The organism is Chryseobacterium endalhagicum (genome assembly GCF_016745235.1).
Lineage (GTDB): Bacteria > Bacteroidota > Bacteroidia > Flavobacteriales > Weeksellaceae > Chryseobacterium > Chryseobacterium endalhagicum.
Window position 1 is genome coordinate 57672 of record NZ_JAELVM010000002.1, and the last position, 57671, is coordinate 115342.

Annotated in this window: 47 protein-coding genes and 1 riboswitch (1 of these 48 only partly in view); of the genes, 18 read left to right on the forward strand and 29 right to left on the reverse strand. The window is 39.3% G+C overall.

Annotated features, from left to right (window positions below):
- From JET18_RS10555 to JET18_RS10585, 7 genes are all read right to left on the reverse strand, one after another.
- On the reverse strand, positions 1-627 hold the 5' end (the start) of the coding sequence (locus JET18_RS10555; protein WP_202090866.1) for a C45 family autoproteolytic acyltransferase/hydolase. Its footprint begins 1056 nt before the window's first position; the window shows 627 of its 1683 coding nt (coding positions 1-627); its start codon is at positions 625-627; its stop codon lies beyond the left edge, outside the window.
- Positions 614-2149 carry a phytoene desaturase family protein gene (locus tag JET18_RS10560; RefSeq protein ID WP_202090868.1) on the reverse strand — a complete coding sequence of 512 codons (1536 nt, stop codon included), beginning with the start codon at positions 2147-2149 and terminating at the stop codon, positions 614-616. The genes JET18_RS10555 and JET18_RS10560 overlap by 14 nt, the downstream gene beginning before the upstream one ends.
- Positions 2150-2300: 151 nt before the next feature.
- The gene (locus JET18_RS10565) at positions 2301-3185 is read right to left on the reverse strand and encodes an LpxL/LpxP family acyltransferase (RefSeq protein WP_202090870.1); all 885 of its coding nucleotides are present in this window, start codon (positions 3183-3185) and stop codon (positions 2301-2303) included.
- 112 nt (positions 3186-3297) lie between these two features.
- Positions 3298-3552, reverse strand: a complete 255-nt coding sequence (locus JET18_RS10570; RefSeq protein WP_202090872.1) for an acyl carrier protein — start codon at positions 3550-3552, stop codon at positions 3298-3300.
- 9 nt (positions 3553-3561) lie between these two features.
- The gene (locus tag JET18_RS10575; RefSeq protein ID WP_202090874.1) at positions 3562-4782 is read right to left on the reverse strand and encodes a beta-ketoacyl-[acyl-carrier-protein] synthase family protein; all 1221 of its coding nucleotides are present in this window, start codon (positions 4780-4782) and stop codon (positions 3562-3564) included.
- Positions 4783-4884: 102 nt separating this feature from the next.
- Positions 4885-5616: a 3-oxoacyl-ACP reductase FabG gene (gene fabG / locus JET18_RS10580; RefSeq protein WP_202090876.1), complete on the reverse strand. Its 732-nt coding sequence runs from the start codon at positions 5614-5616 to the stop codon at positions 4885-4887.
- A gap of 68 nt (positions 5617-5684) precedes the next feature.
- Positions 5685-7205: an HAL/PAL/TAL family ammonia-lyase gene (locus JET18_RS10585; RefSeq protein ID WP_202090878.1), complete on the reverse strand. Its 1521-nt coding sequence runs from the start codon at positions 7203-7205 to the stop codon at positions 5685-5687.
- Between the two features lie 97 nt (positions 7206-7302).
- Here JET18_RS10585 and JET18_RS10590 point away from each other — a divergent pair, with 97 nt between their 5' ends.
- Positions 7303-8559 carry an NAD(P)/FAD-dependent oxidoreductase gene (locus JET18_RS10590; protein ID WP_202090880.1) on the forward strand — a complete coding sequence of 419 codons (1257 nt, stop codon included), beginning with the start codon at positions 7303-7305 and terminating at the stop codon, positions 8557-8559.
- Positions 8560-8591: 32 nt separating this feature from the next.
- Here JET18_RS10590 and JET18_RS10595 read toward each other — a convergent pair whose 3' ends face one another.
- From JET18_RS10595 to JET18_RS10605, 3 genes are all read right to left on the reverse strand, one after another.
- Positions 8592-9197 carry a hypothetical protein gene (locus tag JET18_RS10595; RefSeq protein WP_202090882.1) on the reverse strand — a complete coding sequence of 202 codons (606 nt, stop codon included), beginning with the start codon at positions 9195-9197 and terminating at the stop codon, positions 8592-8594.
- Between the two features lie 70 nt (positions 9198-9267).
- Positions 9268-10560, reverse strand: coding sequence for a phenylacetate--CoA ligase family protein (locus tag JET18_RS10600; protein ID WP_202090884.1), 1293 nt, complete (start codon positions 10558-10560; stop codon positions 9268-9270).
- Between the two features lie 86 nt (positions 10561-10646).
- Positions 10647-12335: a M23 family metallopeptidase gene (locus tag JET18_RS10605; protein WP_202090886.1), complete on the reverse strand. Its 1689-nt coding sequence runs from the start codon at positions 12333-12335 to the stop codon at positions 10647-10649.
- Positions 12336-12877: 542 nt separating this feature from the next.
- On the opposite strand from JET18_RS10605, the gene ileS reads away from it, so the two are divergent.
- The 8 genes from ileS to JET18_RS10645 all read left to right on the forward strand — a co-directional run bounded on the left by ileS (position 12878) and on the right by JET18_RS10645 (position 20118).
- The gene (gene ileS, locus JET18_RS10610; RefSeq protein WP_202090888.1) at positions 12878-16267 is read left to right on the forward strand and encodes an isoleucine--tRNA ligase; all 3390 of its coding nucleotides are present in this window, start codon (positions 12878-12880) and stop codon (positions 16265-16267) included.
- A 59-nt stretch (positions 16268-16326) separates the two neighbouring features.
- Entirely contained in the window at positions 16327-16707 is a 381-nt protein-coding gene (locus tag JET18_RS10615; protein WP_034726982.1) for a TraR/DksA family transcriptional regulator, read from the forward strand.
- An 80-nt stretch (positions 16708-16787) separates the two neighbouring features.
- On the forward strand, positions 16788-17033 hold the full coding sequence (locus tag JET18_RS10620) for a DUF6576 domain-containing protein (protein WP_202090890.1): 246 nt from the start codon (positions 16788-16790) through the stop codon (positions 17031-17033).
- A 19-nt stretch (positions 17034-17052) separates the two neighbouring features.
- A complete protein-coding gene (locus JET18_RS10625; RefSeq protein WP_202090892.1) occupies positions 17053-17238 on the forward strand; it encodes a DUF2683 family protein in 186 nt (61 codons plus the stop codon).
- Positions 17238-17876 carry a lipoprotein signal peptidase gene (locus JET18_RS10630; protein ID WP_202090895.1) on the forward strand — a complete coding sequence of 213 codons (639 nt, stop codon included), beginning with the start codon at positions 17238-17240 and terminating at the stop codon, positions 17874-17876. The genes JET18_RS10625 and JET18_RS10630 overlap by 1 nt, the downstream gene beginning before the upstream one ends.
- A 14-nt stretch (positions 17877-17890) precedes the next feature.
- Positions 17891-18535 carry a SanA/YdcF family protein gene (locus JET18_RS10635; protein ID WP_202090897.1) on the forward strand — a complete coding sequence of 215 codons (645 nt, stop codon included), beginning with the start codon at positions 17891-17893 and terminating at the stop codon, positions 18533-18535.
- A gap of 182 nt (positions 18536-18717) precedes the next feature.
- Complete coding sequence (gene trpS, locus JET18_RS10640; RefSeq protein WP_202090899.1) at positions 18718-19686, forward strand: tryptophan--tRNA ligase; 969 nt, start codon at positions 18718-18720, stop codon at positions 19684-19686.
- Between the two features lie 69 nt (positions 19687-19755).
- On the forward strand, positions 19756-20118 hold the full coding sequence (locus JET18_RS10645) for a hypothetical protein (RefSeq protein WP_090026417.1): 363 nt from the start codon (positions 19756-19758) through the stop codon (positions 20116-20118).
- A gap of 184 nt (positions 20119-20302) precedes the next feature.
- Here JET18_RS10645 and JET18_RS10650 read toward each other — a convergent pair whose 3' ends face one another.
- The 8 genes from JET18_RS10650 to JET18_RS10685 all read right to left on the reverse strand — a co-directional run bounded on the left by JET18_RS10650 (position 20303) and on the right by JET18_RS10685 (position 28022).
- Positions 20303-21586, reverse strand: a complete 1284-nt coding sequence (locus tag JET18_RS10650) for a sensor histidine kinase (protein ID WP_202090901.1) — start codon at positions 21584-21586, stop codon at positions 20303-20305.
- Positions 21586-22257, reverse strand: a complete 672-nt coding sequence (locus JET18_RS10655; protein ID WP_202090903.1) for a response regulator transcription factor — start codon at positions 22255-22257, stop codon at positions 21586-21588. Before JET18_RS10655 ends, JET18_RS10650 begins: the two co-directional genes overlap by 1 nt.
- Before the next feature lie 180 nt (positions 22258-22437).
- Positions 22438-22887: a PepSY-like domain-containing protein gene (locus tag JET18_RS10660; RefSeq protein ID WP_202090905.1), complete on the reverse strand. Its 450-nt coding sequence runs from the start codon at positions 22885-22887 to the stop codon at positions 22438-22440.
- A 411-nt stretch (positions 22888-23298) separates the two neighbouring features.
- Positions 23299-23994: a YjjG family noncanonical pyrimidine nucleotidase gene (locus JET18_RS10665; protein WP_202090906.1), complete on the reverse strand. Its 696-nt coding sequence runs from the start codon at positions 23992-23994 to the stop codon at positions 23299-23301.
- A gap of 200 nt (positions 23995-24194) precedes the next feature.
- Entirely contained in the window at positions 24195-24785 is a 591-nt protein-coding gene (locus tag JET18_RS10670; protein WP_184162556.1) for an RNA polymerase sigma factor, read from the reverse strand.
- A gap of 198 nt (positions 24786-24983) precedes the next feature.
- The gene (locus JET18_RS10675) at positions 24984-25475 is read right to left on the reverse strand and encodes a hypothetical protein (RefSeq protein ID WP_202090907.1); all 492 of its coding nucleotides are present in this window, start codon (positions 25473-25475) and stop codon (positions 24984-24986) included.
- A gap of 83 nt (positions 25476-25558) precedes the next feature.
- On the reverse strand, positions 25559-26839 hold the full coding sequence (metK, locus tag JET18_RS10680; RefSeq protein ID WP_202090908.1) for a methionine adenosyltransferase: 1281 nt from the start codon (positions 26837-26839) through the stop codon (positions 25559-25561).
- A gap of 232 nt (positions 26840-27071) precedes the next feature.
- Positions 27072-28022, reverse strand: coding sequence for a LysR substrate-binding domain-containing protein (locus JET18_RS10685; protein ID WP_202090910.1), 951 nt, complete (start codon positions 28020-28022; stop codon positions 27072-27074).
- Between the two features lie 132 nt (positions 28023-28154).
- Here JET18_RS10685 and JET18_RS10690 point away from each other — a divergent pair, with 132 nt between their 5' ends.
- The 5 genes from JET18_RS10690 (at position 28155) to JET18_RS10710 (ending at position 32458) form a co-directional block, all read left to right on the forward strand.
- Complete coding sequence (locus JET18_RS10690; RefSeq protein ID WP_202090912.1) at positions 28155-29642, forward strand: catalase; 1488 nt, start codon at positions 28155-28157, stop codon at positions 29640-29642.
- A gap of 104 nt (positions 29643-29746) precedes the next feature.
- Positions 29747-30514 carry an enoyl-CoA hydratase/isomerase family protein gene (locus tag JET18_RS10695; RefSeq protein ID WP_202090914.1) on the forward strand — a complete coding sequence of 256 codons (768 nt, stop codon included), beginning with the start codon at positions 29747-29749 and terminating at the stop codon, positions 30512-30514.
- Between the two features lie 42 nt (positions 30515-30556).
- A complete protein-coding gene (locus JET18_RS10700; protein WP_034692520.1) occupies positions 30557-30979 on the forward strand; it encodes a deoxycytidylate deaminase in 423 nt (140 codons plus the stop codon).
- Between the two features lie 6 nt (positions 30980-30985).
- On the forward strand, positions 30986-31903 hold the full coding sequence (gene xerD / locus JET18_RS10705; protein ID WP_202090916.1) for a site-specific tyrosine recombinase XerD: 918 nt from the start codon (positions 30986-30988) through the stop codon (positions 31901-31903).
- 42 nt (positions 31904-31945) lie between these two features.
- The gene (locus JET18_RS10710) at positions 31946-32458 is read left to right on the forward strand and encodes an NUDIX hydrolase (RefSeq protein WP_202090918.1); all 513 of its coding nucleotides are present in this window, start codon (positions 31946-31948) and stop codon (positions 32456-32458) included.
- A 356-nt stretch (positions 32459-32814) separates the two neighbouring features.
- Here the strand turns inward: JET18_RS10710 and JET18_RS10715 are convergent, their stop codons facing one another.
- The 8 genes from JET18_RS10715 to JET18_RS10750 all read right to left on the reverse strand — a co-directional run bounded on the left by JET18_RS10715 (position 32815) and on the right by JET18_RS10750 (position 42238).
- A complete protein-coding gene (locus tag JET18_RS10715; RefSeq protein WP_202090920.1) occupies positions 32815-33273 on the reverse strand; it encodes a heme-binding domain-containing protein in 459 nt (152 codons plus the stop codon).
- A gap of 4 nt (positions 33274-33277) precedes the next feature.
- Positions 33278-35041, reverse strand: a complete 1764-nt coding sequence (locus tag JET18_RS10720; protein WP_202090922.1) for an Ig-like domain-containing protein — start codon at positions 35039-35041, stop codon at positions 33278-33280.
- Positions 35042-35064: 23 nt separating this feature from the next.
- Entirely contained in the window at positions 35065-36327 is a 1263-nt protein-coding gene (locus JET18_RS10725; RefSeq protein ID WP_202090924.1) for a serine hydrolase domain-containing protein, read from the reverse strand.
- Between the two features lie 223 nt (positions 36328-36550).
- Positions 36551-37480: a 2-hydroxyacid dehydrogenase gene (locus JET18_RS10730; protein WP_202090927.1), complete on the reverse strand. Its 930-nt coding sequence runs from the start codon at positions 37478-37480 to the stop codon at positions 36551-36553.
- Between the two features lie 33 nt (positions 37481-37513).
- Positions 37514-38065: an acyl-CoA thioesterase gene (locus JET18_RS10735; protein ID WP_202090929.1), complete on the reverse strand. Its 552-nt coding sequence runs from the start codon at positions 38063-38065 to the stop codon at positions 37514-37516.
- Entirely contained in the window at positions 38053-38805 is a 753-nt protein-coding gene (locus JET18_RS10740; protein WP_202090931.1) for an HU domain-containing protein, read from the reverse strand. Before JET18_RS10740 ends, JET18_RS10735 begins: the two co-directional genes overlap by 13 nt.
- A 198-nt stretch (positions 38806-39003) precedes the next feature.
- The gene (locus JET18_RS10745; protein ID WP_202090933.1) at positions 39004-41142 is read right to left on the reverse strand and encodes a TonB-dependent receptor; all 2139 of its coding nucleotides are present in this window, start codon (positions 41140-41142) and stop codon (positions 39004-39006) included.
- 391 nt (positions 41143-41533) lie between these two features.
- A complete protein-coding gene (locus tag JET18_RS10750; protein ID WP_317193254.1) occupies positions 41534-42238 on the reverse strand; it encodes a WG repeat-containing protein in 705 nt (234 codons plus the stop codon).
- A gap of 356 nt (positions 42239-42594) precedes the next feature.
- Here JET18_RS10750 and JET18_RS10755 point away from each other — a divergent pair, with 356 nt between their 5' ends.
- Positions 42595-45375 (forward strand): bifunctional aconitate hydratase 2/2-methylisocitrate dehydratase, encoded by a 2781-nt coding sequence (locus JET18_RS10755; protein WP_202090938.1) that lies wholly within the window; start codon positions 42595-42597, stop codon positions 45373-45375.
- A gap of 325 nt (positions 45376-45700) precedes the next feature.
- Positions 45701-47968 (forward strand): aconitate hydratase, encoded by a 2268-nt coding sequence (locus tag JET18_RS10760; protein ID WP_202090940.1) that lies wholly within the window; start codon positions 45701-45703, stop codon positions 47966-47968.
- 51 nt (positions 47969-48019) lie between these two features.
- On the opposite strand, the gene JET18_RS10765 is transcribed toward JET18_RS10760, so the two are convergent.
- Together JET18_RS10765 and JET18_RS10770 are read right to left on the reverse strand one after the other, a co-directional pair.
- Entirely contained in the window at positions 48020-48703 is a 684-nt protein-coding gene (locus tag JET18_RS10765) for a LytR/AlgR family response regulator transcription factor (RefSeq protein ID WP_202090942.1), read from the reverse strand.
- On the reverse strand, positions 48690-49706 hold the full coding sequence (locus tag JET18_RS10770) for a sensor histidine kinase (RefSeq protein ID WP_202090944.1): 1017 nt from the start codon (positions 49704-49706) through the stop codon (positions 48690-48692). Before JET18_RS10770 ends, JET18_RS10765 begins: the two co-directional genes overlap by 14 nt.
- 161 nt (positions 49707-49867) lie before the next feature.
- Between JET18_RS10770 and JET18_RS10775 the strand changes: the two genes are divergently transcribed.
- On the forward strand, positions 49868-51988 hold the full coding sequence (locus JET18_RS10775; RefSeq protein WP_202090948.1) for an outer membrane beta-barrel family protein: 2121 nt from the start codon (positions 49868-49870) through the stop codon (positions 51986-51988).
- A 191-nt stretch (positions 51989-52179) separates the two neighbouring features.
- On the opposite strand, the gene JET18_RS10780 is transcribed toward JET18_RS10775, so the two are convergent.
- Positions 52180-54918, reverse strand: a complete 2739-nt coding sequence (locus JET18_RS10780) for a TonB-dependent receptor plug domain-containing protein (RefSeq protein WP_202090951.1) — start codon at positions 54916-54918, stop codon at positions 52180-52182.
- A gap of 289 nt (positions 54919-55207) precedes the next feature.
- A riboswitch (SAM-I-IV-variant riboswitch) is annotated at positions 55208-55306 on the reverse strand.
- 122 nt (positions 55307-55428) lie between these two features.
- Between JET18_RS10780 and JET18_RS10785 the strand changes: the two genes are divergently transcribed.
- The gene (locus JET18_RS10785; RefSeq protein ID WP_202090954.1) at positions 55429-57645 is read left to right on the forward strand and encodes an outer membrane beta-barrel family protein; all 2217 of its coding nucleotides are present in this window, start codon (positions 55429-55431) and stop codon (positions 57643-57645) included.
- The last annotated feature ends 26 nt before the right edge of the window (positions 57646-57671 follow it).

A 57671-nucleotide genomic window follows, 5' to 3' on the forward strand; every position in this document is an offset into this window, starting at 1 on the left:
ATCCCCGACGTAAAAGTCAAAATTTCTTCCGATCAGTAATTCTCCGTCTTCCGTATTTTCGTTCCATACGGCCAGTGAAGTGCATCCCACCATCGCCAGATCCTGCATGGCATGGCCAATATCGTGAGCACCGTGCAGATAAAGGTTCCGAAGATATTTAGGCGCAATAAAATTGTATTGATCCGATGAATATTGTGACAGTCCGTACAATTCTGCCTGATAATCCTCTCTTACATTCAGGTACATTTTTCTGTTGTACCATTTTAAGAATCCGCGGAGAAGCTTTTGTTTGAATTTTGAAGGAACAAAACCCTCCACTTTGGAAAAGAAGATCTCTTCCTGCTGCTGCATCAGGTTTTGAGTTAATGCTCCGTTATTATATCCGAGCTGCAAAGGATTTCCCTTGATGTAAAGTTCCCAGAGCTGCTGTTTGTTTTTGGTTAAATAATTCCGGTTAAAACTGAACGTAGAATCATTGATCTTGCTGACCTTTGGGGTTTCCAGCGTATACCTGCTGATGTCAGGAATATGGCGTACAGATTTTGAAATACCGCAGGAAATAAGGGAAAGAATCAGGAAAAACTGAATTCCCCTGAATACTGCAGCCAGCCTGTTATTTCTTTTCATGGGTATCGATCATTTGTTTCAGGCGTTCATCTATAAGCTCTTTTCCGAGAATTTCCGCACAGGTATTGAAAGCGCCTATCGTTACGCCCAAAATTCCATGCATATTGACAGACTGCCCGGTCAGGAATAAATTATCCGTCTTGGTTCGCGGAGAAACCATCGTTTTAAGCGGATTGTCCGAACTTTTCATGTACCCGTACATATTTCCTTCAAAGCTTCCGATATAATCCCTGTAAGACAACGGGGACGAAGTATAAATGCTTTCTATGGAATGCCTCAGGTTTGGGATTTTCTTTTCCAGAGCAGTAATCATTTTTTCCGCTTTTTCCAGCTTGAACTGCTCATAGGTTATTCCTCTTTCATGGGTATCTGCTACTGTATTGACCGTTTTTTCCCAGCTTTTAACCTCATCAAAATCCATATAGGAGATGGCGGTAAGACTTTCCGCATAATCCGGATGTTGTTTTGAAGGGGTGGAAGAAAGCATATAGGTCTCCGGCCAGTTTTCTTTGCGGTAGCGGAATGCATTCCAAACCATTTCCTGTGATGAATAGTGGTAAATATTGTAATTAAAATTCGGGAAAGACTGTGGTTTTAAAACCATATAGACACTGAAGCAGGAGGAAACCGGCTTCCAGCTCATGACCCTGTTCAGAAAAGATTTTCTGAGCCTTTCTTCTCCCATCAGGTTTATAAAGGAACGGATCTCTATGTTTGAAATAAATTTCTTTGCTGCGTATTCTTTTCCTGATTTTGTTTTCACGGAAGACAGAGCTCCGGATCCGTTAAAAATAAATTCGGACACCTCAGAATGTTTATGTACTTCAGCCCCGTACTGACGAAGCTTTTTGATCAGCAGTTTGGTGATCTGGCTGCCTCCTTTTACACATTTCCAGGCACTCTGAATGTAAGAATTCACCGTTAGCGCATGAACATAAAACGGTATATTTTCCGAATCTCCGGCATAGAGAAAATTGGAGCCTAGCAACACAGCCTGCAGCCTTTCATCCTGAGTGACGGATTCTATAAATCTTTTGGTATTGAGGTGGAGGATTTCCTCGTTATAGCTGTCTTTTCCGATGACCTGATATCTTGGAAACTGCGCACAAACGTACTGGATCTCTTCGCAGTAGCTTTCCAGGTTTTGTTTTTCGTTGGGAAAGTGAGCTGTAAGCTGTTCTATAAAGTTTTCGTAACCCTGCGCGTGGGGATATTCAATATCTTCTTCCCCGAAAGAGATTTTATCATAGCCATCCTCGTTCATCTGATGAAGTTCCAGTTCATCTATAATTTCAAGATAGGAAAAGAACTGATGAAGATTCTGTCCTTTTGAAAGACCGCCCAGATAGTGAACTCCGGTATCAAAGATGAGCTTGTCCCGGGAAAACGTCTGCAGGTTTCCGCCGTATTGGTTATTTTTTTCCAGAACACAGACTTTCAGACCTTCTTTCGCCAAGATAAGAGCCGAAACAAGACCTCCCAATCCACTACCGATCACAAGTATGTCGTATTCTTTTTTCAAAAGAAGAAAAGATGTGTGTTTAGTTTCAAAAAATTAAGAAATTCAGAGATTTAGAATTGTTCGCGGCCTGAAGAAGGTTCGAACATTCTCTTTCTGATTTTTTTAATGATCTGAGTTTATTTATTAGTTTTCAGGGATAAAATTAGAAAAATTAATCAATATCATCCCAAAAATCGAAATAATTGAACCACTGAAGGGGATATTTTCTGATCATGGTTTCAAGGTTCTGCACATAAGAATTGAGAAGTCCCTGAGAATCACGGTTTTTGATGTTTTTTGCGACTCTTGCGTATAAGTGGTAATGAAGATTTTTTTCTTTCATTACATAAACATATACTACAGGAACTCCAAGACGGGAAGCAATAAGGAACGGACCGGCCGGAAATTTTGCACTTTTCCCCAGAAGATCGGCTTCCAGATACTTCGAACCTTCGAAATAACGGTCTCCGGTGAAGCAGATGAGTTCATTATCGGACAAAGCCTGATTGATCTCAAAAATATGCGACATATCTTCTTTGACGTAGATGAATTTGATGTTACTCTGCTTTACAGCCACACTTTCAAGGTATTCTTTAATCACCGTTACTTCCTGATCCGTAGTGACCAGGTTGATCTGGCAGTCGAAATCTATATCTGCGAAGAAATGTTCTGCAATTTCAAAATTCCCGATATGGGCACTGATGAGGACACCGCCTCTTTTTTCAGCCAGAAGGTTCCTGAGGTTTTCAATTCCGTCAAATTCATAGGTGTATTTTTCCCTTAAACCTGCTGAAATAGCTGTTTTATCGATCAGAACTTTTCCAAATGTGAAATAACTTCTGAATACCGAAACTTTGGATTTCCAATATCCATAGCTGAGTCTTTTCTGAAAATAATAGGAAATGTAGCGGTTGCTTTTTCTAAGAAATAAAAAATAATAGGAAGCTACGAAGTAAAGCACAACATATGAACTCCGGATGCCGATATTTCTAATGCACCAGACGAAGATTTTATATCCTGTTATGGTTCCCTTAGATTTACCTTTCCACTTGTTCATATCTCAATTTACCAATTTATCAGTGTACCAGTGTAACAATATTTTAAAGCCATTGTTACACTGGTACATTGTTTTATTGTTACATTATTAAAGAATAAAGTTCAATCGATAGTTATGCGTTTTTTTCAGCGATTTTGTTTTCAATAGTAGTATAGAAATCATCAAATGTGACCATTTGTTTAAAATCTGCCTCGCCTAATTTTACTCCGAAATTAGCTTCAATCACTACGACCATGTCGATATAGTCCAGGCTGTCCAGCCCGAGCGTTTTTTTAAGGTTGGCTTCATTGCTGATCTCATCACCATCCACTTCAAATTCGTTTACTAAGAAATCATTAACGATGTCAACAATTTTTTCCCTTTCCATGTTTTGTTTTTAATCAAATTTTTTAACTATTAATGCGGAGTTGGTTCCCCCAAATCCGAAAGAATTCGACAAAAATACGTCAATTTTTTGATTTTTCGTTTTGGAGACCAAATTTATCTTCTTCGCTTCCTCGTCAGGATTTTCCAGATTGATGTTCGGGGCAACGAAATCATTCTGCATCATGAGGATGGAATATACTACTTCACTTGCTCCCGCCATCCAGCATTCATGGCCTGTCATAGACTTGGTAGAACTCACCGGAACCTCACTTCCGAAGATCTCATGAATGGCTTTTGCTTCATTGGCATCACCAATCGGCGTGGAAGTCGCATGGGCATTGATATAATCGATATCTTCAGCTTTTAAACCAGACTGCCTGAGCGCACGGTCCATTGCCAGAGCCGGTCCGTCTACGTTAGGGGTTGAAATATGTCCGCCATTTGAAGAGAACCCATAACCTACGATCTCAGCAAGAATGGTTGCCCCTCTTTGCTGTGCAGACTCGAGACTTTCCACGATAAGGCTGGCCGCTCCTCCACTTGGGATCAGTCCGTCTCTTCCTGAGTCAAAAGGTCTTGAGGCTTTCGTGGGCTCATCTTCTCTTACGGAGAAAACACCCAGTCCGTCAAAGCTCGCCATTGAATATTTGTTGGTTTCCTGAGCGCCGCCGCAGATGATCATATCCTGAAAACCGTTTTTAATCATCATATAGGCCAGTCCCAAAGAATGAGATCCGCTGGCACAGGCTGCACTGATGGTAAGATTGATTCCTTTCAGCTTAAAAATGGTTGAAAGGTTCATGGTTACTGTGGAGTTCATGGATTTAAAAATAGCTCCCGAACCCATCAGTGTGGTATCTTTTTTCTCTCTGGCAATATCGATAGATTCTACTACTGCCTGAGAAACACTGTCGTTTCCGTAAAGAATTCCTACTTCATGGCTATCCAGGAAATCCTGATCTAAGCCTGCCTGTTTTAGTGCATCGCTGGTCGCAAGGTAAGCATATTCACTTTCCTCGCCCATGCTTACACGCTGGCGTCTGTTGAGCAGGTTTTTAAGATCCGGCTTCGGTACTACACCGGTAAGGCCAGACCTGAACCCGAATTCTTTTCTTTCCTGTACTAAAGTAATACCGGATTTTCCTTGATATAGGGATTCTCTGACTTCTTCCAAAGAGGTCCCGATGCAAGAATAAATTCCCATTCCGGTAATTACAACCCTATTTTCCATTTGTTTTATTAATTTAACAATGTATCAGTTTAGCAATGTAACAATTATATTGAAGTCACATCAGCATTGTTACACTGGTACATTGCTATATTGTTACATTATTTATGAGTAAATTCCTCCGTTAATATTCACGACTTCACCGGTGATGTATGAGGCTTTTCTAGAAGCTAAAAATGCCACAAGATCGGCTACTTCTTCTGCTTCTCCGAACCGGTTTGCCGGGATCATGGCTTTAAGTTCGTCTTCGTTCATGTCCTGGGTCATATCTGTTCTGATAAATCCCGGAGCCACTGCATTTACGGTGATATTTCTTTTTGCCACTTCCTGAGCCAGGGCTTTCGTAGCCCCTACCAAAGCTGCTTTTGCTGCCGAATAATTGGTTTGTCCGGCCGTTCCTTTTACCCCGGAAACGGACACCATATTGATGATCCTCCCGTATTTATTGCGGAGAAGTTTCTGGATAAAGAAATTGGTAACATTGAAAAAGCCGTTCAGACTGGTATTGATAACACTGTTCCAGTCTTCACTCTGCATCCACATGAATAACCCGTCTCTGGTGATTCCGGCATTGTTGACAATAACTTCCACAATGGCATCAGGATTTTTCTCCTGCCAGTCCGTCAAAACTTTCTGGCTTTCTTCAGCATTGCCTACATCAAATTTAAGGATTTCTCCTGTAGCGCCCAATTCCTGCACTTTGGACAAAGTTTCCTGTGCCGCAGCTTCGTTGGAAGCGTAGTTGATGAGTATGTGGTAATTTTTTTCTTCAGCCAGTTTTATACAGACCGCTCTTCCAATCCCCCTGGAGCCGCCTGTGACAATTGCACATTTCATGTGTTAGTGTTTAGTTCGTTTTAGTTTTTTTAATCCTTAATTGTATGACAATCTATTATCGCTGATAATTACATGGTCTTTAAATATTTCTTCACTTCCTCCAGATACGGATACATCACCATATCATCTGAGAACGCAGGAATAATCTTTCTTATTTCGTCGTACAGTTCTTTGGTAGAAGACGAAACTTTATCCTGGAATCCAAGATATTCAACAGCCTGAATGATGGTAATGGCTTCAATGGCCAATACTTCAAATGCATTTTCTATCACTTTTCTGCAGATCACCGCTGCATTGGTTCCCATGCTTACAATATCCTGATTATCATTATTATTAGGGATACTGTGCACATACATGGAATTCGACAGCATCTGGCTTTCTGCCGTGGTAGATGTTGCGGTAAACTGAACGCCCTGCATTCCGAAATTGAAGCCTAATTTACCTAAATTTACAAAAGGTGGCAAAATTTCGTTGATCTTTGCATTCAAAAGGTAGTTCAACTGCCGTTCTGCAAGCATTGTAAGTTTGGTAACCACAATTTTCAGCTTGTCCATTTCCAACGAAATATAGTCTCCATGGAAATTCCCGCCGTGATAAACGTGCTGATCCTCTACATTGATGATCGGGTTGTCATTGGCTGAATTGATCTCGTTTTCAAGAACATTTTCAGTATATTCCAAAGTATCTAAAACCGGGCCCAGAATCTGAGGAACACATCTTAATGAGTAATATTCCTGCACTTTTTCCTTGAAAACTTTTTCCTGTTCTTCAAAGTGGGTATACAGATGGTCTTCTCTTTTTCTGATTAATTTGCTGTCCGCCAGATGAGCGCGCATTCTTTCTGCCACTTTCTGCTGGCCGTAATGTTTTTTCGTCCCGTTCAGTGCTGCTGAAAGGTGATCGTCATAAGCCTGAACAATTTCATTGATGGCACAGGAAAGCCTGATTGAAATATCGGTAAGCTGATTCGCTTTGTAGGCGTTTACAATTCCTATTCCGGACATTACCGAAGTTCCGTTCATCAAAGCAAGACCTTCACGGATTTCCACTTTGATAGGTTCCAGCCCTTCAGTTTCAAAAACTTCTCTGGTCGCTTTTCTCTCGCCTTTATAAAAAACTTCTCCCTCTCCGATTAAAACCAAAGCAAGGTGGGCAAGCTGTACTAAATCTCCACTTGCGCCAACTCCTCCGTGCTCGAAAATCAATGGTGTAATATCTCTGTTGATCAATTCTTTAAGCAAATAAACCACAGACTGATGAACCCCTGAATTTCCCAGCGAAAGGGTATTGAGTCTTGCGAGCATACAGGCTTTTACTTCCTGGGCAGGCAATGGATTTCCAATTCCTGAAGAGTGGCTTCTGATCAGGTTATACTGAAGCTGGTGTGTATCTTCGTCGCTGATTTTGAACTGAGCCATGGGTCCAAAACCGGTATTCACACCATATATTACTTTATTCTTTGAAAATTCCTTTAAAAACCGGAAACTTGTTTCTACTCTGTCTAAAAGAGTTCCATCCAGTTCAATTTTTTCGTTCTCAATGATAATTTTTTGAAAATCCTTCAGTTCTAAAAAGTTATTTATTTTCATCAATTAAAAGTAATAGTTGCTAATTTTGTAAAATATTAATTATTTGTCACTAATTTTGCGGCAAAGATAGAAGTTATTATTAAAATAAAAAATCAAGATGGGCAAAGAATTTGTTGATGTTCTTGTAATCGGTGCCGGACCTTCAGGCTGCGTATCTTCTTCATACTTAAAGAAGAACAATATCAACGTAAAGGTTGTGGAGAAGACAAAGTTCCCAAGACTGGTGGTAGGTGAAAGCTTAATTCCCAGAGTAATGGATCATTTTGATGAAGCGGGGCTTTTTCCTGCTTTGGACAAGATGGGCTTTGAAAAAAAGCTGGGCGCACGTTTTTTAAGAGGTGATGAAGTGTGTATTTTTGATTTCAGTGACAAATTCGGGGAAGGCTGGGACTGGACCTGGCAGGTTCCGAGAGCTGATTTTGATAATACCTTGGCTCAGGAAGTGATCAACAAAGGCATCGATCTTGAATTTGAAACAGAAGTAATTGATATTCAATTCAATGACACAAATTCTGTTACGACTGTAAAAAGCAAAAACGGAGAAACTAAGGAAATTTATGCTAAATTCGTGATCGATTCCAGCGGTTACGGAAGAGTGCTGCCAAGGCTTCTTGATCTTGAAAAACCTTCAAAACTGTCTCCGCATTCTGCTATTTTTTCCCACGTAGAAGACATTAACAGAGAGGAAGGAGAAGAAGGCACCCTGATATCTTTTGACATTATAGAAACAGAGGTATGGCTTTGGGTCATTCCTTTTTCCAACGGAAATACGAGTGTGGGCATTGTAGGTCCTACAGAATATATTGACAGACTTTCTGAAAACGGTGATACGGCAGAAGCTTTAAGAAAAGCAATTTCTCTTTCGGATTATTATGTGAAACGTTTCGGAAATGTAGATTTCCTTTTTGAACCGAGACATCTGAAAGATTATTCATGCTCGGTAAAACAGCTGTTCGGGGATGGATATGCTCTTACCGGAAATGCTTCTGAGTTCCTTGATCCGGTATTTTCTTCAGGAATGGCGTTTGCCACGGAATCGGGGATGCTTGCGGCGAAATTGGCTTTAAGACAGCTGAACGGAGAGACCATCGACTGGCAGAAGGAGTACACAGATTATATTCTTTATGGTGTGGATGTTTTCACAACGTATGTAAAGGAATGGTATACGGGAAATCTTCAGGAATTATTTTTCCATCAGCCGGAAAATCCGGATGTAAAGAAAAAGATCTGTGCCGTTTTAGCAGGATACGTCTGGAATAAAGATAATCCGTTTGTAAAAAAACATGACTCAGTCATTAAAAATCTTGCCAACCTGATTAAACTTGAAAAACAGCAACAGCAGGAACAATCATAAAAAAATCGGTCTGAATTTCAGACCGATTTGTTTTATTTCAAAGCTTTTTTTATTTCTGTTCCCAGCTTCTTTCCCGTAATTTCATAGGCTGCTGCAATTCTTCCGTATTCCCAGGAAAAATCTTTATTCATCTTTTTCCCGCCAATCTTATCGCCCTGAAGTTTCATAACCACTTTTGAAGGGTTATCCGTTTCTACAAAACTAAGGTCTGAAGTAAGTTTAGCTTCCTGTGAACCGATCATACCACCGTACCATCCTGCGTAAATCCATTTGGCATCAATGATTAGCGTATATTTCGCTTTAACATCGTTTTTAAAAACCACTTTTTTTGATTTGTTGTTGATGCCTTCAAGAAAATAGTTCAGATATTCTGATTCTTTAAATTTTCCCCACTGAAATTCCCAGTTTTTCCAGACCGCTTCATTTTTCTTAGCACTTATATCCGCTTTTCTGTTTTCCAGATACTGTGCTTCCGTCATATTTTTCTCCTGGTAAACCGCATTATCAAATTTCAGCTGAACATTCACTTCGGTCTGATCTTTTAAGAAATTAAAATCTCCCCATTCAAAGTTGATCTGATTCTGAGCAAATACGTTTGTCGTAAGGGCTGCAAATACCAGTAATAATAATTTTTTCATAGTTTATAATTTTTCTAAAAATTTAAAGTTTCAAATATATTATAAAAATTATCTATGTAAAGTGATTATTTTATCTCAAATCGATAAATGTGATCGGTTTTCTGCTGTTCGGATTAAAAACAGTTTTGGAAAGAATATCGAAATCGATCACTTCAATTTTAGGGCTTACCCTCAGTTTTGCACGGAAGTGATCACGGACTTCATTTACGAAGGTTTCATGTTCCTGTTCTGTACTCAGTTTAATGATAATTTCGTCCAGCCCGATTTCATTAGACTGAATAACAATCTGATAGCACAAAATAGTACTGAAATCATTCAAAATATCATTCATTGCAGGCGGATACAGCGTGGTTCCTTTGTACTTGATCATCTGCTGCTTTCTTCCCACTACCGGACCGAGCCTCATGGTATTTCTTCCGCATTGACACGGTTCATCATGTGCTTTTACGATATCCCCGGTTTTAAAACGAAGCAAAGGAATAGCTTCTACCCCTAACGTTGTGATGGTCAGTTCTCCGTTTTCACCTTCCGGAACTGGATTTCCGTTATCATCGAGAATTTCGGTGATAATCAGTTCAGGATGATGATGGCCGCCGATCTGAAATTCGCACTCTGTGAAGGCGGTACTCATTTCCGTGGAAGCGTAGGTTGAGAATAATTTAATATTCCACTTTTCCTTAATCTTCTGCGAAAGAATATTGTCAGTAAAATCCTGGTTTTTGATGCTTTCCCCGATACAAACGGCTCCGTAAACGCTGGAGTTTTTATAATCCAGTCCGTGTTTTTCTGCATAGTCGATCATTTTCAGAAGAAAAGACGGAACGGTGATAAGGTATTTGGGTTTGTATCTGAAAATAGAATCCCACTGCAGCTCCGGAATTCCCGGCCCCATTCTCACCACACTGGCTCCCATTTTTCTCAATCCCAGAAAATAGGCAAGGCCCGCCATAAAACGCTTGTCAATGGTAGTAATCATCTGTACAACATCTCCTTTCTGAATCCCGGCGCAGGCAAATGAGATGGCTTCATTGTAAGCCAGCCTTTCCAGATCATTATCAGACAGCCCGAAAGTTACCGGATCTCCCAAAGTCCCGGAAGTAGTACTGTAATCTACAATTTTGTCCGGCGGAATACAGAAAAAGTCGTGGTTGTACTGCTGCAGATCATTTTTTGTAGTGGTCGGAATTTTCTGCAGATCTTCCAATGTCTGGATATCCGCAAGGTTGATATTATTTTCCTTGAATAGTTTCTGATAAAAAGGGGAATGGGCTTCAAGATAAGTCAAAAGCTCCTGAAGTTTATGCTCCTGAAACGTTCTGATGTCCTGAATACCTGATTTTTCGATGGCCGGATAGAATTCCAATGATTTTAATTTTAAGTAACAAATTTATTTAATTAAAATGAAAAGATGGAATGATTGAAAGATTAAAAGATTCGAGGATGCAATAATTACCGCTGGAAAGTGAAAGTCTGGGTATTGGAATTTCCTGCCGTATTGGTTGTGGTGACTTTTAAAGTATGCAAGCCTGAACCTTTGGGACATTTTTCATCAAAGACATAAACAAAATCATTTTTTACGCGGGCAAAACGAAGCCATTTTCCATCCAGCTCTGCACGGTATGAAACAATGTCGCCTACTTTTGTGGTTCCTTTCAGCCTCAATGCGCTGCTGGTGATAAGTGCTCCTTCTTTCCAGCTCGCAGAAACAGAGGGCAAACTTTCATCCAACACCAGAACTACCGTACCCAACCTGTTGAATTCTCCCTCTACGCGGTCACCATTCCATTTTCCTTTTACGGCGTCTGTATCACTTCCGTAATCAAACAGCATTACTACTTTACTCTTTTCATCAGCGGATAATTTTCTGCCGGGTTTTATTTTTAAGGTATATTGATCATGAACCGGAATATAAGAAGTCTGCAAAACTACAGTATTTGAAATGGCATCTGCTCTCGAAGCCGGTTTTTCCGACATCTTAAAATTCATAAGATCATATACAGCATTCTTACTGAAATTGATTTCTGCGTTTTCCGTGGTAATGGTTTTTCCTTCATCAGGCTTAACCGTTTTATCTGTAAGAGCAACTGAATCTGAATTTCTATCGAAGCGGACCTTTGTGGTCAATTTGCCTGTATTTCCATTCACATCTTTTAAAATAATTTCAATCGTGTGAATACTGTCATCCTCCAGATGGATAATTCCTGTGCTGCCGGATGAATGGTAGTTTTTAAGTCTCATTCCCGGTAAAGTTGATAAATGCTGGATGCTCATTTTATCTCTTACAAACTTCGTATAATCTATACAGCCGTTAAGATACCGGGTATCATCGTAGCTTACTTTATCAATGGAAAAGCTATATACCAATTGTCCATCCATTAATAATTCCGCATGATAAATTCCAAGATTAAATCCCTGATTGGCCTTATCCACAGCTTTAACCGCAAAGCTTATTTCCGGCGAACTGACCTGAATGATATCTGTCGTGTAGCCGTTTCCTGTTTTTTTAACTGCAATTCCGTTAGCACCGGGTTCATAAGTACTAAATCTCCGGTCATACCAATACAATCCGCTAATCGTTGGTACAACACGATCCGGAATATTAAACCCAAACAGCAACGGATTGATGCACTCCTCCGTTTTGGTATCCCTTATTTCAAAATGTAAATGCGGACCCGCCGAGCCTCCTGTATTTCCGCTTAAAGCGATGGTTTGTCCTTTGGTTACGGGAAACTGTCCGGGAGAGAACGTGATATCCTGTTCCCATTTTTCGTCTTTGTACTGTCTTTCTTTTATATATCCATCCAGCTGCTCAAAGTATGTATTGAGATGGGCATATACCGTAGTGTAGCCGTTTGGATGGGTAATATAAACGGCGTTTCCAAAACCATAACGCTCAACTTTTATCCTGCTCACATAACCGTCTGCGGCGGCAACAACCGGAAGATTTTCCTGACTGTTGGTCCGCAGATCCAGACCCATATGAAAATGATTGGAACGGACCGCGCCAAAGTTGGCGGCCAGCTGCATGGGGATATTCAGAGGATTGCGGAAATAATTTTGCGGGTAATTATTCTGGGCTTGCAGTGTCATCGTATGGATGATGCAGATGATGAATAGCAGTTTACAGAAATTTTTCATACAGCATTTGGGTTTTGGGGACTATTAAATTTACAAAAATTTATTTTATGATAGAGGGGTATTTTATTTTAGCCACAGATGGCGCGGATGATAGGGTGAAGATCTTTCGTTATATTAAATTTAAGTTTTGGCTAAAGCCGGAGGAAGAGTATTTATTAAGCGGGCTAAAGCCCGCTCCTATTGAATGAAACGGTTGATATGATCTCAATAAATGTAAAATTATTTAAAAAAAACTGTGGAATCTGTGAGATCTGTGGGATTTATTTTTTATTCCCGCTGATCTCACAGATTAGCACGGATGACTGCATAAAATGCTTGTTTGTTTTGTAAAGTGAAAAGATTTATGTTCAAAAAACATTACAAAATCACCAGGAAAAATTGACGTATTCACCATTCACCGTTCCCGTTTCATCTGCTTCCTTCATTATATTTCTGAAATTGAAGTTTTTAATAGATATAAGCTAAATAAAACATATATTATAAACCGACAAAATTTAGTAAATTTGCAGACTTAATTAATCAACGATATTGAGATATTTACAATGAGCCAATTTAAAGAATACAAAAACCTCAACCTTATTGACATAGCCGAGAATGTATCGGAGTTTTGGAAACAGAATAAAACGTTCAGTAAAAGTGTTGAGATTCGCGAGGGTAATGCCGAGTTTGTTTTTTATGAAGGTCCGCCTTCAGCAAACGGTATGCCCGGAATTCACCACGTTATGGCCAGAGCATTAAAGGATATTTTCTGTCGTTTCCAGACTCAGAACGGGAAACAGGTTTTCCGTAAAGCGGGCTGGGATACACACGGACTTCCTGTGGAACTGGGCGTAGAAAAAGAATTAGGAATTACGAAAGAAGATATTGGCAAAAAAATCTCTATTGAAGACTACAACAAAGCCTGCCGTGAAGCGGTAATGCGATATACAGACGTATGGAATAACCTTACGGAAAAAATCGGATACTGGGTAGACCTTGATGATCCTTATATCACCTACAAATCCAAATACATGGAGACGGTTTGGTGGCTATTGAAGCAGCTGTATAATAAAGAATTATTGTACAAAGGCTACACCATCCAGCCTTATTCTCCGAAAGCAGGGACTGGACTTTCTTCTGCGGAATTAAATATGCCGGGAACTTATCACGATGTTTCTGATACTACCGTTGTAGCTCAGTTCAAAGTAAAGAAAGAATCCTCCGACTTATTTAGTGATGTGGAAGGAGACGTAAGCATTCTTGCCTGGACGACCACTCCATGGACTTTACCATCCAACACAGCATTGGCTGTAGGAAGAGATATTGAATATGTTTTGGTTAAAACATTCAACCAATATACATTTGAACCGATCGCTATTGTTTTATCCAGAGTTCTTTTACCTAAAGTATTCGGTAAGAAATATGCAGAAGGAACGGATGAAGATTTCGCTGGTTATACTGCCGAAAGCAAAGTGATTCCTTTCAAAGTCGTAAAAGAATTCACAGGAGAAAAGCTTGCCGGAGCTCAATATGAGCAGTTAATCCCTTGGTTTACCCCTAATGATTCCCCTGAAAAAGCTTTCAGAGTGATTTTGGGAGATTTTGTAACGACTGAGGACGGAACCGGTATCGTTCACATTGCTCCTACTTTTGGTGCGGATGATGCAAGAGTGGCCAAAGAAGCCGGAATTCCACCCATGTTGATCAAAGACGAAAATGACAATCTTGTTCCGCTGGTAGATTTGCAGGGAAGATTTATCAAAGGAGAAAATGTTCCTGAATTATTCTCAGGAAAATATATCAAGAACGAATATTACGATGACGGAACTGCTCCTGAGAAATCCTGGGATGTAGAACTTGCCATCGTTCTGAAGACTGAAAACAAAGCCTTCAAGGTAGAGAAATACGTTCACAGTTACCCGCACTGCTGGAGAACTGACAAACCGGTATTATACTATCCGCTGGATTCATGGTTTGTAAAAATGACCGCTGTAAAAGACAGATTGGTAGATTTAAACAAAGAAATCAACTGGAAGCCTAAATCTACGGGAGAAGGACGTTTTGCGAACTGGATTGAAAACGTCAACGACTGGAACCTTTCCCGTTCAAGATATTGGGGAATCCCATTACCGATCTGGAGAACTGAAGATCTTAAAGAAGAAAAGATCATTGGGTCTGTAGAAGAGTTATACAACGAAATAGAGAAATCTGTTGCAGCAGGATTCATGAAAGAAAACCCGTTCCAGGGCTTTATCATCGGAAATATGTCTGAGCAGAACTATGAATTGGTGGATCTTCATAAAAATGTGGTAGACAAAATCATTTTAGTTTCAGATTCAGGAAGAGCAATGAAGCGTGAAAGCGACTTAATCGACGTTTGGTTCGATTCAGGTTCAATGCCTTATGCCCAGCTGCATTATCCTTTTGAGAATAAAGAATTAATTGACAATAATAAAGCATTCCCGGCAGATTTTATTGCAGAAGGCGTTGACCAGACCCGTGGTTGGTTCTACACCCTTCACGCGATCGGAACGGCAGTTTTTGATTCAGTTGCTTATAAAAATGTAATGAGCAACGGGCTTGTTCTGGATAAAAACGGACTGAAAATGTCAAAATCCAAAGGAAATGCAGTAGATCCTTTCGAAACACTTTCAGTATACGGTCCGGATGCTACCAGATGGTATATGATCTCGAATGCAAATCCTTGGGAAAACCTGAAGTTTGATATCGAAGGAATAGACGAAGTAAGACGAAAGTTCTTCGGAACGCTTTACAATACGTATTCATTCTTTGCATTGTATGCGAATGTGGATGGATTCAACTACACAGAAAAAGAAGTGGAAAACCGTCCGGAAATCGACCGATGGATACTTTCTGAACTGAATCTTCTGATCAAAGAAGTAAAAGCATTCTACGAAGATTACGAACCGACAAGAGTCGCCAGAGCGATCAGCACATTTGTGAATGACAACCTGAGCAACTGGTACGTAAGACTGTGCAGAAGACGTTTCTGGAAAGGAGATTATTCTGATGATAAAATCTCTGCTTACCAGACTTTATACACCTGTCTTGAAACCGTAGCGAAATTATCCGCACCTGTTGCTCCGTTCTTTATGGATCAATTGTATCAGGATTTAAATAAAGTAACCGGAAAAGAAAACTGTGAATCTGTGCATTTAACAGATTTCCCTGTAGCAGACGAAAGCCTGATCGATCAGGATCTTGTGGAAAAAACGCATCTGGCTCAGAATATCACAAGTATGGTTTTCTCCCTGAGAAAGAAAGAAAATGTGAAAGTCCGCCAGCCGTTACAGAAAGTATTGGTTCCGGTTCTGGATGCTAAAACAGAAGAACAGCTCTTAGCGGTTGCAGACCTGATCAAGCAGGAAGTAAACGTTAAAGAATTACAGCTGATCAATGCAGAGGAAGCTTCTCACTTAATTGTAAAACAGATCAAGCCGAATTTCAAAGCGTTAGGTCCTAAACTGGGGAAAGACATGAAAACGGTAGGCGGTGCTATTGCTGATCTGAATACAGAGCAGATTGCCAGCCTTGAAAAAGAAGGAAAAATAGACATTCAGGGGTACGAAATTACGCTTGATGATGTGGAAATCTCTACCAAAGATATCCCGGGATGGACGGTAACTTCCGACGGGAAAACAACTGTGGCATTAGATTTGACGTTAACAGAAGAATTAAAATCTGAAGGGATCGCAAGGGAGTTCATCAACAGAATTCAGAACCTGCGAAAAGACAAAGACTTTGAACTGACAGACAGAATTAAAATCTCCATCGAAGAAAATTCACCTTTCCTTGAAGAGGTTAAGAAAAATGAGGAATATATTTCTTCTGAGGTCTTGTCAAATAAAATAGAAATTGTATCTTCACTTTCAAATTTTAACGAAATCGAAATAGATGAGGTTAATTTTAAGGTAAATGTTGAAAAGAATTAACATATAGTTAATGTATTTCAAATTCCATTTCATAATTTTATTAAAAAAGAGAAAAGAATATGTCAGACGAAAGAGTTAGATACAGCGATGCTGATTTACAGGAATTTAAGGCAATTATAAAAGAAAAAATAGAAAAAGCAGAAAGAGATCTTCAGCTGATCAGAGAAAGCTTCATCAACGACCAGAATAATGGAACGGATGATACGTCTCCTACATTCAAAGCTTTTGAAGAAGGAGCGGAAACTCTAAGCAAGGAGCAGAACTCTATATTGGCAGGGCGCCAGGAAAAATTCGTGCGTGATCTTAAGAATGCTTTGATCAGAATCGAAAATAAAACCTACGGTGTATGCAGAGTAACCGGAAAGCTGATTCCTAAGGAAAGACTTTTAGCCGTTCCTCATGCTACGCTGAGCATTGAAGCGAAAAATATGCAGAAATAAACCGTAAGGTTTGTCAAAATATTATTGGGTTTATATCGTATTCGCGGATACTTTATAAACCTAATTTTTAATGTATACCCATGACCGAAGTATTAGTTTTAGTAATTATTGTTGCTGCAGTTCTGCTGTTTTTCAACAGAGCCTGGATCAAAAACAGGTTCTTTCCCGATAAACACAGAAACTACACCATCGATGATCAGTTCAATTCTGATAAACGGGACAGGGAAAAAGAAATCGACAGACTTTTGAGTAAGATGGGGCGCAACGGCATCAACGATCTTTCGGCAAAAGACAGGAAAAGACTGGACGAGCTGTCCAAAATGTAATATATAAAAAAGAAAAAAAATGGAATCTATCATAGTACATCCTAAGAATCCTATGGAACTGAGCGCATTGAAAAGTGTTTTAAAAGATATGAACATCAGATATGAGCGTGCTCAAACCAAAAACACGTTCCATACAGAAAAGGTAGCGAAGAAAATTTTCGATAAGAAAAATCAGGAAAAACCTTCTAAACCAAAAGGACAGTAATGAAAAAGATCTTAGCTATAACATTTTTAGTATTGTTAATTGATCAGGCTTCAAAAATTTACATCAAAACCCATTTCAACCTGGATGACAGCATCACTGTTCTTCCGGGCTTTAAACTGACCTTTGTAGAAAATCCAGGAATGGCTTACGGGCTTCATTTCGGAGGAATCATCGGGAAATATTTCCTGGTGATCCTGAGACTTTTCCTGATCGGAGGTATGGTGTATATGTTTAAGAAATGGCTGAAACAGGGAGCTTCCAACTATCTTCTGATCCCAATGGCTATTATTTTTGCCGGGGCTATCGGAAATATCATTGACGGAATGTTCTACGGACTGATCTTCGACAGCGGAACAGTCTACGACCAAAGCATTGACCGATGGATCGGATACGGCGGTGTTTCCAAGTTTGTGCCTTTCGGACAGGGCTATTCGGCTTTCATGAAAGGATGTGTAGTGGATATGCTTCACTTCCCGCTGGTAGACTGGTATGTTCCGGACAGCTGGCCTGTAATCGGAGGAAAACATATTGAATTCTTCAAATATATTTTCAACGTAGCCGATTCTGCCATTACCGTAGGAGCCGCCTTCTTATTAATATTCAGAAAAAAAGCTTTCCCGAACGGACTTGAGTTTTAAAAAACGTATTCCGGATGAAAAAAGTAATTAAAAATATTTTTAAAATGTTCCTGCTGCTTCTTGCGGTAGGAATTATTTTTATCGCCTGGGCGAACTACAGCATCAAAAAAGAAAGCAGCCCGTTTGTTTCTTACAAAATCTCTGATGTGCCGGAAACCAAGACCGCTTTACTGCTTGGAACCGGAAAAAATCTGAGCAGCGGACTTCCCAATGCTTATTTCTACAACAGGATCCAGGCCGCTATAGACCTGTATAAAAGCGGAAAGATTAAATACATCATCGTAAGCGGAGACAACAGCACCAAAGATTATAATGAACCGGAAGATATGCAGCTGACCCTCATGAAGTATGGCATTCCAAAAGACAGAATCGTGCTGGATCATGCCGGATTCAGAACTTTGGATTCAGTGATCAGGGCCAAAGATATTTTCGGACAGAACAGACTGGTGATTATTTCCCAGAAATTCCACAATGAAAGAGCTGTTTTCCTGGCCCGTGAAAATGGCATGGAAGCTTTCGGATATAATGCTAATGACGTGAATAAATATGCCGGGCTGAAAACCAACTTAAGGGAATATCTGGCCAAAGCAAAGGTATACTGGGATCTGCTTTTCGGAGTGGAGCCGAAATTTGGCGGGGAGAAGGTTGTGATTCCTTAACAGGATGTGGTGATTTGATGATGAGTTAATGTGATGATGTGATAATTTGTTGATGTGGTGATTGGATGATGTGGTGATTTTCTTATTTCTGTACGATCATTTTTTAATCCTTGAATTTTTCAGATTTATTCCGCAAAACCTCGTAAATTTGCTATTCATTAATTTTTAATAAACAAAAACAAATGTCAAGAATTCTTACCGGCATTCAAGCCACCGGAACCCCCCATCTTGGAAATCTGCTTGGGGCGATTATTCCTGCTATTGAACTTTCCAAGCAGGAAGGAAATGAATCATTTTTATTCATTGCGAATCTTCATTCTCTTACCCAGATTAAAGACGCGAAGGAACTGAAACAAAATACCTACGAGATCGCTGCGGCTTGGCTTGCTTGTGGGCTGGATACCGAAAAAACATTTTTTTACAGACAGAGTGATATCCCTGAAACCTGTGAACTTTCTTGGCATTTATCATGTTTTTTTCCTTATCAAAGATTAACGCTTGCCCATTCATTCAAGGATAAGGCAGACAGACTTCAGGATGTAAACGCCGGGCTGTTTACCTACCCTATTTTAATGGCTGCGGATATTTTACTGTATGATGCAGAGGTTGTTCCTGTAGGAAAAGACCAGCTTCAGCATCTGGAAATTGCCCGTGATGTAGCTTCAAGGTTTAACAATCAGATGGGAGAAGTTTTTGTACTGCCTCAGTCTGAACTTCAGGAAGACACGAAATATGTTCCCGGAACAGATGGCCGTAAAATGTCTAAATCCATGGGAAATATCATTAATATTTTCTTACCTGAAAAGGAACTGAAAAAGCAGGTAATGAGCGTAGAAACCGATTCTAAAGCTCTTGAAGAGCCTAAAGATCCTGAAACAGATAAAGTGTTCGCTATCTACCAACTGATTGCGACTCCTGAGCAGACGGAGGAATTAAGAGCGAAATACCTGGCCGGAAATTTCGGTTACGGACACGCCAAATTAGAGCTTTTAAACCTGATCTTAACGCGTTTTGCGAAGGAAAGAGAAATGTTTGCTTATTATATGAACAACCTGGACGAGCTGGAAGCTAAACTTCAGGAAGGTGCCGCAAAAACGAGAGTAGTTGCTACCGAAACCATTAAAAGAGTAAGAGCAAGCTTAGGAATTTAAAGCCTGTTATTTAAATATAAAAAAGCCTTTCCCATCGAAAGGCTTTTGTTTTTTTGTAATTTTATTGTAATGAAAAATATAGGGTTACTTATTCTTCTTGTTTTGACTTCATGCAAAAAAGAACCTCGTTATATCAATATTAAGGATGAATTGATCTATAAAAATGAAAATGGTTTGTTCTTAAAACATACGATCATTCTTAAAAGCAGAAATCCTGAAGATTCAGGAAAAGTTACCCGCTTTTTCAACTATGTTCTATACAAAGATCAAGTTCTTGAATTAAAAGATTTCATTGATCTGAAAAGCTTTCATGAAGTTCAGAACAATAATCGGGACAGGTTTATTATAAGTGCCTACGAAGATTCCAGATATCGGTATCTGTTTAAAGATCATCCCGCTTCATCTCCTAATATTTTAATTCAGGAAAAATAAATGACAGTTAGCTTTTCGAAAGAATAAAACAATGCTCTGAATATTTTATACTGATCAGGCATTCCTGCAGGGTTTCCTTTATATTCAATAGGAGCGGGCTTCAGCCCGCTTACAAGATATGCACATCGCAAAAGGCTTTAGCCAAAACTAAGCATCAGGATTTTCTTTAGATTTTTTTCCACAATTAAGCATTATTTTTCGAAAGAATAAAACAGTGCATCCCATCTTCGAACTCATAGACAATATCCCAACCGGGATATTGTTTTGTTATAGTCCTGATGATAGACAGCCCCAAACCGGTAGAACTGTGGTCTGAACCCTGTTTGTAAAAACGGTTGAAGATTTGTGTTTTGTCCAATGAAACACCGCTTCCGCTATTCTGAAAGATCAGCCTGTTGTCTTCTATGCTGATATTGACATTTCCGTCCTGACTGTTGTACTTCACTGCATTTTTAAGAAGATTAGAAAGGAGAATATCCGCTAAATCAGGGTTAAAATCAGCTCCAAAGAATCCTTTCTCTATAATGCTGACCTTAACTTTTTTAAATTCAATAAAATCCTCGTAATTTTTCACCAGCCCGGAAACGGCTTCATTAAAATCTACTTTTGAGGTTTTACTGAACTGGCTGTTTTCTATTTTTGAAAGCATGAGCAGGGATTTGTTCAGGCCTGCCATTCTTCTCAGATCACCCTTTAATTCTGAAATAAAATTCAGGTCTTTTTTCTCCAGGTCTTCATTCTGGATCTGCAGGTCGATCTTATTGATCATAATCGCCAGCGGTGTCTGAAGCTCATGGGATGCATTTTCGATGAACTGCTTCTGCTGATGAAAGACAAGCTCATTACGCTCAATCATTTCCTCTATTTCCACATTGAGCTCTTCAAATTCTTTAATCGAATAATCCTGAGGTTCCTGTGATGAATTTACCCCGAACTGGTATTTTTTAAGTTTATCTAAAATAGTATAGAAGGGACGCATGGCTTTATGCAGAAGATATCCATTCACAGCCACAATACTGATCACGAGTAAAATGTACAGAACAATCAAAGCTGTTGTAAGGTCATACACCAATTCGTCCTGTTCCACCGTAGACGTCCGTATTTCAAGCCGCTGGCGTTTTCCGAACTGATCTATAAAATCGGTCTCAAGGACGCGGTAAGGCTGGTCTTTGTCGTCGTACTCCATATAGAACATCTTATTATAGAGCCTGTTCTTATCTTTATACTCAGATTCTGAAATCGGTTTGATTTTAAATTCATTAAATCCAAAATCCTTGCTGTCCAAAAGCTTAGGATCGTGATACACTGCTTTTATGATCTGTATCTTCCTGTCCTTCAGTCCGTCATCTACATTATCATACACTTCATCCAGAATATAGGCGTAAAAGAGCGCTGCCCAGACTGCAATAATGAGCAGCAGGATAACGATCATGTATTTGATGGTGTAGTATTTTAACGAAACTTTCATCAGACAAATTTATAACCTATTCCGTAAACAGCCTGAAAATCGGCTTCTGCATTAAGGTTTTTCAGTTTTTTGCGAAGATTTTTAATCTGTGAATAAATAAAATCCAGACTGTCCGCCTGATCGATATAATCGCCCCAGATCGCCTCAGCCAAAGTGGTTTTCTGCAGTGTTTTTTCCGGATGGATGACGAAATAGTACAGGAGATCGTATTCCTTCCGGTTAAGAACCAGATCTTCATCTCCTACTGTTACCGTCCGGTTTTCCGGATCGATGTTGATATTTTTATACTTTATCGTGTTTTCCCCATCCTGATTTTTCCTTCTGATCACTGAACGGATTCTCGCCATCAGTTCAGCAAGATGAAAAGGTTTTGCCAGATAATCATCGGCTCCTATTTCCAGCCCGGCCACTTTATCATCTACAGAATCTTTGGCAGATAAAATAATGACGGGATCTTTTTTGTGAAGCTTTTTAATTTCCCTCAGCAGATCAATTCCGTTTCCGTCCGGAAGCATGATATCGAGAAGAATACAGTCGTACTCGTATGAAATGATCTTTTCCAGACCGGCACTGTATGTAAGGGCATATTCTACAATAAAATGCTCTGCTTCCAGAAAGGTCTGCACGGTATCTTTCAGTTCCGGTTCATCTTCTACAATTAATATCTTCATGGCTCCAGTATTAGCTTCTATCAAATATATGAAATAGAAAGGAAGGAGGAAGCCGGAGGATGGAAGTTATTTCCGGGAAACATAGCTCCCACAGATTATTTTCACAATATCAATTGAATATCTTACAATTGATACGGCAACTTAAACAGCTTCCATCCACCATCTTCCTCACTCCGCATCTTAGTCATCAATCTTCTTAAAGTTCCCGTTTCTGTCAAATTCAAGATCCAGTCCGTTTGAAAGCTCTGCTTTATAAGACCATCTTTCTTTTTCTATTTTTACGATATGGGTGTTCGGGAAATTTTTGGCTGCATAATTTCTGATCGAAACAGGAATAAATCCATAAGGCAGTTTCTGATGTTTCCCATCTACTTCTTTCCAGTTTCCTTTGCTGTCGAATTCTACTTTCATTCCATTGGCAAGATATACCTGGTATTCATCAACTCCGTAAATTTCTCTGTCTTCAATAGCAGATCCCACATTGATTCCTTTAAAATGAGAGGCAAGGAAAGTCCTGGCTGTTTTAGGCAATTGATTGGCCGTAATAGCTTTATCCTGCGCGAAAATAAAACCGCCTGCCAATAAAAAAACTAAAATAAATGCTCCTGTGATTTTTCTGAAATTTTTCATAATGCTAAATTTTTTCTGTTATATGATGGAGCAAAGTTCAGAATCAATTTAGGAAAGAATTAGGAAAGAGGGGAAAATGAAGAATTAAGAGTGAAGAGTGAAGAGTGAAGAGTGAATAGTGAATAGTGAATAGTGAATAGTGAATAGTGAATAGTGAAAAATACTTGAACCATTAAGATGAAATAAGAGGTTAAGAATATTAAGAAAGCTGCTGCTAAAAAAATCACTTGATTTTTTCTTAATCTGAGCCTAATTAGGACTTGGCGCCCCTATTACCCATGTCAAGGTTTAAAACCTTGACATGGGTAACCGTAATTTTTTTTATCTCGAATTCAGGTTAATTCAACTTAAAACTTCCATCATCTTAATGGTTCAAAAATCCGGTTTTCTGCTGCCGGAAGCTGTCTTTTTTTATAAGTATTCTTTGATCTGTAAAAGATGGGTGATGGCTTTCAATCCTTCTTCCTGCTTATTTTCTTTATAAACGTCGAAGAAAATTACATCCAGACCATAGTTTTGCGAGCCCACTACATCTGCGATCCAGTCGTCACCAATCAGGATGCTTTCCTCTTTCTGCGCTTCTGCCAGTCCAAGGGAATATTCAAAGATCTTAGGATTGGGTTTTCTTACACCTACCGAATCTGCGCTGGTAATGGTTTTAAAATATTTATCAATTCCGGAAAGGATACACTTTCTTTCCGTTACTTCCTGGAAACCATTGGAAATAACGTGTAGAGTATAATGTTTGGATTTCAGATAATCCAGAATATAGGCTGCTCCCTCTACCAGTTCATTATGGTTGAGGATCTTATCCAGGAAATGTTCTTCAAAATATTGGGAAAGCTCTTCATCATCTACCCCGAAATGCTTGAAGGTATCATAGAAACGGTGCTTTCTCAGATATTCTTTATCAATAAGACCATCTCTGATCTTTTCCCAAAGGCTTTCATTGATCTCATGATAGACCGAATGAAAGTCTTCAAAACCGATATTATAGTGGAGTGTGATTTCCTGCTTTTCAAAAAGATCCTTGATGGTAAGGTAAGCATTCTTACGGTGATCCCAGAGCGTATTGTCCAGATCAAAAAAAATGTGCTGAATTTTCATACAGCACAAAATTAATTTTAATTTTTGGAAATCGGAAAATTCTTGCTTTTGGTTTTTACCAATTCAAGACTTTTTGAGTAATTCAGTAAAAAATCAATTGTTTGTTTCTTAGGTTTCAAAGTTTTCACTTTTAAGGAATCATTTTTTTTCATAGGCTAAGTATGTTTTCCTTTAAACGTGAATTTTCTGAAATTATTATCCTAACGTGTCAATACAATATTATTTTCATCCATGATTTTTCTCAGGTTAATCAGTGCATACCTTACTCTTCCCAATGTAGTATTGATACTCATATTGGTATGATCCGCAATTTCTTTGAAGCTCAGCCCGTCAAAAAACCGCAGTTTAATGACTTCCTGCTGGTTCTGTGGCAGAAACTGAAGCATTCTCAGCAGGTCTTCCTGGATCTGCATGGTAACAAGATGATCTTCGATGTTTTCCGAAGGCTCCCGGATCAGATCAAAAATAGAATACTCGTCTGTTTCAAAAGTGGTTTCTGAAACTTTAACGTTTTTCGCTTTCAGTCTGAAGTGATCAATAATAAGATTGTGTGCTATTCTTTTGGCCCAAAGAATGAATTTGCCTTCTTCGTTGTACCGTCCTTCTTTCAGCATCAGAATGATTTTCATGAATGTATCCTGAAAAACATCATTGGCCAGGTCTTCATCATTAATTTTGTAAAAAATGAATGTAAACAGTTCTCTCTGATGACGATGAATAAGGGCTGATAGGGCTTCTTCGTCTCCTTTCTGGTAAAGGGAAATTAGTAGGCTGTCCGTTTTTGATTTCATAACTCTTCTCAATAATAAAAAATTTGCAGACCAGCAATTCTCCAGATATTTTATCTGGCCCTAGCTGTAAATACAAAACAGTTTTTTAGAGTAAAGTAAAATCAATAGGCGGTACAATTATTATATGGTGTAAATATAATAATTTTTTAATAACTGTTAAGCAATTATTAAATTTTTACAATAAAAATGTAAAAAAACTTATTTAAACATGTCATGAATAAACACAGTAGGGATATTTAATGTTAAATTTACATTTAAACCTTTCAGCTCTTTTCCGTTTAAACGTGCGTCTCCAAGAGGAAAAGCATACCCACCTGTAAGGTCTAGAAGCCCGAAAAGTGTAACCCCTATCTTCGGAGCGATATATTTATTGGTTCCTTCTGCTCCTATCAGAAAATAATAGGAATGGTAGAAATCTACATTTTTCTCGAAATTAAGCATCACATCTGCCTGCAGTTTCGGCATGATGGCAAATTTGGACCCGGCAGAACCCATCAGTGCAGATCCGCCCAGCCTGTAAATCACATCATCATTCTTCAGGAAAAGCAGCTTCCCTCCTACTTCTCCAAAGCTCTGGTTCTGGTAGGTATATCCTACGCTGACCATTTTGTGCATGGTATACTGCGCCTTGGCCGCAATGCTCAGAAAAAACAGGGAAAGTATAGCAAGTACTGATCTAAAATTCATCATCTATCGATTATTTAAGGTGTAAAATTAAAAAAAACTGCCTTACCAGAAGATAAAGCAGTCTATTTATTATTTCTGAAGAGAAATTAAATACCGAATGCAGCTTTAATTTCGTCTACTTTGTCAAGTTTTTCCCATGTAAAGAACTCAAGTCCTGTAAGGGTAATTTCATTTTTCTGACCTTTATTGAATGTTTTGTCAGCAATGTAATGTTCTTTCCCCATATGTCCGTAAGAAGCCGTTTCAAGATAGATAGGATTTCTTAGTTTCAGGTTCTGCTCGATGGCGTAAGGTCTTAAATCGAAGATGGTAGAAACCTTCTTGGCAATTTCACCGTCGTGAAGATCTACTTTAGCCGTTCCGTACGTATTGATGTACAAACCACAAGGCTCAGCAACACCGATTGCGTAAGAAACCTGTACCAGAACTTCGTCAGCAATTCCTGCAGCCACTAAATTCTTGGCAATGTGTCTTGTAGCATAAGCTGCACTTCTGTCTACTTTTGATGGATCTTTTCCTGAGAAAGCACCACCACCGTGAGCTCCTTTTCCTCCGTAAGTGTCTACAATGATTTTTCTTCCTGTAAGACCTGTATCCCCGTGAGGACCACCGATTACAAATTTACCTGTAGGGTTGATATGGTATTTGATCTGATCGTTGAACAACGCTTTGATCTCTTCTGTCTGTTGTGCCACAACTCTTGGAACCAAAATATTTTTGATGTCTTCACGGATCTTGTTCAGCATTTCTTCTTCAGTTCCGAAGTCATCATGCTGTGTAGATACTACAATAGAATCAATTCTTACCGGCTTGTGATCATCAGAATATTCAATCGTTACCTGGCTTTTTGCATCAGGACGAAGGTAAGTAATCTGACTTCCCTCTCTTCTCAATACAGAAAGTTCTTTAAGGATCGTATGGGCAAGATCCAGAGCAAGAGGCATATAATTAGCCGTCTCGTTGGTCGCATATCCGAACATCATCCCCTGGTCACCGGCACCCTGTGCATTGGCTTTAGCTTCAAAAGATTCGTCGTTTACCGCTCTGTCTACTCCCTGGTTGATATCCGGAGACTGCTCGTGAATCGCTGAGATTACACCGCAAGAATCTCCATTGAACATATATTCACCTTTTGTGTATCCAATTCCATTGATAACATCTCTTGCAATAGTCTGAACATCAAGATAAGCATCAGATTTCACTTCTCCAGCCAATACTACCTGTCCTGTTGTAACAAGAGTTTCGCAGGCTACTTTGGAACTTTTATCATAAGCTAAGAAATGATCGATAAGTGCATCGGAGATCTGATCGGCAATTTTATCCGGGTGTCCTTCTGAAACGGATTCAGATGTAAATAGATAAGACATATTATTCTTTGTTTTTTAGATTAAAAAATATGTGAGGAAAAATAAGAATAAATGGCCCGTAAAAGAATACTGTTTTAGCATATTTTTAGAGAGGTTGCAATCAGGTCAAATTTTTCCTCGTTTATAAACGTCCGCAAATTTAAGTACTATTTTTTTAATACTCAAGAATTTTGCTTATTAATTATAATTTTCTTAAAATTAATGATTTATATCACTTTGAAGCCTTCTTCGTTCACTGCGGTTTGATGCTCACAAACTCCTTTGGATTCACATGATAGTTAAGCTTCAGCTCCAGTGAATTTTTGATGGAATGGGATAATTCATCAATGATTTTCTGCTTGAAGGTCGGCTTGTAATAGATAATGCTGATCTCTCTGTACGGGAAAGGCTTTTTGAACCGGAAAACGTTCTCCTTCTGTTCATCGGAAAGCTGGCTCAATGCCAATTCCGGCAGAATACTGATCCCTCCTACTTTATCTACCATATGCACCAAAGTCTGAATATTGGACGCTAAAAAGTCTAAATTCTTAGGCTTCAGGGTATTTTCTTTTAAATGACAGATATTTTCAAACTGGTTTCTCAAACAGTTCCCTTCCTCCAGAAGCCATACTTTTTCAACATTCAGTTCTTCAGGAATGATATAGGAATTCTTTTTATTGGCTTCCGTATTGGAGCTGTAGATCATCAGTTCCTCATTGAAAAGGAAATCCTGATAAAATTCATCAGCAGAATCATAAGGTGTGGAAATAATTCCCGCATCCAGCTCGCCCGCTTTTAAAGCTTTTACAATATTATCAGTGGTCATTTCTTTCACATTCATCTGGATTTTTGGATTTTCTTCCAAAAACTTAAAGATCTCTGTAGGTAAAATGAAAGATGAAACCGTAGGAATGATTCCCAGATTGATGGTTCCGCCCAGAATATTATTCAAAAGATTCGCCTTATTTTTCAGTTCATTGACAGATTCTATAATTACCTTTGCCTGATCAATGATCTGAAGCCCTACATCTGTGGTACGGATCGGGTGCGTAGTTCTATCGAACACCTTCACATCCAGTTCATCCTCAAATTTTTGTATCATCGCACTTAGTGTAGGCTGCGTAATAAAGCATGCCTGAGCCGCTTTACCAAAATGTTTGTACTTATCTACAGCGATAAGATACTCCAGTTGCTGAATGTTCATCTGATTAATATTATCTATTACAAAGATAAAATGTTTTTGCTATTTGTAATCAAAAATTCAAGTAAATTTGATATTTCGTACGTCTGTGTAAAACACTGTACAACGTAAATCAATAAGACAAATCATAAGTATATGGATTCTAAAAAATTAACGCTAAGCAACGGCGCTCCTTATTATGAGCATCAGGACTCCCAAACAGTGGGACCCAGAGGACCCGTCCTGCTGCAGGACTTTATACTTCAGGAAAACCTTGCCCATTTTGTAAGGGAAAGAATTCCTGAAAGAATTGTACACGCCAAAGGAAGCGGTGCCTATGGAACATTTACCGTGACCCATGATATCAGCCAGTATACCAAAGCCAAAATATTTTCAAAAGTAGGAAACTCATGCAGAATGTTTGCCCGCTTCTCTACCGTAGGCGGAGAAAAAGGAAGTGCAGACACCGCAAGAGACCCGAGAGGTTTTGCTTTAAAATTTTATACGGAAGACGGAAACTGGGATCTGGTAGGAAACAATACACCGGTATTCTTTATTAAGGATGCTAAAAAATTCCCGGATTTCATCCACACCCAGAAAAGAGTTCCGAAGACGAATTTAAAAAGTGCCACCATGATGTGGGATTTCTGGAGCCATAATCCTGAATCTCTTCACCAGGTTCTTATTTTAATGTCGAACAGGGGAACCCCTCACGGCTACAGACATATGCACGGATTCGGATCTCATACTTTCGCGATGATCAATGATAAGAATGAAAGAATATGGGTGAAGTTCCATTTTAAAACCAAGCAGGGCATTAAAAACTTCACAGATGCGGAAGCCACCAAAATGGCCGGAGAAAATCCGGATTTCGCACAGGAAGATCTTTGCAATGCCATTGAAAACGGAGATTTCCCAAAATGGACAATGTACATCCAGGTAATGACCGAGGAGCAGGCCAGAGATTTCAGATGGAATCCTTTTGATGTAACGAAAGTATGGTTCCACGATGATTTCCCACTGATAGAAGTAGGAGAAATGGAGCTGAATGAGGTTCCTGTCAATTATTTTGCCCATGTAGAGCAATCCGTATTCTCCCCAAGCAGCCTGGTTAACGGAATAAGCTTCTCTCCTGACAAAATGCTTCAGGGAAGACTGTTTTCCTATCCGGATGCCCACCGGTACAGAGTAGGCGTGAATGCCCACCAGCTGGAAGTAAACCGCTGCCCTTTTGCCGTGAACAACTACCAGAGAGATGGTTTTATGGCAGACTCCAGTGAATATCAAGACAAGCCGAATTATTTCCCGAACAGCTTTGACGACATCAAGCCGGATCCTTCCTATAAGAATTATGAGTATGAACTGGACAGTGCACACGTGGCAAGCTACAACAGGAACGAAAATGATGACGACCATTACACCCAGCCCGGATTATTGTACACAAAATCTATGAATGCAGAAGATAGAGAACACCTGATCAGCAACATAGTGGGAAGCATGAGAGGGATTAACGGACCGAAAAAAGAGGAGATCATCAACCGACAATTATGTCACTTTTTCAGGACTAATATTGAACTTGGCATGAAAGTGGCATCTCAGCTAAATATCAATATTGATGCAAATATGATGAATCACTCAAAATAGGATTTTGAAGGATTCATCAATTAAAAGGAAAAAAAACTAATATTTTTTCCTTTTTTTTGTAAAAAATTCATAATTTGCAAAAAATAATATTTTATAGTGGAAAAATGAGTTACGAAAATATATTATTGGAGAAAGAAGACAGGTTAGCTGTCATTACCATAAACAGACCTCAAAGCTTAAATGCTTTAAATGCAAAAACGATTCAGGAGCTTAGTTCAGCAATGGATGAGCTTAATTCGGATGCAGCCTGCAGAGTGATTATCATTACAGGAAGCGGCGAAAAATCGTTTGTAGCAGGAGCTGATATAAAAGAATTCAGTGATTTTGGACAGGAAAAAGCCGAAGAACTGGCCAGAAACGGGCATAATACCCTGTTCAACAAAATTGAAAATACATCTAAACCTATCATTGCAGCCGTTAATGGATTTGCATTGGGAGGAGGTTTAGAGCTTGCCATGGCGTGCCACATCAGATATGCATCAGAGAATGCAAAACTGGGGCTTCCGGAAGTAACACTTGGATTGATTCCTGGTTACGGAGGAACACAGAGACTACCTAAATTGGTAGGAAAAGGTATCGCCAACGAAATGATCTTCTCAGCCAAAATGATCCCAGCTCAAAGGGCAAAGGAAATAGGATTGGTGAATGAAGTATACCCTATTGAAGAATTATTAACCAAAACAAAAGAATTAGCGAGCATCATAGCCAATAACTCACCAATGGCTATATCAAAGGCTATACAAGCCGTCAACTTGTCTGATACGGAGAAAGGTTTTGAATCTGAAATTACATATTTCGGAGAGCTTTTTGAAATGAAAGACAAGCAAGAAGGAGTTACCGCTTTTATAGAGAAAAGAAAGCCTAACTTCTAGATTTTTAATCCAAATTATTTCGAAAAAAACTAATGCTGCGGTATGAATAAGTTTGATAAAGCTTATCTAAAGATGGCCCAGGAGTGGGCAAAACTATCCTACTGTAAGAGAAAACAGGTAGGAGCTCTTATCGTAAAAGATAGGATGATTATTTCAGATGGTTACAACGGAACACCTTCGGGGTTTGAAAACTGCTGTGAAGATGGAGAGGGAAAAACACACTGGTATGTACTTCATGCGGAAGCCAATGCGATATTAAAGCTGGCCGCTTCCACTCAGTCTGCAAAAGGCGCAACGTTATATTTAACGCTGTCGCCCTGCAAAGAATGCAGCAAACTGATTCTGCAGGCAGGAATTACAAGACTTGTGTATATTAATGAATATTCAGACGACGACGGTATATCGTTCTTGAGAAATCATAACATTGAAATAGAACAAATATCGGACTGTGAACTAAAAAAATAAGCACAAATGACTTGGGATGAAAAGATCAAAGATTTTGAAATATTTCTTCGCTTCGAAAGAAATTTTTCAGAAAACACGCTCGATGCCTATATTCGAGACATCAAAAAATTAAAAGATTATGCCATAGTGGATCTGGAAAACGTCGGTCCGGATGCTATAGGCTACGAAAACTTACAGGAGTATATCTTCAATCTTTCCAAACAAAAGTTCAGTGAAAGATCGCAAGCAAGATGGATTTCTTCCATAAAAGCTTTCTTCAAGTTTCTGCTTGAGGACGAGTACCGGGAAGACAATCCTGCGTCACTGCTTGAAGGCCCAAAACTGGGATTATATCTTCCTGACACCTTAAGCCTGCCTGATATCAACAAGATTATCGCAGCCATTGAGGCCAATTCTGACCTTGGAAAGAGAAATCACTGTATTATCGAGGTTCTTTACGGATGCGGATTGCGTGTCTCGGAACTTATTGACCTTAAAATTTCGAACATCAATTTCAAAGAACAGTATATCAAAGTACACGGAAAGGGCAACAAGACCCGTTTCGTTCCTTTGGCAGATTATACTGCTGAACTTTTGGAAACGTATATTAAAGAAGTACGTTCGAACAGTAAGATCAATAAAAAGTATGAGGATACGCTGTTTCTTAACAGCCGCGGGACATCCATGTCCAGAGTGATCGTATTCCTGATCATTAAAGAACTTACGGACAAAGCAGGCGTAAGCAAAAAAATATCTCCACACACGTTCAGACATTCTTTTGCGACCCACCTGCTACAGAATGGCGCAGACCTTCGCTATATCCAGGAAATGCTGGGACATTCCAGTATTACCACCACGGAGATCTATACCCATCTGAAGACAGAGGAACTTCGGGATGTTATCCTGAGTTATCACCCGAGAAATAATATCAATATTGCTCAGTGAAATTACGTTCCATCTGGCCTTTAAAGAAATAATAGCAAACAGATGAAATTATTGAAATACTGCCCAAGCTGCGGCAAAGAAAGTCTTCACTGGGACGGTGAAAAGAAATGGAGCTGTCCGGAATGCGGATTCACCCTATACAATAATGTAGCCGGCGCTGTAGCCGTTGTCATCAGGTGTGGGGATGAAATTTACCTTACCAGAAGAAACCGAGATCCTAAAAAGGGAAAACTGGATCTGGCGGGAGGTTTCGTAGATCCAAAGGAAAGCGCAGAGGAAACATGCAGAAGAGAGCTTTTTGAAGAGCTTCAGCTTGATGTGGATATTTCAAATTTAAAATATTTAACCAGTCTTCCGAACATCTATCAATATAAAGAAATTGATTACAATACGATCGATCTTTTTTATGAGTACAATGTTCAGGAAAAATTTGAGGTGAATCTTGAACTTTCTGAAATATCAGAAGCCGTCTGGATTCCTTTGAATACATTGAATCTGGATGATATTGCTTTTGATTCCCAGAAAAGATTTTTTGAGGAATATATAAAGAAATAATTTTTGTAACCTACACTCCCGCAGATTTTGCAGATGGCAGATGGTATTTACCCAACTGTTAGTTTGTGAAATTTGCGGGAGTTTTTTTTTGCGGAAGATTTAAAGGATGGACATTATGGGTTTAAGAGAGTTATGAGTTATAAATGATGAGTTATGAGTTTCAGAAGTACAGAATTTGGGGGTTGAAAGTATATGGGTGTAACAGTTAGTTCTGGTATAAACCACGAAACCCACATCCCGAAACGTACTGAGCTGATAAAATTCCTGCGAAAAGTCTCAAATCTCCAATTTCACATCTGAAATCTGATGTCTGATGTCTGATGTCTAAAAAAATATTTTAACCTGAACTCAGTTTTCTAGTAAGATTTAGATTTCAGCATCTCTTCGAAGTACTGCACCATTAATGTTCTTTCTGCCTCAGACAGATTGGCTTCTTTGTGATACACAATATAGCCAGGCATAGGCATCGCTTTGCTTTGAATGGTCTGAATAGACTTGTTCAGCATATTCTCTTTCAATTCCTTGTTATAAGTTCCCCAGACTGAAAAATTGAGATGTTCCCGACCTTCGTTGATATGGCTTTTTACAGACCACGAAACAGGTGCGAAATAAGCATATTTAGGATAGACCGTTTCATTGGAATGACAGTCGTAGCAGGCTCCTTTGATCAGACCGCTGATTTTTACAGGTGTCTTTTTGGAATCAATAAAATTCACTTTTTTATCTACTGGTAGATTCACTCTGTCTACAGGAATAAACTGGATGATTGCAAAAGCGACCAGCGTCCAGAATAATACTTTTTTTACCGTCTTCATACTTCTATTTTACCGGCGTCAGTACCGCTTTCCCGGAATCTGACTTCAGTTCTTTTTTTACATCTTCCTGTTGTACGGGCGGTTTCGGAGTTTCCTCTACAGGAGCAGGTGTTTCAGGTTTTGGAAGGACTCCTTTAGGATTGTCAAGCGTTCTCGTGTCTTTAAGGTCCCAGTCTTCTTTGGTTTCCCATAAAGGTCTCACAATTGCTTTTTTATACAGCACATAGGAATCTTCTGCAAAGGTTTCCGTTTCAAAATCGGCTACGTCCCAGAATTTATTTCCGTTGTTGTCTACCCGTATTCTGACTACATATTCTCCTGGTTTGAGAATGTCAAATTTCACTGCGTTTCCTTTGGTATACCTTGAATAAACCACTTTATCCGACGCATCCAGTAGCTGGATCCAGTAACTGGCTTCCGGCGCATTGATAATATTAAATGCAAGACTTCCAAACTGATCCACTTTATCTACTTCAAAATCAAATCGCTTGGACTGGAAGTTTTTGGCATAATAAGAGGAAACGGTTTCTTTCGGAACGGTAAGCTGATATTTTTTACCGGTTACAAAATCGGAATGAATCACAATCTGGTACGGATCTGTTTCTGAAATTTTTGCTGTAAATTCCTGAGTGGTTAAGCTATCACTTTTCAGGGTCCATTTTTCAGGACTTAACTTATCTATGAGGTAGCCGGATCTTATCTTAAAGTCAGAATTCGGGGCTAATGTAGGGCCTCCGTTATCATTCTCCAGATCCATTGCATTTTTCTTGTTGTATTTATAGAACACAGACACCGTATCCTGCTTGCTGCCGATATCGTAACTGAATTTAAGATTCTCAGTCGTAGTCTGCCCGACATCGCTTTTCACAGCATCGAACCATATCCTTACCGTATCTGATTTTGGATGGTGGGTCACTTTTATATCTTGAAGTTTATCGTTGATAGAAGCTACTTTAACGCTTTCCGGATTGCCTTCAAATGTCATGACAATTCCTCCAGGGTTTTCCTTCATCTCAATATATTTCAGAGGCTTTTTAGAAGGATATACTTTTAAATTCAAGCCTGAAATAGATTTATCAAAATCAATTGCTTCTTTCTGGAAACCGATCTTTTCTTTCCCCGGATCGTACACGGAATTCGAGTTTTCATCTTCAAAAGCAATGATCTTATATTTTCCCGGGGTAAGATAATTAAGCTCATAGTAGCCATCTTCATCCACTTTGGTAATATAGTAAGGCTTTTGTTTATAATTGATGGTATCTTTTACCTGATAAAGGCCTACAACAAGCTTATTCTCCCCTTCTTTCTTTTTAATGGCAGTTACATCTGCTATTTCACCACTGATGTAAAGATCATTCAGTTTTTCACCCGTAGAAAAAGCAAAATTGAAATACCGGAGGATATTCGCCTCATTATTATCTGCAATCGAATTACCGAAGTTAAAGTTGTAAGTGGTATTGGCCTGAAGAGTATCTTCCCATTGGATCATCACAAATTTATTCGCGATATTGGAAGGAAGGATCCGCTTTATATTTTTGATAGGCGGCGATATGATCAGGTTTTTATTAATATCCTTTAAGGTAATATATTCATCAAAATCAAGCCTGAGCTCATGAATATCCCTTTTCACATTGACTCTGGTGGTGTCAATATTTGAACTTAAAAACTTTGGAGCTATGGTATCTTTGGGACCTCCGACTGGAGATCCTACCCTTGCACACGAATGCACAAGAAAGCAGATAACGAATAATAGAAGAAGTCTTTTCATAGATGTTTAAGCAAAATTAAACATTATTCTCCAAAAACTTCATGTCCGGCATTCAAAGTATCTTTATTGTCGTTCATTACACTGTGTAATTTATCTTTCTGAGCAGGAAAATCCTCGAATAATCCTGATAATGAAAGTGCTGTGTACACTTTACCGGAATATTTATTTCCTATGGCCACAATGGTCACCTTTGACTTCAGAAGGTGGGCAAATACCGAATTGGTCCCATGCCACCAGCCATTATGATACGTAAGTTTCTCCCCGTTATCAAAAATTTTCATTCTGAAACCAAGACCGTAATTATTCATTCCGGCTTTTTCGTTGCTGTAGGGCGTGAAAACCATCTGCATCAGGTCAGGCTTCAGGAAATCTTTTGAGAACATGGCTTTAGAGAAGTTGTAAAGGTCTCTTGGCGTTGTATACACATTTTTGTCCCCGTAAATAAGATCCAGACGGTCCAAAGGATAAAGTCTGTTCCCTCCGTAATAAAAAGACTGTGCCGCCGTAGGAATGTCTTTCTCCTGGAAAATATAGGTATGCTCCATTTTCAGAGGCTGAAAAACCATTTCCTTCATCGCCTGAGGAAAAGGTGTTTGGGTGATCTTCTCTATCAACAAGGCAAGCATCGCAAAATTGGTATTGCAGTACATAAAACCTGTATCCGTATCTCGCGCCAGATCCGGTTTATATTTGATGATCATATTCAGGACATCCTGATTCGTGATAAATGGTTTTGAAAGTTCTGCCGGAGCCGGCTGTATTTTGGGAATAAAATATTCGTATTTCGGGAGTCCGCTCCGCTGATCCAGCAAGGTTTGTACAGTGACATTCGGATAAGGAAATCCAGGGAAATATTGGGTAAGAGGATCAGACAGTTTAATTTTTCCTGCTTCTACCAGTTTCAGCATAGCCATTGCCGTCAGCGTCTTTGAAACAGAAGCCACGTGCAAAGGTGTATTTTTATCAATAGGCATCTGGTTTCCTTCTCTTCCAAAACCTCTGTAATTTTCGTACAGAATTTCGTCTCCTTTTGCTACGAGTATTCCTCCGCTAAGGTCTCCGCCTTCCCAGATTTTTTTATAATATTGATCGATGTATCCCGTGAGTATTCCTTTGTCACCAAGCTGGCTGTCGGCTTTTGTAAAAACACCGTCCAGATCTACGTTTCCATAGTTCGGAAGATTGGTTGTATTTTCAGCTGAAGCCTTTTTGGAATCAGCCTCTTTTTTACAGGAAATAAGGGATAAAAAAACAGTTACAATAAGTACAAAATTACGCGTCTTCATGAGTATCAAAAAATGAGCAGCAATTTAATAAAACTCAAAATAAATTCTCAATCCGGAACATACATTATGAATTATTTAACATAAAAGCAGAAATTACAAAAGGGTAAAAAGAGAAAGAGCTGAGCAGGCAAATGATTGTTGTCCTTCTCAGCTCTCTTATATCTTTGTAATCTTTGTCAAGGTTTAAAATCTTGACAAGGATCATTTTACAATTCCTCGTGGCTTAGCAGTATGATGCTGTTATTTTATCCACAATCACCTGCGCCAGCTTCTCTTTGCTCTGATGCGTCCAGCCGGCAATGTGTGGGGTTACAATTGTTTTTTCAGATTCCAGAAGATATTTGAGATCTTCGTTTTCTGTTTCAAGGTTTTCGAAGGATGCTTTTTCATACTCAAGAACATCCAGACAGGCACCTTTTACTTTTCCTGATTTCAAAGCATCAACTAAATATTTAGTTTCAATGTTTTTACCTCTTGCCGTATTCACGAAATAGAAGTCTTTTTTCATTTCTGAAATAAACTTTTCATCGACAAGATAATGGGTTTCAGAAGTCAGAGGAATGTGAAGGCTTAAGATATCCGCAGAGGCCTTTAATTCTTCTAAACTGACCTGTGACGCATATTCATCGGATAGTCCGGGAAGGATATCATGAAAAATAACTTTACAGCCAAAGCCGGAAAATCTTTTAGCCGTAGCTTTTCCCATATTTCCGTATCCGATAAGTCCGACGGTTTTTCCAAGCAGTTCATCGCCTCTGTTTTCTTCACGAAGCCAAATTCCGTTCTTTACCTCCTGGGAAGCAATGAAAAGACGGTTCATAAGAATCAGCAGCATTCCTACCACATGTTCTGCGACAGAATCTCTGTTGCCTTCCGGAGAATTGATCAGTTGAATTCCCAGCTTTTCGGCGGCAGGAATATCTATATTTTCCATTCCGGCTCCTACTCTGGCGATGAATTTCAGATTTTTTCCTTTTTCCAGAAAGTTTTTATCTAAAGGAATCCGGCTTCTGATGATGATTCCGTCGTAGTTTTCAATTTTATGGCAAACCTCATCGTATGAAGAGGTAAAATCCTCTTCCAGCACAAAATTTTTAGCCAGAAGCTGTTCTGTGATGAGAGGATGGTTTTTATCTAAAAGGAGAATCTTCATTTTTTAACACGAATAATTATATAAAACGTGATTTTATTTTTTATCCTTCTTTGTTTCCTTTGTATCTTCAGGTTCCTGGAATAGTTTTTTTAGCTCTACAGATTCCAGAGGTTTCATTCTTCCGGAAAGGATCAGGGAAAGTTCTTTTCTTCTGAAAGCCGCAGCATGTCTCTGTTTTTCCTCTTCTGTTTCCGGAACCATATCCGGGATTGGAATAGGACGGTTGAACTCGTCTACTGCAACGAATGTATAAATTCCTTCGTTGGTATGAATTTTCTTCTGATTGATCGGGTCATCCAACCAAACATCCACATACACCTCCATAGAAGTAGAGAACGCTCTGGAAACTTTGGATTCCAAAACCACGACTCCGCCTTCAGGAATCGGATGGTTAAAAGAAACGTGGTTAACAGATGCCGTTACCACTCTTCTTTCACAGTGTCTGGCTGCAGAAATGGAAGCACAACGGTCCATTTTTGCCAGAAGCTCGCCTCCGAAAAGGTTTCTTAAAGAATTGGTTTCGTTCGGAAGAACAATATTGGTCATGATGGTCAGAGATTCTGACGCTTTTTTTACTTTTGCCATTGAGTCTTAGTGTTGTTTTGAACTGCAGGAACCGGCTTTACACCTTTCGCTGCTGGTTTTGATAATGAATCTTTTTTCAGGGAATCTGAAACGGCTGCTTCCGGTTTTGGAACCACTTGCTTTACCGTGTCTTTTGCAATTCTATGGGTAGAAGTCTGAACTGAAACCTTATCAAAAGATTTTTTTCCGAAGAGCAATTCTTGTTGGGTAAATGCCAGATACAGAATTCCCAAAACAGGAATCACAAGCAGGAAGATCCAAAGAATGGATTTCTTGAATTTATAATCTTTCTCCCGGTTCTCTGTGGTACTGATCTTTTCCCCGTTATTGATATCCGAAAGCCTGATTTCTTCAAGGCCGTAAAAGTCAGGATGCCCTGATTCTATTCTCTGTCCTTTGAAATGGGTATTATCTTCTACAATATTGATCATTCCGAGGTTCTGAATTTCCAGAAACTGGTCTGCCTGAAGTTTTTTCTTCCAAAAATCAGTCTGAATCTTAAGATCACTTTTGGAAGCGTCAAGAGACATCTGTTTTTCTCCGGCTATAAAAGCAGCCAGCTCGTCAGACTGTATCTCATAATCCACCGCAAAAACGATCTCGCTTGCCGGAGGAAGGATACTTCCGTTATCGGAATTGATAATTGCCTTGGAGTTTTTAAGTGAAAACACACCGAAGCCCGGAACCGTCACAGTTCCAAATTGTTTCAGATATTCTAAAATGTAAGCTGAAATATTCATTTGGCAGCAAATTTATAATTTTTTCGGGACTTTTTAATGACATTTATCGGATATAAAAAAGACTGCCGCAACAGTCTTTTGATTATTCCGCACCAAAACGGAAATAGTTTATTTAAATAGTTAAAGCATTGTCGAAAAGGCTAAAAGGTTAAAAGGAGAAAGGACCAATTTGCTGTTTTGCCGTTTCGCTTCCCCCGCCTATTGAATCTTCCAGCTTATCCCAAACATAAAATTAGTTCCTGCCTGTGAAAAATAATAGGGATCACCGCTGTAAACGGCTCCATTATTCACATACTTTTTATTGAAGAGATTATTCACCAGTAATTTTAAAGCAATATCATTACGGGCTATGGTAAACTGATATTGTGCATTGAAATCGGTCAGGAAATAATCTTTCAGTTCCAGGTTTTTATCTCCCGTATTATCCAGATTCTGTTTTCCTACATATTGATTCATTAGAGCAAACTGGAAACTTTTGGAAGGATTAAATTTCAATCCAAGATTGGCAATAATATTCGGTGAGAATGAAATATCGGTATCACCAAGGTTTTGAAGAACGCCATTCTTTTTAATGTTAAAATCAAGGTTTCTGTTCTGGCTAAGGCTGACATTTCCATTAACCTCCCATTGCTTGGAAAGTCTGGCCAGTGCTCCGATTTCAACCCCTCTTCTGTAGCTTTTTCCTGAATTTGTTCTGATGAATGCGCCTACATTGTTCAATTGTCCGTTCAGTACCAACTGATTCACGTAGTACATATAATATAGATTAGCCGTTAAGGATACAACCCCGAACTGCTTTTCAATACCTGCTTCGAAATCGTGAAGTTTTTCAGCTTTCACTTCATTATCGCTCATCAGGTCATCCCTGTTGGGTTCACGTTGCGCATGAGCATAGGAAAGGAAAACCTTACCGTTTCCGATTTTGTAATTCACTCCGGCTTTTGGATTGAAGAAAAGCCAGTTTTTATCAAGATTTCCGCCTTCTCCATCTCCTGCAGTCAGAATTTTCGTCGTGTAATCTATATTTCTGAGCTGAAGATCTCCAAAAAATTCAAAACGGTCGCCCATTCTCCATAAAGCTTTTGCAAAACCTGCAAATTCTGTTTTTACAGAACGGTTTCTGTAGTACTCATACTCATTGATCTGCGGGAAATAAACACCGGTCACATTTCCAAAATGACGCCCGTAATACTGGTTCACTACCACACCAAAGTTCACATCTACATTCTCAAGCTTTCCATACAATGTGGAAACAGCACCGTAAAAATCATTATCCAGCCATTTTTTTCTGATAAAATCGGTTATTTCCACCGGAGAACCATTCACTACAGGTATCGGGAGGTTATAGTTGGAATAATGCGTAGCTTCTACATCCGTTTCATCCACTCTTTTGTAATTCTCATAATATCCTCTTCCTTTGGTATAATGAAGTGTTGTTTCTAAATTCCAGTTATCATTGAATTTCTGCTCCCATAAAAGCTGGTAGTGATTCTGTCTGTAATTATCCGTTTCATTATCATAAAACTTCTCCTCTCCCGTCAACAGATCCGTGTACTGCCCTGAATAATTGAATTTTGGATTGGTTTCCCAAGTCGGACGGTCAATTCCGTTCCAGGCCTGGTATGTTTTTTCTTTTCCTCCGAAAGCCATCAGACGAAGCCTTGTTTTACCTTCTTCAAATAATGCCGTGAAGTTATAGGAATCCAGATTGGAAGACGCCCTGTCGATATATCCGTCAGAATGAATTTTTGTATATCTACCCATCACCGAAAGTCTGTTTTTCCAGAATTTCCCCGAACCCGCTTCCGCTGAATATTTATAGGTATTAAACGAACCATAACTATCATCCGTCTTGAAATACATCTTCTCATCAGGTTCCTTGGAGATCACATTAATGCTCGCTCCAAATGCAGAAACCCCGTTATTGGAAGTCCCTACCCCTCTCTGGATCACAATTTGTGAGGCTGAACTGGTAAGATCCGGAACATTGACGAAAAACGTCCCCTGACTCTCAGAATCGTTGTACGGAACCCCGTTCATCATCACATTGATTCCTCTTCCCGCAACTCCACGGATCCTGAATCCAGTATAACCGACCCCGTTTCCGGCATCAGAAGTAGAGATAATGGAGGTTTGATTTTTCAGGAGGATCGGAAGATCCTGACCCAGATTTCTACTGTCTACATCTTTCTGAACATTGATGATTTCCTTAGCAACAGGAAGTCGCTTTGTAAAATTGACAGCTTCTATTTCCCTGATTTTCAGAGAATCCTTATTTTGCGCCTGGATAAAGGCTGCAGCGCCTACGGTAAGGCCTAAAAAAAATAATCCCTTCATTCTATAAATCTTTAAAATTTACTGAATAAAAGGGGCGGATTAAGCAATGTAACAATTTATTAATTTAACAGTCTAGCAATGAGAATTGGTATATTGTTACACTGTTCCATTGGTACATTTTCAAAATTCCCTAAACAGCATTATCCGTTCCAGGTTCATTGGGTATAATCTCAGCCTGTTAAAGCACCCCTTTATTTCAGCCGCGAAATTACGAAAAAAATGTGAGATGTGAGAGCGGGGTTACAAGGTGCGGGTTTCCAGGGTACGGGTTGCGGGATTCGGGGTTTAAGTTATGGAGGCAAGTTGGACAATATACATCTGTTCAATTTGCCGGTTCTGCGTGAGACCAAAAAGCTAAAAGCCAGAAGCCAGAAGCTTACCGCCTGTTGCATTAATACGTCTTATTCCTCACATCAATATAATAATAATTCGTTCCGTCTTTTGTAACTTCAAACATCTTACCCAGTTTCCAGCTGAAATTTCTTTTTATATTGGCATATTCGAAGGGAACAATCACCTTGTTGTTCACATCTATGACACCGAATTTATCATTATGGGAAGCTACAATCATAGGATCTGCGGTGTCATCACCTTCCATAATATACAGGTACTGATATTGCGGATAGATCTGGTAATCTCTGTAATCTGCTGCATTCATGAACTTTGCTTTTTCAATGATCCCGTAAAAACCGTTCAATACATAAGCCTGATACAGCTGCTGCTTGTATTCTTCAAACTTACACTTTCCTACGTCTGAATCTTTGAACTGGTAGACCCTTTTCCCGGTTTTATCTACCCGGTAAGAAATCATATCTTTTTCTACTGTGGCATATTCTTTAGTCCCAAATTTTCTTACTTTTTCGTTGGGAGAATTCAGCAGGTTGCAGTCTTCATAGAAAAAGACAGCAATATGATATTCAGGTTTGATGATAAATTTACCCTTCTGATTGACATACCCGAACTTTCCGTTTTCTTTTTTGGGGATAAGGACCGGAAGATCCTGACTGATGATCACAAGATCCGGATTCGGTTGAGTCCCTTTGGAAACCTTCTTTACGGGAGTTTTTGTGGTGTTCTTAACCGGAAATTTTTTCACCGATTTCGCCTGTGAAAAAATGAAAATCGAAATAAAAACACACAAAAAATTAAGGATATTTTTCATAATCATCATTTGCCTGCAAAATTACGGCCAAATATAGAAAATATCAAATTCATATTTATAAAGAATCTAAATAATTTCATCTCTATAAAATAGTAAAATTTCGTACTTTTGGGAACCTTTTTAATTGTTTGATAGCTAAAGCTTATCACATTAAAAAAAGAGTAGACTATACTGACTCTTACTCCGGGCCTATTGCATATCAGAAATAGTATTGAATGGTATTCTGTACAGACCGGTAAACCAATAGCGGTATACCTCTACATTTAACTATTGAAAAGACTTCTATTATTATGAATATGTATCAGGATTACATCCAGGAAATTGAAGAAAGAAAAAACCAGGGGCTTCATCCAAAGCCAATTGACAGTGCTGAATTATTAAGTGAGATTATTGCACAAATTAAAGATACAGCTAATGAATACAGGGCTGATTCTCTTAAATTTTTCATTTATAACACTTTACCGGGAACCACAAGTGCTGCCGGCGTAAAGGCTAAGTTTTTAAAAGAAATCATTCTTGGTGAATCCACAGTAGAAGAAATTTCACCGGCATATGCCTTTGAATTATTGTCTCACATGAAAGGCGGTCCTTCTATTGAAGTATTGCTGGATCTGGCTTTAGGAAATGATATTTCTGTTGCCAAAGAAGCGGCAAATGTTCTTAAAACCCAGGTTTTCCTTTATGAAGCGGACACTAACCGTTTGAAAGAAGCATTCAACAACGGTAATGCAATTGCAAAAGATATTCTTGAAAGCTACGCAAAAGCTGAGTTTTTCACTAAACTTCCTGACGTTGCCGAAGAAATTAAAGTGGTAACATTCATCGCAGGTGAAGGAGATATTTCAACAGATTTACTTTCTCCGGGTAACCAGGCTCACTCAAGATCAGACCGTGAACTTCATGGTAAATGTATGATCACGCCTCAGGCACAGGACGAAATCAGAGCACTTCAGGCTCAGCATCCTGACAAAAGCGTAATGCTTATCGCTGAGAAAGGTACCATGGGTGTAGGTTCATCAAGGATGTCCGGAGTAAACAACGTTGCTCTCTGGACAGGAAAACAAGCGAGCCCATACATTCCATTTGTAAACATTGCTCCGATCGTTGGGGGAACAAACGGTATTTCTCCGATTTTCCTTACGACTGTTGATGTAACCGGAGGTATCGGTATCGACCTTAAAAATTGGGTTAAAAAACTTGACGAAAACGGAAATCCGATCCGTAATGAAAATGGGGATGTTGTTCTTGAAGAAGCATACTCTGTAGCTACAGGAACCGTTCTTACCATCAATACAAAAACAAAAAAATTATATAACGGCGACCAGGAATTAATTGACATTTCCAAGGCATTTACTCCTCAGAAAGTTGAATTTATCAAAGCTGGCGGTTCATATGCCATCGTGTTTGGTAAAAAACTTCAGACGTTTGCAGCTAAGCTTTTAGGTACTGAAGCTCCGGTTGTTTTTGCGCCTTCAAAAGAAATCTCTCACGAAGGACAGGGTCTTACTGCTGTAGAAAAAATCTTCAACAGAAATGCAGTTGGAACAACGCCTGGAAAAGTATTGCACGCCGGTTCTGACGTTCGTGTACAGGTTAACATCGTTGGTTCTCAGGACACCACAGGTCTGATGACCTCTCAGGAATTGGAATCCATGGCAGCAACGGTGATTTCTCCGATTGTTGACGGTGCTTACCAGTCCGGTTGCCACACCGCTTCTGTTTGGGATAAAAAAGCTCAGGCCAATATCCCGAAACTGATGAAATTCATGAACGAATTTGGTTTGATCACAGCCCGTGACCCGAAAGGTGAATACCACGCGATGACTGACGTAATTCACAAAGTTCTTAACGATATCACTGTAGACGAGTGGGCGATCATCATTGGTGGTGACTCCCATACAAGAATGTCCAAAGGGGTTGCTTTCGGAGCTGACTCAGGAACCGTTGCCCTTGCACTGGCTACAGGAGAAGCATCTATGCCGATTCCTGAATCCGTGAAGGTAACGTTCAAAGGAAATATGAAAGAACACATGGATTTCCGTGATGTGGTTCATGCTACTCAGGCGCAGATGCTGAAGCAGTTCGGAGGAGAAAATGTATTCCAGGGAAGAATCATTGAGGTTCACATCGGAACACTTCCAGCTGACCAGGCATTTACCTTTACAGACTGGACGGCAGAGATGAAGGCAAAAGCTTCCATCAATATTTCTGAAGACAATACTTTAATTGAATCACTGGAAATTGCGAAAAGCAGAATCCAGATCATGATTGATAAAGGTATGGATAACCACAACCAGGTTCTTCAGGGATTAATTAACAAAGCAGATAAGAGAATTTCAGAGATCAGATCTGGTGAGAAACCAGCTTTAACTCCGGATTCTAACGCAAAATATTATGCAGAAGTAGTTGTAGATCTTGACGTAATCGTTGAACCAATGATTGCTGACCCGGATGTAAACAACGAAGATGTTTCCAAAAGATATACCCACGATACCATCAGAGATCTTTCTTATTATGGCGGCGAGAAAAAAGTAGATCTTGGATTTGTAGGATCTTGTATGGTTCACAAGGGAGATTTAAAGATTGTTTCTCAGATGCTTAGAAACATCGAAAAGCAGCAAGGTAAGATAGAATTCAATGCACCTCTTGTAGTAGCAGCTCCAACGTACAACATCATCGACGAGCTAAAAGCAGAAGGAGACTGGGAATTTTTAGAAAAATATTCAGGTTTCGAATTTGATGATAATGCTCCTAAAGGCGAAGCACGTGTTGAATACAAAAACATGATGTATCTTGAGCGTCCGGGATGTAATCTTTGTATGGGTAACCAGGAAAAAGCGGCTAAAGGAGATACCGTACTGGCAACTTCTACCCGTCTTTTCCAGGGAAGAGTCGTTGAAGATTCCGAACGTAAAAAAGGTGAATCTTTACTGGCTTCCACTCCGGTTGTTGTACTTTCGGCTATCATTGGAAGAATTCCTAATATCGACGAGTACAAAGCTGCCGTTGAAGGCATTGACCTTACTAAATTCGCTCCACCAATTAAAGAGCTGGTTCAGGTTGGCCACTAATAGAATGTAACGATAAGTCTCAGGACTTTTAAAAATTATATGATTGAAAGATTTTAGTCCTGCGGGATTTAAAATCTTTCAATTTTTGTTTAGAACCTTTCCATTTAAGACCTGTTAAGAATTATTTTAAATGAAAGTGAGAAAATAAATTCCATTTTTTTCTTAACTTGATAGACATAAAATATCCTTGCTATTGATCAGAATTATCCTTTTTATAAGTGGAAGGAACAGAATTTGATGCATTGTAGTGACGAAAAGATATTCTCCGTTTTTAGGAATTAACTTAATAATGGAAAAGTGTATTTAAAAAAAATTAAATTAAGATATGACTTTTGATATTGATATGATCAGAAAAGTGTACGAGCGTTACCCGGAAAGGATTGCAGCTGCAAGACAGATCGTGGGAAAGCCGCTTACACTTTCAGAAAAAATCCTTTACACTCACCTTTGGGAAGGAAATGCTACAAAGGCACATGAAAGAGGAAACTCTTATGTAGATTTTGCACCGGACAGAGTAGCCATGCAGGATGCCACAGCACAGATGGCACTTTTACAGTTTATGCAGGCAGGAAAAGCTAAAGTAGCGGTTCCATCCACTGCACATGCCGATCACCTGATCCAGGCGAGGATAGGTGCTGAATCAGATTTACAGGAAGGGATCAACAAAAACTCTGAGGTATTCAACTTCCTGAGTTCCGTTTGTGATAAATATGGAATCGGTTTCTGGAAACCGGGAGCCGGAATCATCCACCAGGTTGTATTGGAGAACTATGCATTCCCCGGAGGTATGATGATCGGTACTGACTCTCATACGGTAAATGCAGGCGGTTTAGGAATGGTAGCTATTGGTGTGGGTGGTGCAGATGCAGTAGATGTGATGGCCGGAATGGCATGGGAGCTTAAAATGCCAAAACTTATCGGGGTAAAATTAACCGGTAAAATGAGCGGATGGACGTCTGCAAAAGATGTGATCCTGAAAGTAGCAGGAATCCTTACCGTAAAAGGCGGAACAGGGTGCATCGTGGAATATTTCGGAGAAGGAGCTGAATCTCTTTCAGCAACAGGTAAAGGAACCATCTGTAACATGGGTGCTGAGATCGGGGCAACTACTTCTACTTTCGGATATGATGATTCCATGAGAAGATATCTGGCAGCAACAGGAAGACAGGATGTGGTAGACGCTGCTGATAAAATCGCAGAACATTTAACGGGTGATGCTGAAGTGTATGCCAACCCTGAACAGTATTTCGACCAACTGATTGAAATTAACCTTTCTGAACTTACACCTCACTTAAACGGACCTTTCACTCCGGATTTAGCAACACCTGTAGCAGAATTCAGAGCCAAAGCCGAAGCTAACGGATGGCCTATAGAGGTAGAATGGGCACTTATCGGTTCCTGTACCAACTCGTCTTATGAGGATTTATCAAGAGCGGCTTCTATTGTAGAGGACGCGGTAGCTAAAGGAGTAAAACCAAAAGCAATTTTAGGAATCAACCCTGGTTCTGAGCAGGTAAAATTCACAGCAGAAAGAGACGGATTCTTAAATTCTTTCAGAAAATTTGAAAACGCAAGAATCTTTACGAATGCCTGTGGACCTTGTATCGGACAATGGGACAGAGAAGGGGCTGAAAAAGGAGAGAAAAACTCCATTATCCACTCTTTCAACAGAAACTTTGCGAAAAGAGCTGACGGCAACCCAAATACGCACGCTTTCGTAGCTTCTCCTGAAATGGTAGCGGCAGTGGCAATCTCTGGCAGACTGGATTTTAACCCGATTACAGATACATTAACAGCTGAAAACGGCGAGCAGGTAAAACTTGATGAGCCTAAAGGTTCCGAGCTTCCTGCAAGAGGTTTTGCAGTAGATGACAACGGATATCAGGCACCATCTGAAGACGGATCTTCAGTAGTGGTGAATGTAAGCCCTACTTCTGACAGACTTCAGTTATTGGAAGAATTCCCGGCCTGGGACGGTAAAAACATCGAAGGAGCTAAGGTATTGATCAAAGCTTTCGGAAAATGTACGACCGACCATATTTCTATGGCTGGACCATGGCTGAAATACAGAGGCCACCTGGACAATATTTCAAACAATATGCTGATTGGAGCTGTAAACGCTTATAATATGGAAACGAACCATGTTAAAAGTGAAATAACAGGCGAATATGGTGAAGTTCCGGCTGTACAGAGAGCTTATAAAGCCGCAGGAATTCCTACCATCGTTGTGGGAGACCAGAACTACGGGGAAGGTTCTTCAAGAGAGCACGCTGCTATGGAGCCGAGACATCTTGGTGTAAAAGCTGTACTGGTAAAATCATTCGCGAGAATCCATGAAACCAACCTTAAAAAGCAAGGGATGTTAGGAATCACATTCGCTAATGAAGCAGATTATGATAAAATACAGGAAGATGATACAGTCAACTTCTTAGATCTTGATCAGTTTGCTCCAGGAAAACAATTGACTTTAGAATTCGTTCACGCGGATGGAACTAAAGACATTATCATGGCAAACCATACGTATAACGATCAGCAGATCGATTGGTTTAAGGCAGGTTCTGCCCTTAACCTGATTAAGAAACAGGAAAATTAATTGTTAGATTTAATTAATCATAAGAAAATCGGCTCCTTCGGAGCCGATTTTCTATTTTATCTTATTCAGAAGATGGCTCCGGTAGCTCTCCCCGATCGGAATTTCCTGGTCTGAAAGCAGAACCATTTTTTTCACCCCGATATTTTTCGTTTTATCCAGATTCACGATAAATGATTTATGGATGCGGACAAATCTTTCAGAAAGCTGGGTTTCCAGAGATTTTAAAGTATCCAGTACAATATATTCATCATTTGAAGTCCTGATATTCACATAATCTTTGATGCTTTCAATATAAAGGATGTCGCTGAAATTAATGCGGTGCTGCTGACCTGAAGATTTAACGAAAAAGTAGGAATCTTCCTTATTTTCAGTCTCCGGAAAACGTTCACGGGCTTTCACTGCACTTTTATAAAACCTATCAAATGAAACGGGTTTCAGCAGATAATCGATGATATTGTGCTCATATCCTTCCAATGCATATTCCGAATAGGCTGTCGTTAAAATATATTTCTTTTTTTCACCTACGATCTTCATAAAATTAATACCCGTAATTTCCGGCATCTGAATATCCAGAAAGATCAGGTCTGCTTCATGATGCTGTATATATTCGAGGGCCAGAATAGGATTTTCGGTAGAAAAAACGAGCTCTAAAAAAGGTATTTTCCGTACATAATTTTCCAGCAGGGAAATGGCCAGAGGCTCATCATCAACAATAATACATTTAATGGTTCTCATGGGGGAAAGTTATTCTCAAATCTACAATAAATTCAGATTCCAGGTCTTTTATGTTCAGCTCATGCTTTTTAGGATACAGAATATCCAGCCTTTTTTTCACATTCTCGATGCCTATTCCGGACGCCGTATCTTTCATCCGCTGATTTTTAAAATTGTGAAGATAAAAATGAAGGACATTATTTTCATCCGAAACTTTCAGAACAAAACCTTTATCTCTGAAATCACCATGTTTAAAAGCATTCTCAACAAACGGGACTAGGAGCATCGGGGAAATTCCAAGCTTTGGATTTGAAATATTTTGTTCAAAAACCAACATTTCGGGGTTTTTAATCCTCAGTTTTTCCAGCCCTATTAAACTTTCAATATAGCCGATTTCCTTATCGAGGCTGATGATGTCTTTTTCAAGATCTTTGGTGCTGTACCTGAGCAGTTCACTCAGTTTTTCAATAGCCGGAAGCGACTTATCCGAGTTTTGATAAACCAGAGAATAAATATTATTTAAAGAATTAAAAATAAAATGAGGATTGATCTGAGTCTTCAGTGCCTGCAGCTGCGCGTGTTTTCTTTCTTCAATAAGCCTGGTACGTTCTGCTTCTATTTTAAAGTAATACTTAAAAAACCAAAGATTGGTGCTTACAAAAACCGTTAAACTCGAATAATAAATGTTGTCATAAAAATAGTACAGGAAAGTAGTGCCTTCCGCATAATTTCGAAAACCTGTAAGCGCAGGAAGCAGCAGTTCTTCCATTGAATACCTGAAAAGAACGAAAACAAATACACCCACAAAAAAACCGACGATCATCATGTAGAATCTATTCGGATTGAAAAACTTTGGCGCAACGAAAAAATAATTAACGTAAAAACCCAAGAAATTGGCCAGGAAGATCGTAACATCCAAAACATCAAGACCAGATTTACTATATACTGCCCTGGAAAGGAGGCCATTAAAAATAATCAACAGCCAATAAAAAACGTGCAGGAGGAGAACTTGTTTTTGCTTCATGTCCAAATTTAAGCTTCATCCGTTTTAAATTCCTACACATTTCCGACGAAACCCATTTTTTTTCCGATGAAAATATTTTGAACGGAAGAATCCGGGCTGAAATCTAAATGCCGTTTCATGAAAAAAAGTTTGAAAATACCTTTGGACCAGAATTTTAAACCATGAAACTAAAATATATTTTTATCGTCAGCCTTTTTTCTTCAGTTTTTTCCGCACAGATTCAGAAAGACAGCGTCCGCCATGTGGAGCAGATCAATCTTCTCGTCAAGAAAAAGTTGGTAGAAAGAAAGGCTGACCGTCTTATCTTTAATGTAGAAGCTTCTGTAGCCTCACAGGGAATGGATGCTTCGGAAACACTTGCCAATGTTCCTTTAATGAAGGTTGATGAAAACATGGGTTCTATTTCTATTGCGGGGAAAAGTTCCGTGAGTGTGATGGTGAATGGAAGAATGCTGAACCTTACAGGCGCCGCTTTATTGAATTATCTGAAATCCATCCGTTCTGAAAACATTTCAAAAATTGAAGTCATCACCACACCGCCGTCGAAATACGAAGCGCAGGGAAACAGCGGTATCGTAAACATTATTTTAAAGAAAAATCCTAACCTTGGATTCAGCGGAAACCTCAACACCAACCTTATCCAGAGAACGTACTCCGGGTTCAGCTCAAACGGTTCTCTTAATTATCAGACGGAAAAATTCAACAGCAGCCTGAAACTGACGTATTATGATTCCGCCAAACGTTCTGATGAAAATTATACGATCCTGGGAGCTACCCAAAACTACAGCAATTCTGTACGCAGAGATATGTGGAAAGAGTTGACCCCTACTCTCAATATGTCTTATAAAATCAGTAAGAATTCTGAAATCGGAATGGAATATATCTACGCTCATCAAAAATCGGGGATGGATATCGTCAACACGACCAAAAATATAACCTCAGATCATCAGGAAGAAAACCTCCTGACTCATACTTTCCACCGTGAAAAGCTTCCAACGCATACTTTAAGCGCCTATTATGATCTCAAACTGGATTCACTCGGGAAGAAACTGAGCCTGGCAGGAAATTTCTATAAAAACAATTCTGATACTGAGGTTAATTTTTCTACTCTTACATTATCGGATCATTCTGTTCAGAATGTAAAAACCACTTCATTGATTTCGCCACAGATTTTCTCTGTTCAGGCGGATCTGGAGCTTCCTTTTTCTTTCGGAACCATTGAAACCGGCGTGAAGTTTAATCAGTTTAAAAACAGCTCGGATATTAAATATTTTAATCTGAACGCAGGACAATATGCTGAAGATCCTTTAAGAGCCAATATATTCAGCTATCAGGAAGAAAACTATGCCGCTTATTTCAGTTTTGCCAAATCTTTCGGGGAACATTGGGAGACCAAAGCAGGCCTAAGGTACGAAAACACCAATGCAGAAAGCGTTACAATCTCCACAAACACTCAAAATAAATACAATTACGGACAATGGTTCCCTTCTGCTTATGTTTCATATAAGGAAGATAAAAATGTGTTCAGCTTTTCCTATTCCAGAAGGATCAACCGCCCGAGTATGGGCAATCTCAATCCGTTCCGCTGGTATTCGAACCCGTATTCCTATTCATCGGGAAATCCGTTGCTGACACCGGCTTATATCAACAACTGGGAGCTGGGCTATACGTTTAACAATAAATTTTCAACAAGTATTTATTATCTGAGAATGAAAAATGCATTTGGGCAGATTTCTTCTATAGATGATCTCTCACAGATTTCAACGTATCTGAATTATTATAACAACAATTTCTGGGGACTTAACGCCTCTTATACGGATACATTCTTTAAATTCTGGGAATCCAGCATCTCGATGAATTCCACCCTGCAGAATTCATCTGTATTTAATATAGAAGCACAACCTCAGAAAGGAAGTTCATTCAGTTACTCCATCAATAATACTTTCAGTTTAAATAAGGCTAAAACGTTTTCATTATTCCTGAATTACAACCACAGCCTTCCCTACAGAAACGTAAATTCTTACTTCTATGATTTCCCGGAACTGACTTCAGGAGTAAAAATCTCACTGATGGAAAAGAAACTTCAGATCAATGCTACGGTGACCAATATTTTTGCCCAGCGATACCGCGGAGAACTGTATTTTTCTGATAATACCCAGAAAATGGATAACTACTGGGATGGCAGAAGCTTCCGTTTAAGTGTAAATTACACATTTGGAGGTAGCAAAAAGAAAATCAGCAAGAAGAATATCAAATTTGAAGAAAAAGAAAGAGCACAATAATGAAACTGTCCAATTTTTATCACGCAAAGCAAGACAAAGATTTTTCATGTGTCGGGTATTTTTAAGATAAACAATGGCGCTAACGCTTATCAAAGAAATACAATGTTTTTAGAAACATCTGTTTTGATATCTTCTGTTTTTAAGTAAAGGATAAATATAAAAAAAAGGCTGTTTAAAGCCTTTTTTCCACATTAAAATTTGAATTCTATTCTTGCGAAAACAAAACGTCCGCCGATACCGTATTGAGAAACCTGCCTTGAATAAACAAACTGATTGTCCGCAGTCAGAGAACTAATATTCGGGCTTCTGGAAGGAAGAATGTTAAACAGGTTATTGCTTCCTACCGTTGCTGAAATATTTTTGTTGAAATCGTAGCCTACAGAAAGGTCCGTCACAAAACGCTCATTTAAAATAAAATGTTCCCTGTCTCCAAGTACTCCGTCAAAATTGGCATCTACAACATCAGCATCGGTCACTTTTCCAAAGTAAGAATTTCTAAGCGAAACGGTAAGTGCTGAAAACTTCAGTGTATTGGAAAGTGTAGCTTTGATGCGGGGTACAGCTTCTTCAAAATACACCCTATTTGGTTCGGAGAAGTAATTATTGATCTGGCTGACCAATTTCGGAGAAGCGTGAATATCACCAATCCTTCTCGTCTCATTAAGATTTAGTCCAAAGTTATTTTCTAAAGATACTTTTTCCGAAATTCTTGAATTCTGGGAAATGGTAATATCCAGCCCTTTCGTTTGTGAATCAACCGCATTGGCAAAGAAATTCGCGGCACTGGCTCTCGCAAGATCAAAAGCACTCTGCAATACCTGATCATCAGGAGTCACAGCCGTTTCCGGACGGAAAAACAGGTCGGTAAGCACTACTCTATCCTTGATTTTAATATAATAGGCATCCGCTGTAAATACTAAACTTAAAGACGGAATTTTCCATGTAATTCCGGTACTGTAGGATTGTGAAGTTTCCTGTTTCAGCTTTGGAATTCCCAATGCCTGGGCGGCCTCAGAATTATTTCTGAAAGTTCCTACCTGAGTGGTCTGCCCTTTCTGAATCAGCGTGGAGGTGGAGCTATAATAAATCTGAGCCAGAGAAGGCGCTCTGAATCCTGTAGAAACCGCTCCTCTCCAGTTAAAGTTAGGGGCTAATTTCACGTTGGTCGCCAGTTTATAATTAAAGGTAGAACCGAAATCTGAATAATTTTCAAAACGGACTGCTCCTTCCAATAACCACCAGTCGGTAGGCTCAATTTCAACATCCGCGTAGGCTGCAACACTGTTTCTGCTGCCTGACACCGCATTCTCAGGACTGAAACCCGGAAATACCTGTGATCCGGCAGGTCTGTTCACTCCAAAAAAGTCCGTTACTTTTTCATTATCTGGCGTTGCAGCTGTTACTACCCGTCCGTAAATATCATAAGATACATAGGAATTTTCATTCCCGGCATTAACTTTATAGTTTTCATAACGGTATTCCCCACCAAAAGCCAGATTCAGACCGTGAAGCACATCATATTTTTTTGAAAAATCAAGATTGAGGGTGTTCTGTAAAAATTCTGAACCTCCTGCTTCAAAAGTTCTTGGCGAGCTGTCTCCAAGAGAAGCATTAAAGGTATTAACCACACCAAAATTAAAGGCATTCTTACCAAACGTATTGCTTAAATCCACATTCCAGCCATTCCACTTTCCTTTGATTCCTCCTGCCAGGGAATAATCATTAACGCTTGCTTCAATCTGGGGCAGATATCCGTTCGGAGTAACACCATTGATGTTTCTTTCTGTATTCGGAAGACGGAAGAACCCTCCTGCATTTCCCAAACGGTAGCTGTAACCTCCGAATGAATACACTTTCCAGTCTTCATTCACAGGGATTTCAGAATTGAAAAAAAGCTGGGCTGACTGCAACTTGGACTGTCCCGCTCTGAGACTGAGATCTTTTCTTTCCAGACCTCTGTAATTAAGCTCCTGATCTGAAACATCTTTTCCTAAAAGCCCTTGTAACGCTGATATACTATTCGCTCCGGCAATCTGATTTTTAAAATCCTGTGAAAAATAATCCACCTGTGAGGCATACTGCTTCACGGTGTTAATGATCTGCTGGGTATTGGAAGTATTGGTAATATTTTTATATAAGCCATCAATATTGACTCCGTTCTGCAATGCTCTGTAATTAATGGCATTATAAGCATTAAAGATGGGTCCCTGACGCTCTCCCGCTCTTGAATACGGATCACGGTACTGCACCGATCCTGTTACATTGATGAACCCTTTCTCACCAATCTTTGCTCCGTAATTCAGATCTGCTGAAATCGTCTGTCCGTCTATTCCTCCTGAAAAATTATTGGCTACCGGAGAAACATATCCTCCCAGAAATACCTGTCCTGAAAGCCCAAGTCTCCTTTTAAGCCCCAGATTCACCACTCCGGCAATGGCATCGGAACCATATTGGGCAGAAGCTCCGTCTCTTAGCACCTCTATTTTATCGAGGGCAAATGCAGGAATGGCGTTAAGATCTGTCCCCACAGAACCTCTTCCGGGAGTAAGAGTAACATTGATCAGAGAGGATTGATATCTCCTTTTCCCATTGAGTAATACCAGCACCTGATCCGGACCAAGACCTCTGAGAAGTGCGGGATCTACGAAATCGGTTCCGTCATTGACGGTGTGTGAAGTGGAAGAAAATGAAGGCACCACATAGTTGAGGGCCTGACTGATATTGTTAACCGGACTTTGTCTTAAGATCTTTGAGATATTGATGATATCTACCGGAACCGGGGTTTCTGTAAGTGATCTTCCCGCGCCTCTGGATCCCAGAATTACTACATCATCAATTTTTTTGGATGTTGCAGAATCTGACTGGCCGAAGTAAAATGCCGAAATAAGAGTCGCTGATGCTATAATTATTTTTTTGTTGAAAGTGTACATGTGTTTTTCTATTTTTTATTACTGATTGTTTGATTTTTTGCGGCAATAGTATTTCTGCAACCTTGTATTTAAGGTTACTTTCAAAAGCCGGAATAGATGTATTATTTTTTAAAGAGGTCTAGAAACAACAACACATGCGCATGTGGAAATGGCATGAAAACAGGTCAGAATAACGAAGTGAAGCTTCATGATCTGAGAAACGAAAATTTAAATTGTTAACGGGGTTTCCCTTGTCTTTAAACATTGATTTTATTTTTTAAAACAAAAATTTCAAGATGGGAGAAAATAGAGAATAAACATTTTTTCCGGGCAGGCCGGCTTATCTATTTCAGCACCTTGCTTGTTTTTGCAGGTTGCTATCCCATCTATGAGATTCTTGATAATTACGTGGCAAAGATATAATTATTTCGGAAATAAAAAAATAATTGACCTAAAATTTAACTTTTCGCAAAATTCACCGTAACAAATGAAACTTTTTTACGTCTAACTGAACAGTAGTAAAAAAACATTATGAAAAAAACTCTATTTGCACTTTCCGTGCTGGCATCTATTTTTGCCTATTCGCAGGAGAAAACCAATTCCGGTCCGGAAAAGGAAAAACAAATTGAAGGTGTAGTGATCACTAAAACTAAAAAAGCCGTTGAACAGAAAGCAGACCGTACGATCTTTGATTTTTCTGAACAGCCGCAACTCAATAACGGTAATGTTCTGGAGGGTATAAAAAAACTTCCGGGGCTGGTTTCTACCGATATTGCCGGAATGATGTATCAGGGGAAAATCCTTGATGTTTACCTGAACGGAAGACCTTTGAACATTACTTCCAATGAGCTGAATTCTTTCCTTGAAGGAATGCCTGCCAATTCGGTAGACAGAATAGAGGTGATTACCCAGCCGGGTGCTGAATTTCCTGCTACTTCAGGAGGTGCGATCATGAATATTATTACGAACAAGAATGCTAATAAATATTTAACGGCTACATATTCCGGAAATTACTCGTTTACGAATTATGATAAATTCAGAAACAGAACTACCCATTCCTTGAATCTTAATGCAAGAAATAAGCTTTTCGGATGGCAGCTGAATGTGGGACAGAATTACCGTGAAAGCATGCTGAATGGTAATCAGGATGTACTTCTTCAAAACAATACGGACAGAATCGGGCGTGGTTATTTTGCAAAATCAGGGGTAACTTTTGATCTTGGGCAGGACAGATTGTTGCTGAACTATGATATTTACTATAATAATAACGACAATTATACCGCGAGCCGAGGACTTGCTGACATCCTTGTCACCCTTAATCCCGCAAAATACAGGGAAGCAGATTATCAATCATCGGATGTTGCCCACACCAATAACCTAAGACAGGAGGCCGTTGTAACGTATCAGAAACGATTCAGCGACAAGTCTCAAAAGCTGGACTTCCAGTTTGGATATACGAAAGCTGACAGTAAGTTTGCCCAGGATAATTTTTTCCAGGAAGGAAATTATACTGATACCGGAGAGTTTTTCCGTCATGCAGGGATTAATGATGTCCTTAATAACAAATCGGATATGAGGGTAGCTAACTTCAAGGTAGATTATTCTCAGCCGATCAAGCTGATGGACGGCGGGAAAGTAAGTTTAGGAGGTTTATACGAAAGACAGGATTATGATACGGAAAGTAAAGGTCTTACCAATCTGGAATACCAGAGACAGACCGCTTCCACTTATCTTGAATTCCAGGCCAAGCTGAAAAAGTTTGACTTTATTTTAGGAGCCAGAGCTGAAAATTATGATATCTCAGGGATTACCAGAACAGCAAAGGATTTTGTCATTCAGGAAAGAAATCTGACAAGTTTTAACAGGTTCAAGCTTTTCCCTAATGCAAGTGTACAGTATAATCTGATGAATCAGGTGTATGTTGCTGCAAATTACAACAAGAAGATCAACCTGCCGAGTATTTCCGCGCTGAACCCGAATAACGTAACTTTTGGCAGCCCGAATACACAGGTAACAGGTAACCCGGATCTTCAGCCAACAATTTTTGATAATTATGAATTGAAAGTTTCCGCTTTTGATTATGCTTTCATCGGGTACAGCGTAAGTTCTGCAAAAGATCAGGTTGCCCAGATCATTATGAAAGACGGCAAAAACCTTTTCAACAGACAGGTGAATATTTCGAATATGAAAATTCACAATTTCAATGTAGGTCTTCCTGTTCCGTTTATGATCTTCAGCAAGCCGATGAGCGAGATCATGAAGTTTGATTTTAATCCTGATAAGATTAATTTCATGTACCTGTACGCCGGTTATCAGAAGCATGAAATCGACAATCTGAACAATAAAGGTTTCTGGATTTTCAATATTATGACGCAGCTGCTTTTACCGAAGGATATCAAACTGACGGCTAATTACAGCTATCTGACACCAAAAGCAGGCTATTTCTACTTTACGGCAGATAAACCGTTCAATAATAATCTGGACATCACACTGACGAAAAAATTCATGAACAACCGTCTTACCCTTTCTGTGTTCGCGAATGATATTTTCAACGGACAGGTGATGCAGGTGTATTCCAATCCGCCTGAAGGACAGGCTGTGAAGATCAGAAGTAAGTATGATACAAGGAATTTCGGAATTTCCATCAATTATAAAATTCCTACCAGAAATAAACTGGCAAAAGAGGATCCGAACATCCTGAACCAGACTAAAAAAGAAGACTCGGGTGTGATGCAGTCTCCGCAGTAATCTATTCATATAAAATAAGGCAGTAA

Excerpts from the sequence above, each read along its gene's own strand:
- JET18_RS10565 (WP_202090870.1), bottom strand. The coding sequence starts at position 3,185 with ATGAACAAGTGGAAAGGTAAATCTAAGGGAACCATAACAGGATATAAA.
- JET18_RS10570 (WP_202090872.1), bottom strand. The coding sequence starts at position 3,552 with ATGGAAAGGGAAAAAATTGTTGACATCGTTAATGATTTCTTAGTAAAC.
- JET18_RS10575 (WP_202090874.1), bottom strand. The coding sequence starts at position 4,782 with ATGGAAAATAGGGTTGTAATTACCGGAATGGGAATTTATTCTTGCATC.
- fabG (WP_202090876.1), bottom strand. The coding sequence starts at position 5,616 with ATGAAATGTGCAATTGTCACAGGCGGCTCCAGGGGGATTGGAAGAGCG.
- JET18_RS10585 (WP_202090878.1), bottom strand. The coding sequence starts at position 7,205 with ATGAAAATAAATAACTTTTTAGAACTGAAGGATTTTCAAAAAATTATC.
- JET18_RS10590 (WP_202090880.1), top strand. The coding sequence starts at position 7,303 with ATGGGCAAAGAATTTGTTGATGTTCTTGTAATCGGTGCCGGACCTTCA.
- JET18_RS10595 (WP_202090882.1), bottom strand. The coding sequence starts at position 9,197 with ATGAAAAAATTATTATTACTGGTATTTGCAGCCCTTACGACAAACGTA.
- JET18_RS10605 (WP_202090886.1), bottom strand. The coding sequence starts at position 12,335 with ATGAAAAATTTCTGTAAACTGCTATTCATCATCTGCATCATCCATACG.
- ileS (WP_202090888.1), top strand. The coding sequence starts at position 12,878 with ATGAGCCAATTTAAAGAATACAAAAACCTCAACCTTATTGACATAGCC.
- JET18_RS10615 (WP_034726982.1), top strand. The coding sequence starts at position 16,327 with ATGTCAGACGAAAGAGTTAGATACAGCGATGCTGATTTACAGGAATTT.
- JET18_RS10620 (WP_202090890.1), top strand. The coding sequence starts at position 16,788 with ATGACCGAAGTATTAGTTTTAGTAATTATTGTTGCTGCAGTTCTGCTG.
- JET18_RS10625 (WP_202090892.1), top strand. The coding sequence starts at position 17,053 with ATGGAATCTATCATAGTACATCCTAAGAATCCTATGGAACTGAGCGCA.
- JET18_RS10630 (WP_202090895.1), top strand. The coding sequence starts at position 17,238 with ATGAAAAAGATCTTAGCTATAACATTTTTAGTATTGTTAATTGATCAG.
- JET18_RS10635 (WP_202090897.1), top strand. The coding sequence starts at position 17,891 with ATGAAAAAAGTAATTAAAAATATTTTTAAAATGTTCCTGCTGCTTCTT.
- trpS (WP_202090899.1), top strand. The coding sequence starts at position 18,718 with ATGTCAAGAATTCTTACCGGCATTCAAGCCACCGGAACCCCCCATCTT.
- JET18_RS10645 (WP_090026417.1), top strand. The coding sequence starts at position 19,756 with ATGAAAAATATAGGGTTACTTATTCTTCTTGTTTTGACTTCATGCAAA.
- JET18_RS10650 (WP_202090901.1), bottom strand. The coding sequence starts at position 21,586 with ATGAAAGTTTCGTTAAAATACTACACCATCAAATACATGATCGTTATC.
- JET18_RS10655 (WP_202090903.1), bottom strand. The coding sequence starts at position 22,257 with ATGAAGATATTAATTGTAGAAGATGAACCGGAACTGAAAGATACCGTG.
- JET18_RS10660 (WP_202090905.1), bottom strand. The coding sequence starts at position 22,887 with ATGAAAAATTTCAGAAAAATCACAGGAGCATTTATTTTAGTTTTTTTA.
- JET18_RS10665 (WP_202090906.1), bottom strand. The coding sequence starts at position 23,994 with ATGAAAATTCAGCACATTTTTTTTGATCTGGACAATACGCTCTGGGAT.
- JET18_RS10670 (WP_184162556.1), bottom strand. The coding sequence starts at position 24,785 with ATGAAATCAAAAACGGACAGCCTACTAATTTCCCTTTACCAGAAAGGA.
- JET18_RS10675 (WP_202090907.1), bottom strand. The coding sequence starts at position 25,475 with ATGATGAATTTTAGATCAGTACTTGCTATACTTTCCCTGTTTTTTCTG.
- metK (WP_202090908.1), bottom strand. The coding sequence starts at position 26,839 with ATGTCTTATCTATTTACATCTGAATCCGTTTCAGAAGGACACCCGGAT.
- JET18_RS10685 (WP_202090910.1), bottom strand. The coding sequence starts at position 28,022 with ATGAACATTCAGCAACTGGAGTATCTTATCGCTGTAGATAAGTACAAA.
- JET18_RS10690 (WP_202090912.1), top strand. The coding sequence starts at position 28,155 with ATGGATTCTAAAAAATTAACGCTAAGCAACGGCGCTCCTTATTATGAG.
- JET18_RS10695 (WP_202090914.1), top strand. The coding sequence starts at position 29,747 with ATGAGTTACGAAAATATATTATTGGAGAAAGAAGACAGGTTAGCTGTC.
- JET18_RS10700 (WP_034692520.1), top strand. The coding sequence starts at position 30,557 with ATGAATAAGTTTGATAAAGCTTATCTAAAGATGGCCCAGGAGTGGGCA.
- xerD (WP_202090916.1), top strand. The coding sequence starts at position 30,986 with ATGACTTGGGATGAAAAGATCAAAGATTTTGAAATATTTCTTCGCTTC.
- JET18_RS10710 (WP_202090918.1), top strand. The coding sequence starts at position 31,946 with ATGAAATTATTGAAATACTGCCCAAGCTGCGGCAAAGAAAGTCTTCAC.
- JET18_RS10715 (WP_202090920.1), bottom strand. The coding sequence starts at position 33,273 with ATGAAGACGGTAAAAAAAGTATTATTCTGGACGCTGGTCGCTTTTGCA.
- JET18_RS10720 (WP_202090922.1), bottom strand. The coding sequence starts at position 35,041 with ATGAAAAGACTTCTTCTATTATTCGTTATCTGCTTTCTTGTGCATTCG.
- JET18_RS10725 (WP_202090924.1), bottom strand. The coding sequence starts at position 36,327 with ATGAAGACGCGTAATTTTGTACTTATTGTAACTGTTTTTTTATCCCTT.
- JET18_RS10730 (WP_202090927.1), bottom strand. The coding sequence starts at position 37,480 with ATGAAGATTCTCCTTTTAGATAAAAACCATCCTCTCATCACAGAACAG.
- JET18_RS10735 (WP_202090929.1), bottom strand. The coding sequence starts at position 38,065 with ATGGCAAAAGTAAAAAAAGCGTCAGAATCTCTGACCATCATGACCAAT.
- JET18_RS10740 (WP_202090931.1), bottom strand. The coding sequence starts at position 38,805 with ATGAATATTTCAGCTTACATTTTAGAATATCTGAAACAATTTGGAACT.
- JET18_RS10745 (WP_202090933.1), bottom strand. The coding sequence starts at position 41,142 with ATGAAGGGATTATTTTTTTTAGGCCTTACCGTAGGCGCTGCAGCCTTT.
- JET18_RS10755 (WP_202090938.1), top strand. The coding sequence starts at position 42,595 with ATGAATATGTATCAGGATTACATCCAGGAAATTGAAGAAAGAAAAAAC.
- JET18_RS10760 (WP_202090940.1), top strand. The coding sequence starts at position 45,701 with ATGACTTTTGATATTGATATGATCAGAAAAGTGTACGAGCGTTACCCG.
- JET18_RS10765 (WP_202090942.1), bottom strand. The coding sequence starts at position 48,703 with ATGAGAACCATTAAATGTATTATTGTTGATGATGAGCCTCTGGCCATT.
- JET18_RS10770 (WP_202090944.1), bottom strand. The coding sequence starts at position 49,706 with ATGAAGCAAAAACAAGTTCTCCTCCTGCACGTTTTTTATTGGCTGTTG.
- JET18_RS10775 (WP_202090948.1), top strand. The coding sequence starts at position 49,868 with ATGAAACTAAAATATATTTTTATCGTCAGCCTTTTTTCTTCAGTTTTT.
- JET18_RS10780 (WP_202090951.1), bottom strand. The coding sequence starts at position 54,918 with ATGTACACTTTCAACAAAAAAATAATTATAGCATCAGCGACTCTTATT.
- JET18_RS10785 (WP_202090954.1), top strand. The coding sequence starts at position 55,429 with ATGAAAAAAACTCTATTTGCACTTTCCGTGCTGGCATCTATTTTTGCC.